Source organism: Methylobacterium sp. Leaf112, from assembly GCF_001423295.1.
Classification (GTDB): Bacteria; Pseudomonadota; Alphaproteobacteria; order Rhizobiales; family Beijerinckiaceae; genus Methylobacterium.
This window is the reverse complement of record NZ_LMNG01000007.1, coordinates 1-56,042: the sequence shown is the minus strand read 5'-3', so window position 1 is coordinate 56,042 and position 56,042 is coordinate 1. Positions and strand designations below refer to the sequence as shown.

The window sequence follows — 56,042 nt, the reverse complement described above, 5'->3', positions numbered from 1 at the left end:
CGCACCATCCTCATCGACACGGCGGCCCGGCCGCAGGACACCGCCCGCCGCATCGCCGAGGCCATGGGTGCGCGCTATCTCCCCTTGCCCTACGCCGATGCGGGGGCGATGCGTGCCGCCATCCGGGCGGCGACCTGAGGGAGCGATCATGTCCGCGCCGAGCGATCGACCCGCCTGGGAGCGCGAAGGCGCGGATTGGCCCCACCGCGAGGCCAGCCGTTTCGTCGAAGCCTCTGGCCTCACCTGGCACGTCCAGACCTTCGGCGACGCCGCTGCTCCGGTGCTCCTGCTCCTGCACGGCACCGGCGCGGCCACCCATTCGTGGCGCGGCCTCGCTCCCCTGCTGGCGCAGGATTTCTTCGTCGTGGCGCCGGATCTCCCCGGCCACGCCTTCACCGATCCGCTGCCCGCGAACCGCCTGTCCCTGCCCGGCATGGCGGCGGCGATCCGTGATCTCCTCTCCGCCCTCGGGGTGGTCCCGGAGGTGATGGTCGGCCACTCTGCCGGCGCCGCGCTCCTCGTCCGGCTCTGCCTCGACGGCCTCGCCCCCCGCCACCTCGTCGCCCTCAACGGGGCGTTGACGCCGTTTCCCGGCCTCGCATCCGTGCTGTTCCCGAGTCTCGCCCGGATGCTGTTCCTCAATTCGGTGACGCCGCGAATCTTCGCCTGGACCGCCGACCGTCCGGCGGTGGAGCGCCTCATCCGCGGCACCGGCTCGCGTCTCGATGCCGGGGGGCTCGATCTCTATCGGCGCCTGTTCCGCTGCCCCGGCCACGTCGCCGGAGCACTCGGCATGATGGCGAACTGGGATCTGGCGGCGCTGGACCGCGCCATCGCCCGGCTCACCGTGCCGACAACCCTGGTGGTGGGCGGCGACGACCGGGCGATCTCGCCCGACACCGCCTTCGCCCTGCAGAAGCGCCTGCCCCATGCGCGGGTCGAATTGCTGCGCAACCTCGGCCACCTCGCCCACGAGGAGGCGCCCGCGGCGGTCGCCGGGATCATCCGCCAGCTCAGCCCGGCACGGGCCGCGGCAGAGGCGTAAAACAGCGCTTGCGTCCCGTCGCGGACGCGGATTAGTGTCACCTTATGTTGACACTCGCCGACATGCCGAACCCTGTGACGAGCTCCGATCCGCGCGCCCACGCGGTGGTGATCGGCTCCGGCTTCGGCGGTCTGGCGGCGGCGATCCGCCTCGGCGCCCGGGGTTACCGGGTCACGGTGCTGGAGCGCCTGGAGCAGCCCGGCGGTCGCGCCCGCGTCCACCGCCAGGACGGATTCACCTTCGACGCCGGCCCGACCATCGTCACGGCGCCGTTCCTGTTCGAGGAGCTGTGGCGCCTGTGCGGCCGGCGCATGGACGACGATGTGACGCTTGTGCCCATGCGGCCGTTCTACCGCATCCGCTTCGACGACGGCGCCACCTTCGACTACAGCGGCGACATCGCCGCCATGCGGGCCGAAGTCGCGAAGTTCTCATCCGCCGATGTCGCCGGATACGAGGCCTTCATGGCCCGCTCCGAGGCGATCTGCCGGGTCGGGTTCGAGGAACTCGGCCACGTGCCGTTCTCGTCGGTCACCGACATGCTGCGGATCATGCCGAGCCTGCTGCGCCTCGGTGGTCACCGCTCGGTCTACGACCTCGTCGCCAGCTACATCCGCGACGAGCGCCTGCGGACGATCTTCTCCTTCCACCCGCTGCTCATCGGCGGAAGCCCGTTCCGGGCGAGCGCGATCTACTGCCTCATCGCCCATCTCGAGCGGCGCTGGGGCGTCCACTTCGCCATGGGCGGCACTGGACGCCTCGTCGACGGCCTATGCGACCTCATCCGGGGGCAGGGCGGGGCGCTACGCTGTGGCGCCGACGTCGCCCGCATCACCGTGGCGGGTGGAAAAGCCACGGGCGTCACCCTGGCGAATGGCGAAGCGATCCCGGCCGAGATCGTGGTGTCGAACGCCGATTCGGCCTTCACCTACGGGACTTTGCTCGGCGGCACCGCCAAACGCTGGAATGCCCGGCGCCTCGGGCGCGCGCATTCCTCCATGGGCCTGTTCGTCTGGTACTTCGGCACCAGCAAGAAATTTCCCGATGTCGCCCACCACACCATCCTGATGGGCCCGCGCTATCGCGGCCTCATCGAGGACATCTTCACCAAGAAGCGTCTGGCGAAGGATTTCAGCCTCTACCTGCATCGGCCCACCGCCACCGACCCGATGCTGGCCCCGCCCGGACACGACGCGTTCTACGTGCTGTCGCCGGTGCCGAACCTAGACGGCGGCCAGGATTGGGCGGCGCTCGCCGAACCCTACCGGGAGGCCATCGCGCGGCATCTGGAAGCCACGGTGATGCCGGGGCTCTCCGAGAGCCTCGTTACGTCGAAAGTCACGACCCCCAACGACTTCGCCAGCGATTTCCTGAGCTATCGCGGATCCGGCTTCGGCCTCGAACCCGTGCTGACGCAATCGGCGTGGTTCCGGCCGCACAATGCGTCCGAGAACGTGCGCAACCTCTACCTCGTCGGGGCCGGCACCCATCCGGGCGCCGGACTGCCCGGCGTCCTCTCCTCTGCCCGAGTCCTCGATTCCGTGGTGCCGGATGCGCGCGTCTTCGCCTGAGGCCGTCAGGCCGTCCTTCTGGGCAACCCCCGAGCCCGACAGGCCGCCCCTCTGGGCGACGCCGCACGCCGACGCCGCCGACCGGGCCGCGTGCCGGAACGCGATCCGGGCGGGCTCGCGCAGCTTCTTTGCCGCCTCCGCCCTTCTGCCGGCCCATGTCCGGCGCCCGGCCTACGGGCTCTACGCGTTCTGCCGCCTGTCCGACGACGCCGTCGACGACGTGGCGCCCGTCGCCCGGACAGCGGCCGCGGCCCGCCTGTCCGACCGCCTGACCCGCGCCTATGACGGGCGCCCCGCCGACGCCCCCGCCGACCGGGCGCTCGCCGACCTCGTCGTCGCCCACGCCATCCCGCAGGCCCTGCCCATGGCGCTCATCGAGGGGCTGGCCTGGGATGGGGAGGGCCGGCGCTACGCGACGCTCTCCGACCTCACCGCCTACGCCGCCCGGGTCGCCGCCAGCGTCGGCGTGATGATGACCCTGATCATGGGGTCACGCGATCCGGCCGTCCTCGCCCGGGCCTGCGACCTCGGAATCGCCATGCAGTTCACCAATATCGCCCGCGACGTCGGTGAGGATGCCCGTGCGGGCCGGCTCTACCTGCCCGTCGACTGGCTGAGAGAAGCCGGGATCGATCCGGAGGCCTTCCTGACCGACCCGCACCCGAGCCCGGCCCTGGCGGGCGTCGTCGCCCGGCTGCTCGCGGCGGCGGACCTCCTCTACATCCGCTCGGAAGCGGGCCTCTCCGGCCTGCCGCGCGCCTGCCGGCCGGCGATCCGCGCGGCTCGGCTCATCTACGCCGAGATCGGACGGGAGTTGGAGCGCCAGGACCTCGATCCGGTGACCACCCGGGCTCGCGTCGATGGCCGGCGCAAGGCGGCGCTCCTGGCCCGCGCCACCCTGACGCCCACCTTCGCGCCCGCGCAGGATCGCCATGCGCCGCCCCTGGCCGAGGTCGCGTTCCTCGTCGCGGCCGTGGCCGCACAGCCGGTGCCCGCCGGTCCGGCCTGGTGGGACGTGCCCGGCCAGATGGCCCGGGTCCTCGACCTCGTCGAGACCCTGCGCGAGCGCGAGACCTTTGCGGGACCCGCCTTCGCGCCCGAGGGGTCCTCGCACGCCGTCCCGTGAGCGACCCGTTCTTCGCCGCCCTCGACATCGGCCTCGTGTTCGGCCTGGCGCTCGGTCTCGCCCTCTGGCAGCTCGTGGCGCTCAAGCGCGGCATCCGCCGCGACCGGGAGGCGGCCGCCCGCGCGAAGGCCGAGGCCGGCGATTCGTGAACGCGACCGACCATCCGTAGGACACGAAGGCCCGCCTCACCCGAGCGGGCGCGGCATCCGGAACGGCAGCATCCAGCGCACCAGGGGGTTCTTGAACCGGTCGAGCGACAGGCTCTCGTGGACCGGGCGCACCCGTTGCCCGCAGAGGGTCGTCTCCAGCAGGGAGCGGGCATAGAACGGCGTGTCCTCGAAGGTCCGCACCACCCGGGCCGTGCCATCGTCGCTGCGGGTCGAGCGGGGAATGCGCCACAGGCGAGTCGCCGGCAGGGCGGCGGGGCGGGGTGGATCGATGTCGCGCGGCGCGCCGGTGGCGTCGAAGCGCAGGGACAGGTTCTGAACGGTGCCGTCGCGGCGCCGCACGTCGTAGAGAATCGCGGCGCCGTCCGTGAGATTGGCCCGGCACCAGGTCCAATCCGTGAAGGCGTCCTCAAGGGGCGTATCGCCGTGGTTGGTGTCGAAGTAGGCCGTCCCGGTCCAGGTCAGCGACGGCTCGGTGAGGGCGACCTCGACGGGCGAGGACGGCGCCATCGGCCACCAGCGATGCCGGCCCTGTCCATCGAGGCTGAACGGGCCGGGGGTGAGGCCGGTGGGGCGAACCCGCACGGTGCCGCGGACCCGTGAGGGGATCGGTGCCGTCACCTCGTCAAGGTTGATGGTGAGGGTGGTGCCGTCCCAGGCGAGATCGCTCGGACCGATGGCGAGATGCGTCGCGTCCCGCGACACGGCCCGGCGCCCGCGCTCGGTCATGCAGAAGCGGTTCGACCGCTCCCCGTAGAGCACCACGTTGACGGCGCAGTGCCGGAACGGGTCGCGGCTCCTGTCCCAGGCGTAGTAGGGCGAGAACACCGAGCCGATGAAGGCGATGATGGTCAGCCCCTGGCGCCCATCGGCACTCAGGGCATCGACGTACCACCAGACGTAGCCGCCGCGGCCGACCGGCGTATCGAAGCGCGGGCGGTGCTCCGGTCCGCCAGCAGGCTGTCCGCCGCGAGCCGCCCCGATTGCGCCGCCATCGGCACCCCCGGCCCCGGATGGACGCTGCCCCCGGCGAGGTACAGCCCCGGAATCGCCGTCCGTGCCCCCGGACGCTGGAACGAGGCCATCCACCCGTGCGAGGCCCGCCCGTAGAGGGCGCCCCCCGTCCCCGGAAACAGCGCCCCGAACCCCGCCGGCTCCGTCGTCACCGTCGCGGGCGTATCCGTCAGTGTCAGCCCGGAGGCCCCCAGGCGGCGATGAAGGGCGCTCGTGCATGTGGCGATCTCCGTAGGCGTGAAGGTGCCGCCCGCAGGCGCGTTGACGAGGCAGAGCAGGCGCTCGGCCCCGGACACGTCAGGGGCCGTGTCGCCCCGGTCCTGGGCGCAGACATAGACCGTGGGGTCGGTGGGCAGCCGCCCCCGTGCGATGGCGTCGAACTCGGCGGCATAGTCGCCGGAGAAGAACACCGTGTGGCGCAGGAGCGGGAAGCCTTCGGCGCGGGCGTTCATGCACAGGGTCACGGCCGAGAGCGAGCGCTCGGCCGGCGGAACCCGCTCGGCCCCCCGGGCGGCTTTCGCGCCGAGGAGCCCGTCGCCCAGCGCCGCCGCGTCGGCGTTGCAGACAACGGCGTCCGCCGGGATGCGCTCGCCGTCGGCGAGGTCCACGCCGGTGACGCCGGTGCGGTCGGTGACGATGCGTGCCACGTGGGCGCCATAGCGCAGGCGCGCACCGCGCTCGGCGGCCAGATCCGCCACCGCCCGGGCGAGGGCGCTGAGGCCGCCCGCGACATGCCAGACCCCTTGCGATTCGACATGGGCGACGAGCATCAGGGTGGCGGGCGCCCGGTAGGGCGAGGCGCCGCAATAGGTGGCATAGCGCCCGAAGAGCTGGCGCAGGCGCGGATCGGCGAAATAATCCCCCAGCGCCGACCACAGGGTGGTGAAGGGCTGGATGCGCCAGAGGTCGCCGAGCCCCGACAGACCGGCGCGGCGGGTGAGGGCGAGGGGACTCGGCCGCTGCCCCCGGATGAACGGGCCTTCGAGGGTCCGGTAGACCGCCTCGGCGCGGGCGCGGAAGCGGTCGTAGCCCTCGGCCTCGCGGGCGCCGGCAAACGCCCCGATGGCGTCGCGGGAGGCGCGCGGATCGGCGAACAGGTCGAGGTGGCCGTCCGGCCCCCAGGTATGCCGCGCCAGGATCGCCGCCGGGCTGAGCGCGACGCGTCCCTCGAGGCTCGCGCCGCATTCCGAAAAGATCTCGTCGAGGACCCAGCGCATGGTGAAGACCGTGGGGCCGGCCTCCACGGCTTGGCCGTCGACGGGGACGCTGCGCATCTTGCCGCCCGGATGCGCGGCGCGTTCGAGCACGGTCACGTCGAGGCCCGCATGGGCCAGCCGGAGGGCCGCCACCAATCCACCGATCCCCGCTCCGATGACCACGACCCGCACGCGCCGGCTCCTCCGCCACCCAAACCAATCCTTGACGAGTGTCAATATTATCTGACACTTTCAGTTGGCAAGTCAAAAAGACATATGCTTCCGCCGGGAGAGACGTCAGATGGATGCCAACCGTCGCATCGAGCGCACCCTCGACACCGCCGTGGCCCACGCGGAAGCACCCGGTGCCCCGCCGCGCCTCGCCGAGGCGATCCGCTACGCCGTGTTCCCGGGCGGTCACCGTATCCGGCCGCGCCTGTGCCTGTCCGTGGCGCGGGCCTGCGGCGACGACGACCCGGCGGCCTCGGACGCGGCGGCCGCCGCCATCGAGCTGCTGCACTGCGCCTCCCTCGTCCACGACGATCTGCCGTGCTTCGACGACGCCCCCCTGCGCCGGGGCCAGCCCTCCGTCCACGCCGCCTTCGGCGAGCCCCTGGCGGTGCTGACCGGGGACGCCCTCATCGTCTCGGCCTTCGAAACCCTGGCGCGGGGGGCGACGCGCTCGCCGCACCGCCTCGCCGCCCTCGTCGGCCTCGTCGCCCGCGCGGTGGGCTCGCCCAACGGCATCGTGGCGGGCCAGGCCTGGGAATCGGAGCCCACCGTGGCGCTCACCGAGTACCAGCAGGCCAAGACCGGCGCCCTGTTCGCCGCCGCCACCGTGACGGGGGCGGCGGCCGCCGGTGCGCCGGCCCTGCCGTGGCGCCTGCTGGGGGAATGCCTCGGCGAGGCCTATCAGGTCGCCGACGACCTGCGCGACGTCGCCTGCCGCCAGGAGGAGGTCGGCAAGCCCGTGGGCCGCGACGCGACCCTGGGCCGGCCCAACGCCGCCGCCCTGCTGGGCATGGGCGGCGCCCTCGCCCGCCTCAAGCGCCTCGCCCGCGAGGCCGTCGAGGTGATCCCGGCCTGCCCGGGTGCCGATGCCCTCCGGGCCGAGATCGAAGCGCAGACCCGGCTGTTCCTGCCGGCCCATCTCGTGCGGGAACTGGCCTGACGGCGGGCGGCCACCATGGCCACCCCACCGGTGACGGCGTCGGCGGCGGGCATGGACAAGCTCCCCGGCGGTAGCGCGCCGCCGAAAGACTCTTGGCGCGCGCGGTGGCGCGCCTTCCGCACCCGCACGATCGCCAAGCCGGGCTTCCAGCGCTGGGCCGCCGGCTTTCCCCTCACGCGCAACATCGCCCGGGCGAACACGAAGGCCCTGTTCGATCTCTGCGCCGGCTTCGTCTACGCGCAGACCCTGTTCGCCTGCGTGCGCCTCGACCTGTTCCGCATCCTGTTCGACGGCCCCCTGGCGCCGGACGTCGTGGCGGCGCGCGTCGGCCTCACACCGGACCGGGCCGAACGCCTCCTCAAGGCCGCGGCCGCCCTCGATCTCCTCGCCCGCCTGCCCGACGGCCGCTTCGCCCTCGCCGACCTCGGCGCGGCGCTCATCGGAAACCCCTCGGTTGCGGCGATGATCGAGCATCACGCGCTTCTCTACGCGGACCTCGCCGACCCCGTCGCCCTCCTGCGCGGGGAAGCCGGCCCCACCCACCTGTCGCGCTACTGGGCCTATGCGGACGCCGCCCGCGGCGATCCCGCGAGCGCTGAATCGGTCGCGGCCTACAGCACCCTGATGGGCGCGTCCCAGTCCCTGATCGCGCAAGACATCGTCGAGGCCTATCCACTCCGTGACCATCGCCGCATCCTTGATGTCGGCGGTGGCGAGGGCGCTTTCCTGCGGGAGGCCGCCCGCCACGCCCCCGGCCTCGGCCTGATGCTGTTCGACCTGCCGGCCGTGGCAGCCCGGGCGGAGAAGGCCTTCGCCGAAGCGGGCCTGAGCGCGCGCGCAAAAACCTTCGGGGGCGCCTTCCCGGACGATCCCCTGCCGAGCGGGGCCGATCTCGTCTCGCTGGTACGGGTGGTCCACGACCACGACGACGGCAAGGTCCGCGCCCTCCTGCGTGCGGCTCACGCGGCTTTGCCCCCGGGTGGCACGCTTCTCATCGCCGAACCCATGGCGGGCACGCCCGGAGCCGAGGCGATGGCCGACGCCTATTTCGGCTTCTACCTCCTCGCCATGGGCACCGGCCGCTGCCGCACGGCCGCCGAGCTGACGCAGCTGCTCGCCGAGGCCGGTTTCGGCGGGGTCCGCGAGGTCCCGACCCGCCGCCCCCTCCTGACCCGACTGCTCGTGTCCAACCGATTAGACAGCACCAATCGTAAGTAATGCTTGACGAATAAAAGTGTCTATCTAGGATGACACATACGGGCCGCACGTCGATGGCCCCACGGACAAGGGGAGGGCCAGAACCATGCAAGCGCGTGCCATCGTCCTCCACGAACCGGAACGGATCGCCCTCGACACCCTCACGCTCGATACCCCCGGCCCGGCCGACGCCTTGGTCGCGGTCGCCTGGAGCGGCATCAGCACCGGCACGGAGCGCCTGCTCTGGTCCGGCCGGATGCCGGCGTTTCCCGGGATGGGCTACCCCCTGGTGCCCGGCTACGAATCCGTCGGCACCGTGATCGAAGCCGGCGCGGAATCCGGCGTCGCGGTCGGGCAGACCGTGTTCGTACCGGGGGCCCGCTGTTTCGGCCCGGTGCGCGGCCTGTTCGGTGGCGCCGCCTCCCATCTCGTCAGCGCCGGCGCACGCCTCGTCCCCCTCGACCCGTCCTTGGGCGAGCGCGGCATCCTCTTCGCCCTGGCGGCCACCGCCCAGCACGCTCTGGGCGCGGTCCCGGCCGGTCCTTCGCTGATCGTCGGGCACGGCGTGCTCGGGCGCCTGCTGGCCCGCCTCACCGTGGCCGCCGGCGGCACGCCGGTGGTGTGGGAGACCAATCCCATCCGCGCCGAGGGGGCCGACGGCTACGCCGTGCTCCACCCCGATGCCGACGCCCGGCGCGACTACGCCACGATCACGGATGCCAGCGGCGATGCCGGCCTCCTCGACACCCTGATCGAACGCCTGGGGGCCGGCGGCGAGATCGTGCTGGCGGGGTTCTACGAGGCGCCGCTCGCCTTCACCTTCCCACCCGCCTTCCTGCGCGAGGCCCGCATCCGGGTCGCGGCGCAGTGGAAGCCGGAGGATCTCGCCACCGTCACGGCGCTGGTCGCGTCGGGGCACCTGTCGCTCGACGGTCTCGTCACCCATCGCCAGCCGGCCGCCAACGCGGCGCAAGCCTACCGCACGGCCTTCGGCGAGCCCGCCTGCCTCAAGATGATCCTCGATTGGAGTGCCGCATGAACATGCAGCTGAACGGCGCCGCCCTGAAGGCATCGGAAGCGCTTCGCGCCGAGGCCGGCATCGAGCCCGATCCCGTGCCGGTGAAGGCCACCAAGGAGACGCAGATCATCGCTATCTACGGCAAGGGCGGCATCGGCAAGTCGTTCACCCTGGCCAACCTCAGCTACATGATGGCCCAGCAGGGCAAGAAGGTCCTGCTCATCGGCTGCGACCCCAAGAGCGACACCACCTCGCTGCTGTTCGGCGGCCGCGCCTGCCCGACCATCATCGAGACGTCCACCAAGAAGAAACTCGCGGGCGAACAGGTCGCCATCGGCGACGTCTGCTTCAAGCGCGACGGCGTCTACGCCATGGAGCTCGGCGGGCCGGAGGTCGGGCGCGGCTGCGGCGGGCGCGGCATCATCCACGGCTTCGAACTCCTGGAGAAGCTCGGCTTCCACGAATGGGGCTTCGACTACGTGCTCCTCGACTTCCTCGGCGACGTGGTCTGCGGCGGCTTCGGCCTGCCCATCGCCCGCGACATGTGCCAGAAGGTCATCGTCGTCGGCTCCAACGACTTGCAGTCGCTCTACGTCGCCAACAACGTCTGCTCGGCGGTGGAATACTTCCGCAAGCTCGGCGGCAACGTCGGCGTCGGCGGCCTCGTCATCAACAAGGACGACGGCACCGGCGAGGCCCAGGCCTTCGCCGCCGCCGTCGGCATCCCGGTCCTGGCCTCGATCCCGGCCGACGACGACATCCGCAAGAAGAGTGCGAATTACGAGATCATCGGCCGGCCCGAGAGCCCGTGGGGCTCGCTGTTCGCCGATCTCGCGCAGAACGTCCACGACGCGGCGCCCAACCACCCGACGCCGCTCTCCCAGGACGGGCTGCTCGGCCTGTTCAAGGGCGAGGCGGTCGGCAGGGGCGTGACGCTCGTACCCGCCACCTTCGAGGACATGTGCGGCACGGCCCACGTGGTGAAGCCGTCCCTCGAAGTCGTCTACGACGAGGTCTGACGCGCATGGCCGTCACCCTCGACATCGCCGATCTGCGCGCCCGTAAGGAGCGCCCCGCTTCGAGCCTCGCGGCCCCGGCCGTCCCGGCCGAGGTGGTACTCGCCGCCACGAAGGGCGACGGCCTCGGCTGCCATTCGGGCAAGGCGACGATGCGGGCGGCGGCCGAGGCCGCCGGGATGTCCGACACGCTGGAGCAACTCCGAAAGGATTATCCGCAGGGGCCGCACGACCAGCCCCAGAGCATGTGCCCGGCCTTCGGGAGCTTGCGCGTCGGCCTGCGCATGCGGCGCACGGCGACGATCCTCTCGGGCTCGGCCTGCTGCGTCTACGGGCTGACCTTCACGTCGCATTTCTACGGGGCGAAGCGGAGCGTGGGCTACGTGCCGTTCAACTCCGAGACCCTGGTCACCGGCAAGCTGTTCGAGGACATCCGCGAGGCGGTGTTCGACGTGGCCAAACCCGCCGATTACGACGCCGTGGTGGTGATCAACCTGTGCGTGCCGACCGCCTCGGGCGTGCCCCTGCGGCTGCTGCCGAAGCAGATCGACGGCGTCCGCATCATCGGCATCGACGTTCCGGGCTTCGGGGTGCCGACCCATGCCGAGGCCAAGGACGTTCTGGCCGGCGCCATGCTGAAATTCGCCCGCACCGAAGCCGAGCAGGGTCCGGTCCAGGCCCCGCGGGCGGGGCGGGCCGAGCGCCCGACCGTGGCGCTGCTCGGCGAGATGTTCCCCGCCGACCCGGTGGTGATCGGCGCTCTCCTCGAACCCCTGGGCCTCGCCGCCGGCCCCGTCGTGCCGACACGGGAATGGCGCGAACTCTACGCGGCGCTGGATTGCACGGCGGTGGCGGCGACCCACCCGTTCTATACCGCCTCCATCCGCGAGTTCCAGACCGCGGGCCGCCCCATCGTCGGCTCCGCTCCCGTGGGCCATGACGGCACCGCCGACTGGCTCGACCGGATCGGCGAGGCCTGCGCGGTGCCCCGTGCCACCGTGGACGCCGCCAAGAACCGGTTCCTGCCGATGATCAGGGGGGCGCTCGCCGCCAACCCGATCAAGGGCCGGATCACGCTCTCAGGGTACGAGGGCTCCGAACTCCTCGTCGGGCGCCTGCTCGTCGAGAGCGGCGCGGACCTGCGCTATGTGGGCACCGCCTGCCCGCGCACCCCCTATTCGGAAGCCGATCAGGCCTGGCTCGAGGCCCGCGGCGTCACAGTGCGCTACCGGGCGTCCCTCGAGCACGACCTCGCCGCCATGATGGATTTTCGGCCCGATCTCGCCATCGGGACCACGCCGGTGGTGCAGAAGGCGAAGGCGCACGGCATTCCCGCCCTCTACTTCACCAACCTCATCTCGGCCCGCCCGCTGATGGGCGTCGCGGGTGCCGGGTCGCTGGCGAAGGTGATCAACGCGGCCATCGGCAACCAGCACCGCTTCGACACCATGCGGGACTTCTTCGCCGGCGTCGGCGAGGGCCACAGTGCCGGCATCTGGGAGGACGTGCCCAAGCTCCGCCAGAACGTCGCCTCCGCGACGCGGGGTAAGGGCGCGCACGATCCGATCGGGGAGATGGCCTGATGCTCGTCCTCGATCACGACCGGGCCGGCGGCTACTGGGGTGCCGTCTACGTCTTCACCGCCATCAAGGGCCTGCAGGTCGTCATCGACGGACCCGTGGGCTGCGAGAATCTCCCCGTCACCTCGGTGCTGCACTACACCGACGCCCTGCCGCCGCACGAGTTGCCCATCGTGGTCACGGGGCTCGCCGAGGAGGAGCTCGGCCGCCACGGCACCGAAGCCGCGATGAAGCGGGCGCACGCCACCCTCGATCCGGGCCAGCCCAGCGTGGTCGTCACCGGTTCCATCGCCGAGATGATCGGCGGCGGCGTCACCCCGGAGGGCACCAACCTCCAGCGCTTCCTGCCGCGCACCATCGACGAGGACCAGTGGCAGACCGCCGACCGGGCCATGTCCTGGCTCTGGCAGGAATACGGCGCACGGAAATTCGCCAAGAAGGGCATCCCGGTCCGGCCCGAGCGCAAGGCCGGCGAGCGCCCCCGCGTCAACCTCATCGGTCCGGCCTACGGCACCTTCAACATGCCCTCGGATCTCGCCGAGATCCGCCGGCTCGTCGAGGGCATCGGCGCCGAGGTGAACCTGGCGTTTCCCCTCGGCTCGCACCTCGCCGACGTTCCGAAGCTCGTCAACGCGGATGCCAACATCTGCCTCTACCGCGAGTTCGGGCGCCTGCTCTGCGAGGCCCTGGAGCGGCCCTACCTCCAGGCCCCCATCGGAATCCACTCGACCACCCAGTTCCTGCGCTCGCTCGGCGAGATCCTCGGCCTCGACCCCGAGCCGTTCATCGAGCGGGAGAAGCACACCACCATCAAGCCGGTCTGGGACCTGTGGCGCTCGGTGACCCAGGACTTCTTCGGCACGGCGAGCTTCGGCATCGTGGCGTCCGACACCTACGCGCGGGGCGTCCGGCACTTCCTCGAAGACGAGATGGGCCTGCCCTGCCACTTCGCTGTGTCCCGCAAGGCCGGCGCCAAGACCGACAACGCCACGATCCGCGACCTCATCGCGAAAAATCCGCCCCTGGTGCTGTTCGGGTCGTTCAACGAGCGGATGTACGCGGCGGAAGCCGGCGCCCGGGCGATCTTCGTCCCGGCCTCGTTTCCCGGCGCCATCATCCGGCGCCACACCGGCACGCCGTTCATGGGGTTCTCGGGCGCGACCTACCTCGTGCAGGAGGTCTGCAACGCCCTGTTCGACATGCTCTTCCACATCCTGCCGCTCGCCCGCGACATGGATGCCGTCGAGGCGACGCCGGCGCGGTTCCACCGCGAGCTGCCGTGGGACGAGGCGGCCCGCGCCGACCTCGACGCCCTCGTCGAATCCCATCCCGTCCTGGTGCGGATCTCGGCGGCGAAACGCTTGCGCGACGCCGCCGAGCGGGCCGCGCGCCGCGAGGATGCGCCCCGCGTCACCCCCGATCACGTGGCGCGCGCGCGCGCCGACACCGCCCTCGGAGCGGCCGCATGAGCGCGCGCACCCCATCCCTTTCCGGCTGGAGCGGCGCGGCGCTGTCCGGCCGGCCCCTGCCGAGCCTAAGCGCCGCAACGATCCGCCCACAGGAGACGTGCCCCATGCAACGCTCGCTGAACCCGGTCTCCCGCCTGCATCAGGACGCGGTCCAGTTCCGCCTCATCCTGGCGGCGACCTACCCGTTCTTCCTCGCCGCCGCCTGCGCCCAGCGCCTGATGCCGACGCATCCGGTCGGGATCGTGCCGCAGCGGCGCTCGGTCTTCGCCGAGGCGCGCAGCATGGCCGTCTCGGCCATCCCCTTCGTGTTCATGGGATGATTTGCCTCTCCGGGCGCGGCCCCTCGAGCCCACCCGCCACCGACCTCCCATCCGCACTGGAGGGAAGGACCGCCGGAGTCCGTCGAGGCCCCGGTGACAGCCGCCGCGCTCCCGCGCGGCCAGACCCACGGAGGTTCAACCGATGGCCAACGGCATAGTCGAGAAACCCAGCAGCCTGTCCGGGCTGACGGAACCCGAAGCCAAGGAGTTCCACGCGATCTTCCTGACGAGCTTCATCATCTTCACGGCCATCGCCGTGGTCGCCCACATCCTCGTGTGGATGTGGCGCCCGTGGCTGCCGGGACCCAAGGGCTACGCGGCCCTGGAGACGGCGGCCCAGACCGTCGCCTCGCTCATCTCCTGAGGAGGACGCACCATGCACAAGGTCTGGCTTCTGTTCGATCCGCGCCGCACCCTGGTGGCGCTGTTCACCTTCCTGTTCATCCTGGCCCTGCTGATCCACTTCATTCTACTCAGCACCGACCGGTTCAACTGGCTGGAAGGCCCCAAGGCCCCGCGCGCCGCCGATGCGCAGAGCCTCGTCCTGCCGACGATGCCCGCCTGACGGGCACACCCGAGCCAAGGTCAGCGGGCGGGTGGCCGATCCCCGGCCCCCGCCCGCACCACCCATAAGAACCCGACACGAACCGTGACGCTGGCGCCGGGAGGGTTTCGCGATGGCGATGCTGAGTTTTGAACGAAAATATCGCGTCCGCGGCGGCACGCTGGTGGGCGGAGACCTGTTCGATTTCTGGGTGGGGCCGTTCTACGTCGGCTTCTTCGGCGTGACGACGCTGTTCTTCTCCGTGCTCGGCACGGCGCTGATCATCTACGGCGCCGCCCTCGGTCCGACCTGGAACATCTGGCAGATCAACATCGCGCCGCCGGACCTGAAATACGGCCTGGCGCTCGCCCCCCTCAAGGAGGGCGGCCTCTGGCAGATCATCACCTTCTGCGCCGTCGGGGCGTTCTCGTCCTGGGCGCTGCGCGAAGTCGAGATCTGCCGCAAGCTCGGCATCGGCTACCACGTGCCCTTCGCCTTCTCGGTGGCGATCCTGGCCTACGTGTCCCTGGTGGTGGTCCGTCCGTTCCTCATGGGCGCCTGGGGCCACGGCTTCCCCTACGGCATCCTCTCCCACCTCGATTGGGTGTCGAACACCGGCTACCAGTATCTGCACTTCCACTACAATCCGGCGCACATGCTCGCGGTGTCGTTCTTCTTCACGACGACGCTAGCGCTCTCGCTCCACGGCGCGCTGATCCTGTCCTCGACCAATCCGGGCAAGGGCGAAGTGGTGAAGACGCCCGAGCACGAGGACACCTTCTTCCGCGACACCATCGGGTATTCCATCGGAACGCTCGGCATCCACCGCCTCGGCCTGTTCCTCGCCCTGTCGGCGGGCTTCTGGAGCGCCGTCTGCATCGTCATCAGCGGCCCGTTCTGGACCCGTGGCTGGCCGGAATGGTGGGGCTGGTGGCTCAATCTCCCGGTCTGGCGCTGAGAGGGGGGACCGAACAATGGCCTACTATCAGAACATCTTCACGGAAGTGCAGGTCCGACCCGTCATTCCGGAACTCGGAATCCCCGTCGATTCCGACAAGCGCTGGGGCAAGCCGTTCAACTCCTACCTGTTCGGTCTCATCGGCAATTCGCAGGTCGGCCCGATCTACATCGGGTACCTCGGCGCCCTGTCCTTCGCCTGCGGGCTCATCGCCTTCGAGATCATCGGCCTCAACATGTGGGCGAGCGTGAACTGGGACCCGGTCCAGTTCGTGCGCCAGCTGCCCTGGCTCGCCCTGGAGCCGCCGCGCCCGCAATACGGCCTCAAGGTCCTGCCTCCGCTGGCCGAGGGCGGCTGGTGGCTCATCGCCGGCTTCTTCCTCACGGCCTCGGTGCTGCTGTGGTGGCTGCGCCTGTTCCGCCGGGCCAAGGCCCTGGGCCTCGGCTACCACGTGCCCTGGGCGTTCGCCTCCGCCATCTGGCTGTTTCTCGTGCTGGGCTTCATCCGCCCGGTGATGATGGGTTCGTGGAGCGAGGCGGTGCCGTTCGGCATCTTCCCGCACCTCGATTGGACCGCCGCCTTCTCGCTCCGCTACGGCAACTTGTTCTACAACCCGTTCCACATGCTCTCGATCGTGTTCCTGTACGGATCGACGCTGCTGTTCGCCATGCATGGCGGCACCATCCTGGCGGTCAGCCGCTTCGGCGGCGAGCGTGAGATCGACCAGATCGTCGATCGCGGCACGGCGACGGAACGCGCCGCCCTGTTCTGGCGCTGGACCATGGGCTTCAACGCCACCATGGAATCCGTGCACCGCTGGGCCTGGTGGTTCGCCGTGCTCACCACGCTGACGGGCGGCATCGGCATCCTGCTCACCGGCACCGTGGTCGACAACTGGTACCTCTGGGCGGTCAAGCACGGCGTCGCCCCGGCCTACCCGCAGGTCTATGCGCCCATCGTCGATCCCCTGAGCCAGCCCGGAGGGACCCCATGAAGACCTTCTTCGTCGTCCTCGGGGCCTCCATCGCCTTCTTCCTCACGGTGGCGATGTTCGGAACCTCCGGCTGGGAGCGGCCGCCGCTCACCACCACCCAGAACGGCTTTCGCGGCACGGGCATGGACCAGGTCCATACCCGCGCGGAGGTCGCCGAGAAGAAGGACGCCAACGTGGCGCCCGCGCCGGCCGATCCGGCGGAGGAGGGGGGCGAGCTCGCCGGCCAGACCTACGAGAACGTCAAGGTTCTCAGCGGCCTCACGACCAACGAATTCAACCGCCTCATGGTCTCGATGACGGAGTGGGTCTCGCCCGAACAGGGCTGCACCTACTGCCACAACACCGAGAACATGGCCGACGACAGCCTCTATCAGAAGCGCGTCGCCCGCCGGATGCTGCAGATGACCCAGCACATCAACAGCGACTGGAAGGCGAACCACGTCGGGGGGGCCGGCGTCACCTGCTACACCTGCCACCGCGGCCAGCCCGTGCCGGCCAACATCTGGTTCACCAACCCCGGCCCGAACCGTCCGGGCGGGTTCGTCTCCCGCAACAACGGGCAGAACATGGCCGCCCCCTCCGTCGGCCTCGCCTCGCTGCCCTACGACACCCTGACCGAGTATCTCGCCGACAAGTCCATCGACAACAACGCCATCCGGGTGAACGCCACCACGGCACTGCCGACCACCAAGGGCAAGCCGATCCAGGATGCGGAGAAGACCTACGGCCTGATGATCCACATGTCGGAAGGGCTCGGGGTCAACTGCACCTTCTGCCACAACACCCGGGCCATCTCGAACTGGCAGCAGAGCACGCCCCAGCGCACCACCGCCTGGCACGGCATCCGCATGGTGCGGGACCTCAACGGAAACTTCATGGAGCCCCTAACCTCGACCTTCCCGAGGAACCGCCTCGGGGTGCTCGGCGACGTGCCCAAGGTGAATTGCACCACCTGCCACAACGGCCAGAGCAAGCCGCTCAACGGCGCCCACGTGGTCGACGCCTATCCGGAACTGACCAAGGTGACCGTGGCCGATGTGGTCAAGACGCCGGCCCCCGACGCCCCCCCGGCGGAAACGCCGGCCGTGCCCGCGACGCCGCCCACGGCCCCGGCCGCGCCCCAACCCTGAGACGAGAGCGGGGCCGCCGCCCCGCTGTCCGTACCGAGCCACGGCCGCCGGCACCCGCCCGGCGGCCGTTCCGTTTCAAGGGCGGCGGCCCAAGCAGGCTCGCGTTGGCACGCCAACGCTTCACTCTGCTTGGGTCCTTGGTCTGTCGCAGGTCTTCGACGCAAAACCGGAGACCACTTTTGCGAAACCTGCTTGGCGATCCGTGCTATGGACCACGGTCGCCCGCTGCGGCCACCAACCACCACGCGGTGGGATTCGCGTCGCGTACGCCTTGCCTTGGCGTCACGAATCCTGATAAGGCAACCGCCTTTCCGCGATGCGTCCACACACATCGCCGAGGCCGCCGTTCGGGGTGCCTCGTTCCCGAGACCCTATGGACAGGCGGCGGACTTAGATGTCCGGCCGACGTGAGACCGATGAAGATTCGCAACTCCCTCAAGTCCCTCCGTGGCCGTCACCGCGACAACCAGATCGTGCGTCGCAAGGGCCGCGTCTACATCATCAACAAGACCCAGAAGCGCTTCAAGGCGCGCCAGGGCTGAGGCCCGTTCGCCCGCTCCTCTCGGGGCGCGGCAAGCCGGCGGGTTGACGGCATCGGGCGGGGCGAGGAAGCTCACCTCATGCCGTGCCAGATTCCACCCCAGATCCAGCCTCGGACGTCTCTCAAAGCCGCGCTCGTCGCGGCTTTTTGCGTGGGCTTTGTCCCCGTCGCCCACGCGCTGCCGCCTTCCAAGGCAACCGACAGCAAAGCGACCGAGAAGCCGGTCGACAAGCCCCGGACCGCCGTCAGCCTCGACGACCTCTATGCCCGCCTCAAGGCGGCGGAGGACGATGCCGAGGCCAAGGGCGTGGCCCGCCTCATCGAGCAGCGCCTCGGGCGCTCGGGCAGCGCCACGGCCGACCTTCTGACGGAGCGCGCCCGCCAGGCCATGAGCGCCCAGGATTTTCCCCTAGCCGTCGAGCTGCTCGACCGGGCCACCGCCCTGGAGCCGGGCTGGTCCGAGGGCTGGAACCGCCGGGCCACGGTGTTCTGGCTGCTCAAGGACCAGGACGGTGCCATCACCGACCTCAAGCGCACCCTGGTGATCGAGCCCCGGCACTACGAGGCCTGGGCGGCTCTGGGGCGGATCTACCTCTCCATGGACGAGAAGGTCCGGGCGCTGGAAGCCTTCCGCCGGGCCGCCGCCCTGTATCCGCGCATGGACAAGCTGCAGGGCGCCATCGACCGCCTCGCCCCCGACGTCGACGGGCGGGACCTGTAAGACTCCATGCTGCTTCTGAAGGTCTTCGCGGGGCTGCTCGGCCTCGTCGCGATGGTCTTGGGTGCCGGTGCCCTGGCGACCCTCGTCATCACCTGGCGGGTCGAGGCACGGCACCCGCCGCAGGGGCCTTTCGTGCCGGTACCGGGCGGGCGCCTCGCCAGCATCGAAGCAGGCCCGAACCCGTCGACGCGCGGAACCGTAGTCCTTCTGCACGGTGCTTCCGCCAACGCCTCCGACCCCATGGAGGGCATCGGCCGGCGCCTCGCGGCGGACGGGTTTCGGGTGATCGCCTTCGACCGGCCGGGCTCGGGCTGGAGCGACCGGCTGGGGGGCGCCGACATGGCCGAACCGGCCGCGCAGGCGCACGCCATCGCGGCGGCCCTGGCCCGTCTCGGGATCGGCCCGGCCATCGTGCTCGGCCATTCCTGGTCGGGGGCGCTGGCCACGGCACTCGCCCTCGACCACCCCGAGCGGGTGGCGGGCCTCGTCCTCGCGGCACCCGTGGCGATGCCGTATCCGCGCATGGGAACGGTGCCGTGGTATTACCGCCTCGCCCTGTGGCCACCGGTGACCTGGCTCCTCGGCCATACCGTGGCGACGCCCGTGGCGTTGTATTACCTGCCGCGCGCCGGTGGGGCGGTGTTCCGCCCCCAGGAGGCGCCTCCGGGTTATCTCGACCGCAGCCGTGCGACACTCGTCGTGCGGCCCGGATCGATCGTGGCCAACCTCCAGGACCTCGCCGGCCTGCCGGCAGCCCTGGAGGCCCAGGCACCGCGCTACGCCGGCCTCACCGTCCCGACGCTGGTGATCTCGGGCGACGCCGATGCGGCCGTACCCGTGAACAGGCAGGCGGTGCCCCTCGCGGCCGCGATCCGAGACGCCCGCCTCGTGCTCCTGCCCGGCATCGGCCACATGCTCCAGTACGTCGCCGTGGACGCCCTGGTGCATGAGGTGGAGCGCTTTGCCGACGGAATCACCGCGCGCGAGCCGGTCGCGCCGTAGGCCTCCGGACCGGACGCCGACGCGGGCCGCCCGTCCACCGGACCCCACGGATCCCAACCACAGGCTGGAAATCCGTGGGAGCGGGCGTCACGCCTTGGCGGCGTGCTCGCGGGTGACGAAGGCGATGCGCACGAGGTTCGTGGCGCCCGGTGTCCCGAACGGCACGCCGGCCACCACGATCACCCGGTCGCCGATATCGGCGAAGCGCTCGCGCACGGCGAACTTCGCCGCCCGGAACGCCATGTCGTCGACGTCGCTGGCATCGTTGGTGACGATGGGGTGCGTGCCCCAGCACAGGGCCAGGCGCCGCGCCGTCTCGCGCTTCGGGGTCAGCGCGATGATCGTGGCGTTGGGCCGCGAACGGGCGAGCCGCAGGGCCGTGGAGCCCGAATGGGTCCAGGCCATGATCGCCGTGAGGTTCAGGGCGTCCACCATCTGGTGGGCGGCCGCCGCGATGGCATCGGAGGCGGTGGCGTCGGGCTCGGAGCGCTGGGCCGTCAGGATGGTCCAGTACAGGGCATCGCGCTCCACCTGCTCGGCGATGCGGCTCATCATGGTGATGGCCTCGATGGGGAAGGCACCCGACGCGCTCTCGGCCGAGAGCATCACGGCATCCGCCCCCTCGTAGACGGCGGTGGCGACGTCCGAGACCTCGGCGCGGGTCGGCACCGGGGCGGTGATCATCGATTCGAGCATCTGGGTCGCCACCACGACGGGCTTGCCCATGCGGCGCGAAGAGCGGGTGATGCGCTTCTGCACGCCCGGCACCTGCTCCAGGGGCATCTCGACGCCGAGATCGCCGCGCGCCACCATGATGCCGTCGGAGATCTCGATGATCTCGTCGAGGCGGGTCAGGGCCTGCGGCTTCTCGATCTTGGCCATGACCAGGGCGCGGCCGGCCGCGACCTTCTTCACCTCGGCGACATCCTCGGGCCGCTGCACGAAGGAGACGGCGATCCAGTCGGCGCCGGCGTTGAGGCCGGCTTCGAGGTCGCCCCGGTCCTTCTCCGTCATGGCGGCGACGGGGATCACCGTGTCAGGGAGCGAGACGCCCTTGCGGTTGGAGATGCGGCCGCCGATGACCACCCGGGTCACCGCGCGCCCCTCGGACACCTCCGTCACGACGAGGCGCAGCTTGCCGTCGTCGACGATGACGACGTGGCCGGGCTCGAGGGCCGAGAGGATCTCGGGATGGGGCAGGAACACGCGGGTGACGTCGCCCGGCGTCGGGTCGCTGTCGAGGACGAACGACGCACCGTTCTCCAGCATCGCGGCACCCTCGGCGAAGGCGGCGACCCGGAGCTTCGGCCCCTGGAGATCGACCAGCACGGCGATGGGCCGGCGCAGCTCGCGCTCGATGGTGCGGATCACCTCGATCTTCTCGGGCAGCTTTTCGCGGGGAAGGTGGCTCATGTTGAGCCGGAAGACGTCGGCGCCGGCGCGAAACAGCTTCTCGATCATCTCCGGCGTGTCGGAGGCCGGGCCCAACGTGGCGATGATCTTCGTGCGGCGTGAACGTTTCAAAGCAGTCTCCTCCGAGAGCGGCCCCGCCGGTTTCGAACGACCGGGCGTTGAGCGAACGGCCACAAGCACCCATGGGGCCAGCGCGTCAAGAACACGGTGTGCAGACGACGTTCCGTCCGCGGCGGTGCGATGCGGCCAAGACATGGGCCCGAGCACGGACCCGCGCGCGGGTGAACGACTCGGCGCCCGTTCCAAAGCGGGGGAATCCTCGGTGATGCAGGACGCAACGAGATGGCGTCTCGCCCTCGACCCGGTCCCTCTCCAGGCTTTCGCCTTCGCGGTACCCATGAGCCGGCGCGGGCCGCCCGCAATGCCTTTGCGCGGGCGTCCTCCACCTCCAGCGTCCCGTTTCCACCGCAAGGGCACGCAGCGGAACAGACTTCTGATGAGAATCATTCGCATTCAGGTTGTTATTTTCGCGAAACTTCAGTGAGTCTTAACCGGAATGCCGCGATTGTGATCACCGGTCGGACAAGCAACCGTGAGTACGTTCATTGTCTTCGCTATCGAACGCCGCGGGCATGCATCGAAAACAAGTATAGCTCTGAAGGCAGGACGACGCATGATCTTCGAGAAGTTTCACCGCGGCAGGTCCGAGACGTCCGCGAAGATGTCGGCCCTCGATCGATCCCAGGGCATCATTGAGTTCGCCCTCGACGGAACCGTGCTGCGCGCCAACGAGAACTTTCTCGCCGTCGTCGGCTATCGCCTGGACGAGATCGTGGGCAAGCCGCACAGCCTCTTCGTCGAACCCGCCATGCGGGAGAGCCCGGCCTACGCGGACTTCTGGGCGGCCCTTCGGAGCGGCACGTTCCAGGCGGCGCAGTTCAAGCGCATCGGCAAGGACGGCCGCGAGATCTGGATCGAGGCTTCCTACAATCCCGTCTTCGACCGGAGCGGCAAGCCCTACGGGATCGTCAAGTTCGCGACCGACATCACGCGCCAGAAAGCCCAGGACGCGGATCGCCAGGGTCAGATCGATGCGATCCACAAGTCCCAGGCCGTCATCGCCTTCGGTCTCGACGGCACCATCCTCGACGCCAACGCGAACTTCCTCGCCGTCGTCGGCTACACGCTGCCCGAGCTCGTCGGACAGCATCACCGCCTCCTCGTCGAACCGGCTCTGCGCGACACGCCCGCCTACGCCGCGTTCTGGAGCGCGTTGCGGCAAGGCGCGTACCAGAAGGGTCAGTTCAAGCGCATCGGCAAGGGCGGTCGCGGGATCTGGATCGAGGCTTCCTACAACCCGATCCTCGATGCCGCCGGCCGGCCCTACAAGGTGGTGAAGTTCGCAACCGACGTCACCGCGCAGGTGGCCCTGCTGGGTGATCTGAATCGTCTCATCGATCGGAATTTCGGGGAGATCGAGGGCGCCGTCCTGCGCTCGTCGGAAGCCTCGAACGCCGCGACCCGGTCGGCGGGCAGCACCGCCCACAACGTGCAGACCATGGCGGCCGCCGCCGAGGAACTCGCCGCCTCCGTGAACGAGATCGCCCACGGCATGTCGAAGGCCCGTACGGCGACGGATGCCGCGCACGGGCAGGTGGAGGCGGCCGGCGCGGTCACCCGCAAGCTCACGGGTACCGCCACCGCCATGACGGGCATCGTGGCGCTGATCCAGAACATCGCGAGCCAGATCAACCTGCTCGCCCTCAACGCGACCATCGAGGCCGCAAGGGCCGGGGAGGCGGGCCGGGGCTTCGCCGTCGTCGCCCAGGAGGTGAAGAACCTCGCCGCCCAGGCGGCCCACGCCACGAACCAGATCGCGAGCGAGATCGACAGCGTCCAGAACGCGTCCGAACAGGTCGCGGGCTCCCTCGATACGATCCAGGCCTCCGTCGGGACCATGCGCGACTACGTGGTCAGCACGGCCGCCGCCATCGAGGAACAGAGCGTGGTGACGCGCGAGATGTCGTCGAGCATGCAGGAGGCGGCCGAGGCCGTGCAGGCCATCGCCCAGAACGCCCTCGCGATCACCGGATCCATCGACGCGGTCTCCCGGGCCGTCGACACGACGAAAGATGCGGCCCGCGTCCTGGCGCGCTGACGACGGTCGACCATCGATCTCGTGGCCTTGCCCGACGGGCGAGCGGCCGCGTCTGTAGGACGGGGATCCCTGCCTCATGGAGCCGGCGAACGATGCGATCCACAAACTCTCGGACGTGGCGCGGATCCGGCAGAGTCTCCGGGCGAGCGTTGCGAAACTCATGGATGCCGCCGAGCACCTGGCGCAGCAGATCGCGGCACTGGATGCGGCGGAGCGGCAGGTGAGGGCCCTGGCCCTGCGCGAGACGAGCCGGGTGCTCGATGGACATCCCGACCCGGACGAGCGCGGCCGCCTCGGTACGCTTCAGGGGGAAACGAACGCGAACTTCCGGCAGATGCGGGCGGCCTATGCCGAACTGAGTTCCCGGATCGACGCCCTGCTGGGGCAGCACCAGGAACTCTACGACGCCACCTTCACCCCGGACACGACCGACCGATCCTGACGACACCCGTCCCTGCGGTGGACGTCGTGTCCCGGACACGTCAAACCGACCCGGGGGACCGCGGATCGAACCCGGTCCGGTTCCGGTTCGATCGACGCGACGGGATGAGCCTCAGACAATGCCGACCCTGACCCTGGCCGCCGCCCACGACCTCGCCGTGCGCACGCTCCTGCGCTGTGGTGCCGGCCACGACCAGGCCGAGAGCACCGCCGTCGCCCTGGTCGGCGCCGAGGCCGACGGCCTCGCGACCCATGGGCTCATGCGCCTGCTGGCCTACGGGGCGCAGGTTCGCGCCGGCAAGGTCGTGGGCGATGCGACCCTGGCCGTGACGCGGCCCCGGCCCGGGCTGCTCGCCATCGACGCCGGCCACGGCTTCGCCTATCCGGCCCTCGACCGGGCGGTCGCCGAACTCCCGGAGATCGCCCGGAGCCAGGGCGTGGCGGCCGCGGCCATCCGGCGCTCGCACCATTGCGGTGCCGCCGGGCGGCCGGCCGAAGCCCTGGCGGCGCAGGGGCTGGTGGCTCTGCTGTTCGCCAATGCGCCGGCCGCCATGGCGCCCTGGGGTGGCAACCGGGCGGTGTTCGGCACCAACCCCATCGCCTTCGCCTGCCCGTTGCCGGGGCGGCCCCCCATCGTGGTCGATCTTTCGCTCTCGAAGGTGGCGCGGGGCAACATCATCGCCGCCAAGCAGCGTGGAGAGACGATCCCCGAGGGCTGGGCGGTGGATGCGGACGGCCACCCCACCACCGACGCGGCGGCGGCTCTCGCCGGCACCATGATCCCGCTGGGCGACGCCAAGGGCACGGCTCTGGCCCTCATGGTCGAGCTGCTCGCGGCCGGCCTCGTCGGCGCACGCTTTGCCGGCGAGGCGACCTCGTTCCTCGACGCCGTGGGCGGCCCGCCCGGCACCGGCCAGCTCATTCTCGTCCTCGACGCCACCGCCTTCGCGGCGGATGCGTGCGAGCGCTTCGCCGTGCTGGCGGGAATGATCGAGGATCAGGACGGTGCCCGGCTGCCCGGCACCAAACGGCTCGCCGCCCGCGCCCGCGCGGCGCAGGCGGGCATCAGCCTCTCCGACGCGCTGCTCGCCGAGATCGAAGCGCTCTGAGGCCCGCTCAGGGCGCGGGATTCGCCGGCTGGTTCGGATCGGTGAGCTGGATCGTCCAGCTCTTCTGTTCACCGGTGTCGACCTCGTAGAAGCCGTTGCGATCGTAGCCGCGCGCCAGGCAGTCCTCGACGCCCCGGATGGTGAATTCGCGGTCCCGGGTGCACATGAGCGAACGCCCGCTCCACTCGCCGCCCCGCGTGTAGTCCACGGCGTAGACGTAGTAGAACCGGGCCGCCAGGGTCCCCTTGAGCAGGGTCTCGCAGCCCTTGGGCGCCACGTCCCACCACCCCTCCGTCACCCAGCCCTGCGTGTCGCGGTAGCCCAGCGCGATGCCGACCTTGCTGGTCGTGAGGTTGCACATGCGCAGGTCGGCCCGGGCGGGGGCGGCGGTCATGAGGAGAGCGGCGAGCACGCCCGCCCGGACGCTCCACCCCTTGCGGGAAGGAAGGGTCGGGCGACGGCGTCGGCCCATCCCCTGTCGACCCATGCCCTGTCGACCCATGCCCTGTCGGCCCATGCCCTGTCGGCCCATGCCCTGTCGACCCATGCCCTTACCCGACAAGGATGACCCGGCAATCGTTGACGTTGGTGCGGGTGGGACCCGGCTGGACGAGGTCGCCGATGGTGTCGAAGAACCGGGTCGAGTCGTTGTCCGCCAGCATGGCGGCGGGGTCGAGGCCGGCGGCGCGGGCACGCGCCAGGGTGGTGGGGTCGACGAGGCCGCCGGCCGGGTCGGTCGCCTCGCCGCGTCCGCCGTCGGTGCCGTCGGTGTCGGCGGCGATGCCGAGGATGCCGGGTGCGCCGTCGAGCGCGATGGCCAGCGCCAGGGCGTATTCCTGGTTCGGGCCGCCATGGCCTTCGCCCACGATGGTGACGGTGAGTTCGCCCCCTGAGATGATCGCGACCTTGGCGCCGCGAGCGTGGTGGTCGAGGGCGAGCCGGGCGTGCTCGGCCGCGACCTCACGGGCCTCGCCCTCGACATCGGGGCCGAGCATCACCGGCTCGTAGCCGGCGCGGCGCGCGGCCTCGGCCGCCGCCTCCAGGGCGTCGATGGGCCGGGCGATGATGCGGTACTCGGCCCGGGCGAAGGACGGGTCGCCCGCCTTCGGGGTCTCGTTGACGGGATCGTTCAGCAGCGCTTTCGCCGTCTCCGGCAGGGGGATGCCGCGCCGCTCGCAGATGGCACGGGCCTCCGCCAGGGTCGAGGGGTCCGGGACGGTCGGGCCCGAAGCGATCACCGCCGGGTCGTCGAAGGGCACGTCGGAGATCGCGAGGGTCAGGATCGAGCGGGCGTTGCGGGCCATCATGGCGAGGCGCCCGCCCTTGATCCGCGACAGGTGCTTGCGCACGCAGTTGATCTCGTTGATGGGCGCGCCCGAGCGCAGGAGCGCCTTGGTGATGGCCTGCTTCTCGGTGAGGGTCAGGTCGCCGGCCGGCGCGATCCAATTGGCCGAACCGCCGCCCGAGAGCAGCACCAGCACGTCGTCGTCCGGCCCGGCATCGGCGGCGATCTTGAGGGCGTCGACGGTCGCGTCGATGCCGGCCTGGTCGGGCACCGGGTGCCCGGCCTCGACCATGCGGATCATCGGCGCCTCCTCGCCGTAGCCGTGGCGGGCGACCGCCAGGCCGACGATGCGGCTCGCGTCGACGCCGTGCTGCTCCCGGTAGAACCGGCTCGCCACCGCCGCCATGGAGCCGCCGGCCTTGCCCGCGCCCAGGATGATGAGCCGGCCGGGGCCGGGGGCGGGCAGGTGCGGCACGAGGCAGCGCGCGGGATGAGCGGCGGCGATGGCCTCGTCGAGGATGCCGAGGAGGAGGGTGCGGGCGGCGGCGTGGTCGGCGGGGGAGGGCGCGGTCATGGCGTGTCCGTGTATCGCGGAAAGACGGTCGTGGAAGGCCGCCCGGCGTTGCGTCGCCGGATCGTGATTGTTTCGCGGGACGAATTCCCTCGGGCCGGATTGTTGCCGTGCCCGCGCTTGTCCGCGATACGTGCTGTGCCCGACACCCGCCGCCGCGGCAAGGTCGCGGCAAGCATGCGATGACGCGGGACACCCCGCGATGGCGCGGCCGGATGCTTGCACGGCTCCGTCCGCGTTCCGCCCGCCCGAGCCCCGAACGGATCCACGGACCCCGCCGCCCATGCAGCCTCCACATCCCGTCGAGACCATCCCGGGCGATCCGGCCCGGGGCCTGCTGATCCTCTGCGATCACGCCTCCAACCATGTGCCCGACGACCTCGACCGGCTCGGGGTGCCGGACCACGAATACGCACGCCACATCGCCTACGACATCGGCGCGGCCGCCGTGACCCGGCACCTCGCCGTGCAATTGGGCGCGCCCGCGATCCTGACCCGGTTCTCACGCCTCATCATCGACCCCAACCGGGGCCGGGCCGACCCGACCCTGGTGATGCGCCTGTCCGACGGCGCCATCGTGCCGGGCAACGCCCGCATCGACGAGGCCGGCAAGGCCGAGCGCATCCGCCGGTTCTACGAGCCCTTCGACGCGGCCATCGACGCCCACGTGGCGGCGGCCGAGGCGACGGGCGTGCCGCCGGCGATCCTCACCATGCACAGCTTCACGCCGTACTGGCGCACCGTACCGCGTCCCTGGCACGTCGGCATCCTGTGGGACCGGGACGACCGCCTGAGCGCGCCCCTCATCGCGGGTCTGCGCGCCGACCCGGCCGATCTCACGGTCGGCGACAACGAACCCTACGGGGGAGGGCTTCCCGGAGACACCATCGACCGGCACGCCCTCGCGCGCGGCCTGCGCAACGCCCTGGTGGAGATCCGCCAGGACCTCATCGCCGAAGAACCCGGCCAGATCGAATGGGCGACGCGGTTCGCCAAGCTTCTGCGTCCGCTGCTGCCCTGATCAGCCTGCGGCGCGCACACGAAAACGGCGGGGCTCTCGCCCCGCCGTCCAATTCATCCCGAGATCGGGCTTACCGGGTGCCGCCCGAGGTCCGACCGTACTGCCAGACCGGGAAGCTGTTCTGCTCGGCGTTGCCTTCCTTCGCGGAGGCGTCGTCCCGGCGCGGGGCGATGGAACCGGTGGTGAGTTCATCGTCGAGGGCGCGGCCGGCGGTGTAGCCGGGCGCCGCATGGGCCGAGACACCGGCGGGTGCCGTGTAGCTCTGCGCGAGAACCGGCGAAGCAACGGCACTCAGGCTCAAGACGACGGCGGCGGCGACAGAAGCAAGACGGATGTTCATGACGTTGGACCTTTCAGTATCGCGGTCTCCGTCGAAAAGGCGGTGGGCCGTGAGTTCTTGTGTAGCGCTGATGTAGGCCCGCCTCGAACCGAACGTCGTGCGGTTTGGCACCAGACTGGAAGCGGCGGCGCCGAATCCGAATCGGCCGTCCGTCCTTGACGGCGCGGGCCTGGACACGACCTTTCCTGAACGAGCAGCCCGTCACACCGAGGACATCCCATGACCGAGACCAGCACGCCCGGGACCAGCACGACCGGGATCGACGCCGCCACCCGGACGGAGCTCGAAGCCGCCGTGTTCCGGCGCCTCGTCGCCCACCTGCAGGGACGCACGGACGTGCAGAACATCGACCTGATGAACATGGCCGGATTCTGCCGCAACTGCCTGTCGAACTGGCTCAAGGACGCCGCCGACGAAAAGGGCGTGCCGCTGACCAAGGACGCGAGCCGCGAGGCCGTCTACGGCATGCCCTACGATGCCTGGAAGCGCCTGCACCAGGGCGAGGCGACGCCGGAGCAGCAGGAGGCCTTCACCGGGGCGGCGGCTGAACCGCACTGAAGACAGCCCCGACGATTCGGCGAAAGCGCGTTCAGGAACAAAAGCTTACGCGACCACGACGGTCTGCGGTCCGGGGCCGTAAGGTCCCGGTAAGCTTGAACGCTTAGTGAAGCGGTTCCGGCGCATTCTCGTGAACGATGCGCCTCGCCAGTCAGGGATTGAGACGAAAATGGCCGCTTCCGCCGCACCCGCCGTCGATGCTTCGTCCGTCGCCGCCGACCAGCTCAAGAGCTTCATCGAGCGCATCGAGCGCCTCGAGGAGGAGAAGGCCGGTCTCGCCTCGGACATCAAGGACGTCTACGCGGAGGCCAAGGGCACCGGCTTCGACGTGAAGGCCCTGCGCAAGATCATCTCCCTGCGCAAGAAGGATCACGCCGAGCGCCAGGAGGAGGAGGCCATCCTCGAACTCTACATGCAGGCTCTGGGCATGGTGTGAGGCGGACGCCGGCCCATGGCACACAACGACGAGGGCCGCGGCATTCCTGCCGCGGCCCTCGTCGTTTCGGGGATCGCCCGAGCGGGGATCAGCGCGCGCCCGGCACCGGGCGGGTGGCCGAACCCGAGAAACGTCCTGCATTGAGGTCATCGCCGGGCGCGCGCGCCGAGAAGCGGGTGGCGACGGCCGCCGGCTGGGTCAGGCTGCCGGCGGGCGCGCCGTCGAGCTTGGTCCGGGTCACGGCGAGGCGCACGGGCGCGGCGCGGCTCGCCGGCTCGGAGACGCCCTGCGCGGCGGCGGCGAACAGGGCGCGCAACTGCAGCTTCGGGTCGGCGGTGGCGGCAACGAGGCGGGCAGGCGAGGGCGCCTGCGTGGACATCTGGGCTTGGGCGGGGGCGAGGTTGGCCATGCCGGCGGTCCCGAGGCCCGCGACCTGAACCGGCGGACGCTGCGGAGGCAGGGGCATCGTGAGCGCGGCGGCCACGGCGGCGAACTCGGCCGGGCGACGCGGCGGGAGCGGAACCTCGGCCGTCGCTCTGGCCGCATCGCCGATGTTGCCGTCGGGCGCCCTGGTCTCCGTGGACTTCTCGGCGGTCAGGAGGGTCTGGGCATCGCGACCATCGCGGCGCAGGAGGGCCGACTTGAGGGTGTCGTCGGCCGCGGGCGCCGCGTAGGCCAGGGCTGCGCGGGTGCCGGTCTGGTCGTCCGGATCGGCGCTCGCCACCACCACGCTCGGCTTGGCGCGGGCCCGCGTCGCGGGGGCGGGGGCCGGTGCGGGCGGCTCGCTGCTCGAGCCGCCGCCGAACAGGCTGGCGAAGAATCCCCGGATGCTCGGGCCGTCCTCCTCGTCGACCTGCTGGGCCACCTGGGTGATGCCCAGCACGGTACCGCCGCGGGCCAGGACCTCGGCGCGGGCGAGCTCGTAGCCGGGCAGGGGGCGGTTGTCGGCGGGCAGGTGGACGGTCTTGCCGTCGGGGAACAGGCGGCTGAGCTGATCGTGGGTCATGCGCGGCCAGGAGCGCACGGAGCCGACATCGAGATGGACGAAGGGCGAACCCGCGCGCGGGTACCAGCCGACGCCGCCGCGCTGCATCCGCATGCCCACGGCGCGGATCTGGTCGATGGAGACGTCGGGCAGGTAGAAGTCCATCGCCTTGCCGAGCATGTGCTGGCTGTACTCGGCGACGGCGCGGGACCGGCGACGAAGCATGGCGTTGGTGCCGGGCGAGCGGTAGGCCGACACCACCGTGATGGGCTCCTGCGAACCGACGGAGCGGTAGGCCTCCCACACGGTGTCGAACAGGCGCGGGTCCATCTTGATGGATTCTTCGGCGCGCCAGTCGCGCAGGAGCCAGTTCAGCTGCTCGAGGGCGGCGCGGTCGTAGCGCCCGTCGCGCTTGAACGTGACGGTGAGGCTTTCCTTGGTGTGGCTGTGGAAGATCGAGAGGGTGCGGGTGTCGCCGTTGGCCACCGCGTCCTGGGTGCCGCGCGTGCCGGCCACGAGGGCTAGGGCGATACCCGAGGCGGCGATGGCGGCACGGCGCAGGCGCGCGGGGCGCGGGCCGGACCGGGGGCCGTGTCGCAGGAACTGACGCACGTTCGTCCTCACCTCTGCCGGATCCCGCGCGCCGGGCGGATCATGGTGAACGCAAGGTTGCCGAAAACCATGAACGCGCGGTTATCGGATCCTCGACTGTCCGCCGGTCGATGCCGTTTATGGCTAAGATCCAACCGTGGCGAAATCGTGCTCCGACGTGCGGCGGCACACGCCGGACGGCTGTCCCGGGGTTTTCCGGTTCGCGGCCGCGCCGCGCCGGGCCGAAACCCGGCCTACCACCAGCCGGAGGACGGCCGCGACGGGGTCGGGGTCCACAGGCCGGGCTCGCCGAAATCCGCCGGCGGTCGCGCGGCGGTGCGGGCGGGCTGCACCGCCCGGACCTCGCGCACGGGCTTGCGCCGCACCTCCGGCGACGGCGCAGCGTTCGACGCCGGCGCGGGGGATCTGGATCCCGCGAGCTTCGGCGTCGCCTTGCCGGCCGGGGCCTTGGCCACGAGCAGACTGCCGGGGGCGAGACCCAGCGCGATCTTCATGCGCGAATCGTAGCCGTAGAGATCCGGCAGGGTCCGGTAGCCGCCGAGATCGTCGACGTAAGCGGTGAAGTAGGCGAGGTGCACGGGCAGCTTCTCGGCGAGGCGGATGGTGCGCTCGCCCTTGCCGATGAGCTTCTTCAGACGCTCCCCCGACCAGGCCGCGGGCAGCACCGAATCGGCGAAGCGGAAGGGATCCTCCACCCGCACGCAGCCGTGGCTCAGCGCCCGGCGCGAGCCGGAGAACAGGGACCGGTTCGGCGTGTCGTGCAGGTAGACCGCGTGGTTGTTGGGGAACATGAACTTGATGAAGCCCAGCGCGTTGCGCTCGCCCGGCGGCTGGCGGACCGAGACGTTGCCGTTGCGGTAGACCACCTCGTAGCCGCGCCGCGCCGCGTAGTTCGGGTCGCGGGCGAGGCCGGGCAGGAACTCGTTCTTCAGGATCGAGGGCGGCACGTTCCAGGATGGATTGACGACGGCGTATTCCATGAGGCCGGAGAAGATCGGCGTCGGGCTCTCGGTCTTGCCGACGATGACCCGGGCCTCGTCGCGCTTGACGCCGTCCTTGAACACCCGGACCTGGAACTCGGGAATGTTGACCATCACGTAGTCGCGCCCGAGGTCGGCCGGCAGCCAGCGCCAGCGCTCCATGTTGACGAGGAGCGCGGCCTCGTTGTCGTCGGACACGGGCGCGGCGTCGGGACGCCCCAGGGCCGCCACGGTCTGCTGGGTCAGGGTGCCGGTGACGGGCAGCCCCCGGCGGCGCTGGAACCCGGCGACGGCGGCCGAAACGGCGGAATCGTACGCATCGGATTCGCCCGGTGCCGTGTCGAGGGTCCCCGCCGTGCGGGTCGCGAGGGCGAAGCGGGTGCGCAGGGCCGGCACCCGCGGATCGCGCATGCCGAGCTTCAGGACGGGGCCGGTGGGCAGATGCACGGTGGGCTCGCCCGCCGGGGCCTGCCCGCCCCGGGCGGCGGCGAGGCGACCTTTCAGGGCGAGATAGCCCTGCTGGCTCGGGTTGTAGGCCTGGAGGAGGACGCCGGCCTGGACGCCGGCCGGCGCGATCCGGCCCAGAACCGCGTCGGCGGCGGGCAGGTCGAGGGTCGGCGTGATGAGGCGCGACACGCTCGACAGGTGAACGCGTCCGCCGCGTGCGTCGCGGGCGTAGAGGGCGACGGCCGCCGAGAGCTTCAGCTCGGCGTCGGCCACCTGGGCCTCGGTGAGCGGCTGGGTGCCGAGCACCGGCACCGGGTAGGCGGCGGCCTTGAGGCCGTCCTCGCCGGCGGCGGCGAGACGCGCTGCGGCGGCCTTGGCGGCGGCCGTGTAGGCGCCGTCGACGATCCACACGGGCTTGAAGGCGCCGAGCGCGTAGAACGCCTGGATCGCCTCGCGGTCCTTCGTGGTCAGGCGCGGCAGCAGGGGGGCGGGGTCGGCGAGACGCGCCGCCACGGCGGCGCCCAGGGGATCGCTCGGCACCGGCGGGGGCGCCTCGGCGACGGGCGCGGGGGACGCGTCGGCCGGCGGAGCGGCGGCTTCAGGGGAGGCGGGCACGGCCACGGGGCTCGCCGTCTCCGGGAGCGCCGGATCGACGGAGGCCTTCTGCACGACGGGGGTGTCCGGCCGGTCCGGCGCGGCGACCTCGGCGTGGGCGCCGTAGCCGAGGCAGCCCGCGACGAGGGCCGACAGGGCGACGGAGGCGGAGCGCGTGACGCCCATGGGTGCAACTCCTGCGGACCGGACGGCCGGTCGCTTCAGTTAAAGATATCGACCGGCGCGTACGGGTGCGCAACGGCACGCCCTCACGAGAGGGCGCACCTGTGCCATTTTGGTTCAGGCGGCCTCTTCGGCCTTGTCGTCACCGTCGAGCCCGAGGTCCTTGAGCTTGCGGTAGAGGGTGGATCGGCCGATTCCGAGGCGGCGCGAGACCTCCGACATCCGGCCGCGGTAGAATTGCAGGGCGAAGCGGATGATCTCGGCCTCAAGGCCGTCCATGGTCTTCATCTCGCCGGTCTCTTCGGCCACCAGGCTCATGGCGTGGGGATCGCGGACCTCGACCCGGACGATCTCGCGCACGGGCTCGGGCGCCCCGGCCTGGACCATGGGCTGCACGGGGGCGGCCGGGATGCGCACGTCGAAGCCCTCGACCTGGGCGGCGATCTGCGGAAACTCCGCCACGGTGAGCTCATCGCCATCGGCCAGCACCACGGCGCGGAACAGGGCGTTCTCGAGCTGGCGCACGTTGCCGGGCCAGCCGTAGCGGGTCAGCAGCGCCATGGCCTCGGGGGTGACGGCGCGAACCTTCTTGCCCTCTTCCGCCGCGAACCGGGCGCAGAACGAGCGCACGAGATCGGGGATGTCCTCGCGGCGGGCGCGCAGGGGCGGCAGGGTCATGGGGAAGACGTTGAGGCGGTAGTACAGGTCCTCGCGGAAGCGGCCCTGCTTGACCAGATCGAGGAGGGAGCGGTTCGTCGCCGAGATGAGGCGGATATCCACCCGCACGCTGCGCTTGGCGCCCACGGGATCGACCTCGCCCTCCTGCAGGGCGCGCAGGAGCTTCACCTGGGCGTCGAGGGGCAGCTCGCCGATCTCGTCGAGGAACAGGGTGCCGCCGGACGCCTCGACGAACTTGCCCATGTGGCGCTCGGTGGCGCCGGTGAACGCCCCCTTCTCGTGGCCGAACAGGGTCGATTCCACGAGGTTGTCGGGGATCGCGCCGCAATTGACCGTGACGAAGGCCTTGCCGCGCCGGTCGCCCGAGCCCTGGATGGCGCGGGCGAGGACCTCCTTGCCGACCCCCGATTCGCCCTCGATGAGCACGGGAATGTTGGATTTGGCCGACCGCTCGGCGAGCCGCGTGACCCGCTCCATGTCGGGACTCTTCGAGGTGAGATCCTTGAACGAGAGGGAACCGGAGGCGCGCCGGCGCATGCGGCGGACCTCTTCCTCGAGCTGATCGACCTTGAGGGCGTTCTTGATGGAGACCTGCAGACGCTCGGCGCCGGCGGGCTTCACCACGAAATCGACGGCCCCGGCCCGCATGGCGGTGACGACGGCATCGATGGAGCCGTTGGAGGTCTGGACGATGACCGGCACGTCGAGGCCGGATTTGCGCATCTCGGCCATCACGCCGAGGCCGTCGAGACCGCCGGGCATCACGAGATCCAGGAGAACCACGTCGATGGGCTCGCCCGAGCGCAGGGCGGCGAGCCCGTCGGCGCCGGTCTCTGCGACCTTCGCGTCGAAGCCGAGCCGGCGCACCATCGCCTCGGCGAGGCGGCGCTGCACGGGATCGTCGTCGACGATGAGGACCGTTGTCGACATGGGGGGCGCCTTGGTCTCGCGGGGAGGTGGCCGCACCGCGAGACGGGCTCGGTGATGCGGCGCCGGACTGTTTCGTTTCGATCCGCAGGGTGCCCCAAGAGCGTAAAGCCGCGCTTAACGACGATCCGACTTTTCCGGGGATTGTCGGTCGGCGACGCCGCACCCCTGCTTTTCCCGCGCCGGGACGTCGGCTTTCGCCCACAAGGCGGTTGATCGCGGGGCCGGCCCGCTCGATATCACCGGGCAGCGGCGCCTCAGTGCCCAGCCCCAGGAAGCCTCCCATCATGCCGAGTCGAGCCGTCGCCCAAGCCAGCCGCGCGGGCATCGTCGCCATTGCCGAAGGGGCCAGCGCCGCACGGGCGGCCGCACTCGCCGCCGACCTCGGCGCCTTGCCCGAATGGGACCTCGGCGACCTCTATTCCGGCATCGACGCCCCCGATTTCCGCGCCGACCTCGCCCGCGCCGAGACGGCCTGCCGCGAGGTCTCCGAGCGTTATGCCGGCCGGCTGGCGGACCTCGCCGCCGGCCCGGACGCCTCCGCGCGCCTTGCCGAGGCGGTCCGGGCCTACGAGGCCATCGAGGATCTGCTCGGCCGCCTGATGTCGTTCGCCGGCCTCGTCTACTCGGGCGACACCACCGACGAGACGCGCGAAAAATTCTACGGCGACACCCAGGAGCGCCTAACGACGGCGTCCAGCCACCTCCTGTTCTTCGCCCTCGAGCTCAACCGCATCGACGACGCCGCCATGGACGCGGCCATGGCGGACGGGCCGCTTTCCACCTACGCCCCCTGGATCGAGGACCTTCGTCGCGAGAAGCCGTTCCAGCTCGACGACCGCACGGAGAAGCTGTTCCTGGAGAAGTCGGTCACCGGCCGCTCGGCGTGGAACCGCCTGTTCGACGGCACCATCGCGTCCCTGCGGTTTCCCGTGCAGGGCGAGCAGCTCACCCTGGAGCCGACCCTCAACCGCCTGCAGGACCCGGACGGGGCCGTGCGCAAGGAGGCGGCCGGCGCGCTCAGCGAGGTGTTCCGGGCGAACCTGCGCACGTTCACGCTGATCACCAACACCCTCGCCAAGGACAAGGAAATCAATGACCGCTGGCGCGGGTTCACGGACGTGGCCGAATCCCGCCACCTGTCGAACCGCGTCGAGCCCGAAGTGGTGGATGCCCTGGTCGAGGCCGTGCAGGCGGCCTATCCGCGCCTGTCGCACCGCTACTACGCCCTGAAGGCGAAGTGGTTCGGGGTCGAGGCCCTGCCGTACTGGGACCGCAACGCGCCGCTGCCGAAGGTCGAGCAGCGCACGATTCCCTGGGCGGAGGCCCGCGACACGGTGCTCGACGCCTACGGTGCCTTCTCGCCGCGCATGGCGAGCATCGCGAAGACGTTCTTCGACCGAAACTGGATCGACGCGCCGACCCGGCCCGGCAAGGCGCCCGGCGCCTTCGCCCACCCGACCGTGCCTTCGGCCCACCCCTACGTGCTGGTGAATTACCAGGGCAAGCCGCGCGACGTGATGACCCTGGCGCACGAGCTCGGCCACGGGGTGCATCAGGTGCTCGCCGGCCCCAACGGCGCCCTGATGGCCCCCACCCCCCTGACGCTCGCCGAAACCGCGAGCGTGTTCGGCGAGATGCTGACCTTCCGCCGGCTGCTGGCCGCCACCACCAACGCGACCCAGCGCCGGGCCATGCTCGCCGCCAAGGTCGAGGACATGATCAACACCGTGGTCCGGCAAGTCGCGTTCTACGCTTTCGAGCGCAAGGTGCACCTCGCCCGTGCCGAGGGCGAGCTCACGGCGGAAGCGATCAACGCCCTGTGGATGTCGGTGCAGCGCGACAGCCTCGGTCCGGCCATCACCCTGGATGCGGGCTACGAGCCGTTCTGGGCCTACATCCCGCACTTCATCCACTCGCCGTTCTACGTCTACGCCTACGCCTTCGGCGATTGCCTCGTGAACTCCCTCTACGGGGTCTACGCCAAGGCCGAGGACGGATTCGTGGAGCGCTATTTCGCCCTGCTCTCGGCCGGCGGCGCCAAGCCCTACGGCGAACTCCTGGCTCCCTTCGGCCTCGACGCCCGCGACCCGGGCTTCTGGCAGATCGGGCTCACCATGATCGAGGGCATGATCGCGGAGTTGGAGGCGATGGAGGGCTGAGCGCCGCTTGGTATGCCCCGCCTTTCGTTGTACATTCCGTACAACGAAAGGCGAAGCGTCATGAAACTGGAAGTCAAGAAAATCGGCAATTCCACCGGGCTGATCCTGCCCAAGGAACTCCTGAGCCGGCTCAACCTCGCGCAGGGCGACTGGCTCTCGTTGACGGAGGGCGGCGACGGTTCCGTTCGGCTGTCGCCCCTCGACCCGACCTTCGAGAAGGGCATGGAAATCGCTGAGAAGGCGATGAAGACCTACCGCAACGCCCTGTCCGAGCTGGCCAAATGACGACGTTTGTCTGGCTGACGAGCGACCTCGTCCAGGCCATCCACGCCCGCCAGCTCAAGTTGTTCGGCGGCCCCAGCGGCTTGCGCGACGAGGGTGCCCTCGAATCGGCCCTCGGCCGCCCGGTGAACCGGGTCGCCTATGGCGAGGCCGATCTCGCCGAGCTCGCAGCCGCCTACGCGTTCGGGATCGCGAAAAACCATCCGTTCATCGATGGAAACAAGCGCGCGGCCCTGCTCGCCCTCGTCGTCTTTCTCGGCCTCAACGATATCGACTTCGTCACCGACGAGGCCGAGGCGGTGGTCATGATCCGTGGCCTCGCCGCTGGCGAGATCACCGAAGCGGGCCTCGCCCGCTGGATCCGCGACAACTGGCCGGCCGCCTGACCCCTCTCCCGCGCCGCAACGGCGCAGCGCCCTGGCGCGGGACGCCGGCGGACTTATCTCAAGGGAGTGGCCGGATTGCCGGACGCGTCCTTATCCGAGATCCGAAGAACCCGATGGCCGATCACGACAGCGAAGCCAACCGCTTCTCCGCGCGCGCCAGCCGCTACGCCCGCGTCGGTGCCAATGTCGGCGGGGTCGCCGCCCGCATGGCCGGCGCCCGCCTGTTCGGCGGCAAGGAGGCGCCCAGCAACGCCGCCGCCCTGGCCCAGGCGCTGGGCGGCCTCAAGGGGCCGATCATGAAGGTCGCCCAGTTGCTGGCCACGGTGCCGGACCTTCTGCCACCCGAATACGCGACGGAACTGCAGAAGCTCCAGGCCGACGCGCCGCCCATGGGCGCGGCCTTCGTCAAGCGCCGGATGATGGCCGAACTCGGCGCCGACTGGCAGAAGCGGTTCACGAACTTCGACCTCAAGCCGGCGGCGGCCGCGTCCCTCGGACAGGTCCACCGGGCGACCGGCCTCGACGGCACGGCGCTCGCCTGCAAGCTCCAGTATCCCGACATGCAATCGGCCGTGGAGGCCGATCTGAAGCAGCTGGAGGTCGCCTTCGCCCTGCACCGGCGCATGAGCTCCTGGCTCGATACCCGTGAGATCGCGAAGGAAATCGGCGCCCGGGTGCGCGAGGAACTCGACTACGCGCGCGAGGCCAAGCACGCCGTGCTCTATGGCAACGTCCTGCGCGACGTGCCCGAAGTCCGCGTGCCGGCCATTCACACCGATCTCTCCACGAAGCGCCTCCTCACCCTCGGCTGGCTCGAGGGCGAGGGCATTCTCAACTTCTCTCAAAGTCCCATCGAGATCCGCAACCGCCTCGCCCAGGCGATGTTCAAAGCGTGGTGGCACCCGTTCAGCCGCGCCGCCGTCATCCACGGCGACCCGCATCTCGGCAACTACACGGTGTTTTCCGAGGGTGGCGAGGCGCAGGGCATCAACCTCCTCGATTACGGCTGCGTGCGCATCTTCCATCCGCGCTTCGTCGGCGGCGTGGTCGATCTCTATCGGGGGCTCCTGGAGAACGACGGCGCGCGCATCGTCCACGCCTACGAGGTCTGGGGCTTCAAGAACCTCAACAAGGAGCTCATCGAGATCCTCAACATCTGGGCGCGCTTCATCTACGGGCCGATCCTGGAGGACCGCACCCGCACGGTGGCCGACGGGGTCAAGCCCGGCGAGTACGGCCGGCGCCAGGCCTTCGAGGTGCATCAGGCCCTGAAAGCCCGGGGACCCGTGACCGTGCCGCAGGAATTCGTGTTCATGGACCGCGCCGCCGTCGGCCTCGGCGCCGTGTTCCTGCACCTGCGCTCGGAACTGAACTACCACCGGTTGTTCGAGGCCGAGATCGAGCGCTTCTCGCTCTCCGAACTCGAGACCCGGCAGGGCGAGGCTCTCACGCGGGCGGGACTCGCCCTGCCGGCGTGACCCTATCGGTGTGACGTCACGCGGCTGGCCCTGCGAAACTTGGCCGGCGCGACAAAAACCGGTTCGTGGCCATTGCGTGGCATGCATGCTGATTGCGAGCCGCCGAGGCTTGCGCTAAATCCCCTTGGAACAAATTAAGACAGATCCATGGGGACGACCACACGATGGCCGATATGAAGACCGTGTCCGGCGTGCATTACAGCCCCGCCATGGACGAGAAGACCCACGAGCAGACCTATCGCGGCTTCGTTCGTTTCGTCGAAATCGGCACCTCCGTGGTGATCTGTTGGGTGCTGGCCCTCGCCATCGGCGGCATTCATGAAGCGTGGCTGACTGCGATCCTCGCCGTCGTGGTGTCCGGCGCCGCCGGTGCCGTGGGCGCCCTCGCGCCGGCCGTGGGCTGGAAGGCCCCCGTCGTGGTCGCGGTCTTGCTTCTGCTCTACCTCTTCTTCGCGTGACGTAGCCCGGGCGCACTGGTATACCAGTCGTCGGGCTCTATATTCCTGCCGAGTTACGGTGGTCCGGACGGATCGCCGAGGGGGCTTCCTGAATGCGCATCGCTGTCCTGACAGAGTCTGATCCCGCGGAGCCGCGGGTCGCGGCGGTGCCCGAAACGGTCAAGAAATTCATCGCCCTCGGGGCCGACGTGACCGTCCAGTCCGGTGCCGGCCTGACCGCCGGTGTCCCGGATGCCGATTACGAGGCGGCGGGTGCCACCGTCGCCTCCTCGGCCCAGGACGCGGCCAACGAGGCCGACCTCGTCCTCAAGGTCCGCCGCCCCAACGGCGACGAGATCGGGCTGCTGAAGCGTGGCGCCACCGTGGTGGCGATCATGGATCCCTACGGCAACGAAGCCGCCCTGGGTGAAATGGCGCAAGCCGGCCTCGACACCTTCGCCATGGAACTGATGCCCCGCATCACCCGCGCGCAGGTGATGGACGTGCTGTCCTCGCAGGCCAACCTCGCCGGATACCGCGCGGTGGTCGACGGTGCCTCCGAGTATGGCCGCGCCATGCCGATGATGATGACGGCCGCCGGCACCGTGCCCGCCGCCCGCGTCTTCGTGATGGGCGTCGGCGTGGCCGGGCTCCAGGCCATCGCCACCGCCCGCCGCATGGGCGCGGTGGTCACCGCCACGGACGTGCGGCCCGCCACCAAGGAGCAGGTCGAGTCCCTGGGCGCCAAGTTCGTCGCCGTCGAGGACGACGAGTTCAAGCAGGCCGAAACCTCGGGCGGCTACGCCAAGGAGATGTCGGCGGAGTACAAGAAGAAGCAGGCCGACCTCGTGGCGACCCACATCGCCAAGCAGGACATCGTCATCACCACCGCCCTGATTCCGGGCCGGCCGGCCCCGCAGCTCGTCTCCGCCGCCATGGTCTCCACCATGAAGCCCGGCTCCGTGCTCATCGATCTCGCGGTCGAGCGTGGCGGCAACGTCGAGGGCGCCAAGGCCGGCGAGATCGTCACCACGGATCACGGCGTGAAGATCGTCGGGCACCTCAACGTGCCCGGCCGCCTCGCCGCCACGGCGTCGAGCCTCTATGCGCGCAACCTCTACGCCTTCGTCGAGACCCTCATCGACAAGGAGGCGAAGTCCCTGGCGGTGAAGCGGGACGACGAACTCGTCCGGGCGACGAACCTGACCCATGACGGTCAGGTCGTGCATCCCGCCTTCCAGACCAAATCCTGATCCCGCCGGAGGATACGATGGCCACGCTCCCCCCCGATCAGGCCGCCGAGCAGGCGCGCGCCGCTGCCACCGCAGCCCGAACCGCTGCGGATATCGCGCAGCAGCACGCCGCCAAGGCGCAGAGTTACGCCGATGGCATCGGTCACGGCCTCAGCGCCGTGACGCATGGTGCCGTCGACCCGACGGTGTTCCAGCTCGCGATCTTCGTTCTGGCGATCTTCGTCGGCTACTACGTGGTCTGGTCGGTGACGCCGGCCCTCCACACGCCCCTCATGTCGGTGACCAACGCTATCTCCTCGGTGATCATCGTCGGCGCCATCCTGGCGGCCGGCGTGCCGCTCCTCGAGCACGGCACCGGCTGGGCCCGCTTCTTCGGCTTCCTCGGCATCGTTCTCGCCAGCGTGAACATCTTCGGCGGCTTCCTCGTCACCCAGCGCATGCTCGGCATGTACAAGAAGAAGGCCTGAGACGATGTCCCAGAACGTCTCGGCACTCCTCTACATCGTTTCCGGCGTCCTGTTCATCATGGCGCTGCGGGGGCTCTCGCACCCGACCACCTCCCGGCAGGGCAACCTGTACGGCATGGTCGGCATGGGGCTCGCCGTCCTCACCACCCTCGTCGGCCATCCGCCGGCGGGATTCGGCGCCTGGATCCTCGTGCTCCTGGGCCTCGGCATCGGCGGCGGCGCCGGTGCCGTCATTGCCAAGCGCGTGCCGATGACGGCCATGCCGCAACTCGTGGCGGCCTTCCACTCCCTCGTCGGCCTCGCGGCCGTGGCGGGTGCGGCCGGCACCCTCTACGCACCGCAGGCGGTGGGCATCCTCGAGAACGGCCACATCCACAAGGAGTCGCTGTTCGAGATGGCACTCGGTGTCGCCATCGGCGCCATCACCTTCACGGGCTCCGTCATCGCCTTCGCCAAGCTCGACGGGCGCATGTCCGGCAAGCCGATCATGCTGCCCCAGCGCCATGCCCTCAACATCGCCCTGGCCATCGCCCTCGTCGGCCTCATCGCGGTGTTCATCGGCACCGAGAGCAAGCTGGTGTTCTGGGTCATCGTGCTGCTGTCGTTCGCTCTCGGCGGCCTGCTGATCATCCCCATCGGTGGCGCCGACATGCCCGTCGTCGTGTCGATGCTGAACTCCTACTCGGGCTGGGCTGCGGCCGGCATCGGCTTCACCCTGGGCAACCTCGCGCTCATCATGACCGGCGCCCTCGTCGGCTCCTCGGGCGCGATCCTGTCCTACATCATGTGCAAGGCGATGAACCGGTCGTTCATCTCCGTGATCCTCGGCGGCTTCGGCGGTGATGCCGCGGCAGGCGCGGCCGGAGGAGCTGTGGAGACCCGTCCGGTCAAGCAGGGCTCGGCGGACGACGCGGCCTACATCCTGAAGAACGCCGAGCGCGTCATCATCGTGCCGGGCTACGGCATGGCGGTGGCCCAGGCCCAGCATTCGCTCCGCGAGATGGTCGACATGCTCAAGAAGGAGGGCGTCGACGTGAAGTACGCCATCCACCCCGTCGCCGGCCGCATGCCGGGCCACATGAACGTGCTGCTCGCCGAAGCCAACGTGCCCTATGATGAGGTCCACGAGCTCGAGGACATCAACGGCGACTTCCCGCAGGCCGACGTTGCCTTCGTCATCGGCGCCAACGACGTCACCAACCCGGCGGCGAAGACGGACAAGGCCTCGCCGATCTACGGCATGCCGATCCTCGACGTCGAGAAAGCCAAGACCGTGTTGTTCATCAAGCGCGGCATGGGCTCCGGTTACGCCGGCGTCGAGAACGAGGTGTTCTTCCGCGACAACACCATGATGCTGTTCGGCGACGCCAAGAAGGTCGTCGACTCCATCGTCAAGAACCTCTGAACCTCTGGCGCGGGCCTCGCCCGCGCCGCCAGGACAGCGTACGGGGTCGGCGTCCATCGCCGGCCCCGTCGTCGTTTTCGTGCAGTTCGGGCCGGCCGGGCTGGAGTAGGGTCGCCCCGTGTCAGCTGAGATCCCCCGCGCCTTCCTCGACGTCACCCGCTCGGTCCTCGGACGGCCGTGGCACGACCGCTGCGCCGATCCGGTGCTCCAGGCCTACGCCGCCACCATGACCCAGGCCCACGGCCTGCCGGACCTCCTCGCACGGGTGCTGTCGGGGCGCGGCATCCGCCCGGCGGAGTCGGACGCGCATCTCAACCCGCGCCTGCGCGACCTGATGCCGGATCCGGACTGCCTCGTGGACATGGCGGCCGCGACGGACCGCCTCGCCCAAGCCGTCTCGACCCGCGAGACCGTGGCGATCTTTGGCGATTACGACGTCGATGGCGCCGCCAGCGCCGCGCTCCTGGCCGCCTATCTACGCGGCTTCGGCCTCGAGGTCCGCATCCACATCCCCGACCGCATCACCGAGGGCTACGGGCCGAACGCCGCCGCCGTCACCGCCCTGTGGGAGGCCGGCGCCACCCTCCTCGTCTGCGTCGATTGCGGCACCAGCGGCCACGCCCCCCTGGAGGCGGCACGCGCCCTCGGCCTCGACGTCATCGTCCTCGACCATCACGGCGCGCCCGAGACCCTGCCGCCCGCCCGTGCCGTGGTGAACCCCAACCGCCTCGACGACCTGTCGGGTCTCGGCCACCTCTGCGCGGCGGGCGTGGTGTTCCTCGCCCTGGTGGCCCTGAACCGGCGCCTGCGCCGGGACGGCGTGGCGGACCTCCCCGACCTCGCCGCCGCCCTCGATCTCGTGGCGCTGGCCACGGTCGCCGACGTGGTGCCCCTGACGGGCCTCAACCGCGCCTTCGTGGTGCAGGGCTTGAAGGTGATGCGCGGACGCGGACGCATCGGCCTCGCCGCCCTTCTGGACGCCGCCGCGTTGAGCGAAGCGCCGGAAGCCTGGCACCTCGGCTACCTTGTCGGTCCGCGCATCAACGCCGGCGGTCGCATTGGAGATGCGGGCCTCGGCGCCCGCCTGCTCACCACCCACGACGCGGCGGAAGCCACCGGTATCGCCGCCGAACTCGACCGTCTCAACCGCGAGCGCCAGGCCATCGAGGCCCAGGCCGTGGCGGCGGCCGAAGCCGACATGGACCACGCGCTCACGGGCGACCCTGAGCGCCCGGTCCTGGTGGCGGCCTCGGCAGAATGGCATCCGGGCGTCGTCGGCCTCATCGCCGCACGCCTCAAGGAACGCTTCGGCCGCCCGGCCTTCGCCTTCGCGCTCCGGCCCGACGGCACCGCCACGGGCTCGGGCCGCTCCATCCCCGGCGCCGACCTCGGCCGGGCCGTGCGCGCGGCGGTGGATGCGGGCCTCGCCCTCAAGGGCGGCGGCCACGCCATGGCGGCCGGCGTCACCCTGGCGGGGCCGGACACGGCAGCGTTCGCGGCCTACCTCGGGTCGGATCTGGCGCAAGCCGTCGGCGCGGCCCGTGCCGTCGAGGCGCTCCTCCTCGATGGCACCGTGAGCGCGGGCGGAGCCACGGCCGAAATGGTCCGCCTGCTCCAGCGCGCCGGCCCGTTCGGTTCGGGCGCGCCCGAACCGATCTTCGCCCTGCCGCGCCACCGCATCGTCGACGCCGGCATCGTCGGCAACGGCCACGTCCGGGCGCGCCTGCGCAGCCGCGACGGTCAGGCCGTGGGCGCCATCTGCTTCCGCGCGGCACAGGGCCCCCTCGGTCAGGCCATCCTCGCCGGTATCGGTCGTGAATTCCACGTCGCCGGAACCCTGGCGGTGGACACCTGGCGTGGGGCCGACCGTGCCCAGGTCCGGATTTGCGACCTCGCGCCGATCGATTGAGCGATCCCCGTTGACACCCGCGCGGGGCCTCATCATAAGGACCCGCGCGCTGCCCACGGGCAGCGGTTTGGGGGAATGTCCCGAGCGGCAAAGGGGGCGGACTGTAAATCCGCTGCGTAAGCTTCGTAGGTTCGAGTCCTACTTCCCCCACCAAACGTCTGACGAGACCGCGAGCGACGTTTCCGGCTCCCTGTCTCGAACTTCGGTGATCGTGTCGGACGATCGTCGATGCGGGTGTAGCTCAATGGTAGAGCAGCAGCCTTCCAAGCTGAATACCCGGGTTCGATTCCCGGTACCCGCTCCACTCCCTTCGCGTTTGACACCAATCACTTAGCCCACTGGGCATCCCCGTTCGCGGGACTATCTCACAGGCCCAGCTCACATAGCCGTGATGTTTCGGGACTTGAGACGGGGAGGAGACGCGGCGCAGAGCGCACCCGACGACGATCTGCGCCGAGGCACCTGGCGAAATCCGGGTTTCGGCTTTCTACGGCAGCTCTGTGGGCGAAATGGAAGCCCCTCAGGTCGCTCGTCTTCGGCAGCGGCAGCCCAGAGCGCGCTCAACGCCCATGAACAGTCGGAGGCGCATCTCACCTCACCGTGCCCCTCGACGCCGTAGCCGGGCCGTGGTTCCTAAGGGAACCGGCCGTCGTAGAGCTGGGCTCGGGAGGGGACATGCTGATTGGCCGCGTCATCGCCGCCACGCTCGGCTGCGCGCTTTGGATTGCGCCCGCGCAGGCACGCATCGTCGGCATCGACATCACCACGGTCGAACCATTCGCCGAGGGAACGGAATTCGGAACCGCCGGCGCCTACGAGCGTCTCGTCGGGACCGCCCGAGGCGAACTCGACCCGGCAGATCCATCGAACGCCGGCATCGTCGACATCGCGCTCGCGCCGCGGAACGCCCGAGGAATTGTCGAGTACAGAACCGACATCTTCATCCTGCGTCCCAAGGATCCCGCCCGCGGCAGCGGCACGCTGCTGTTCGAGGTGCTGAACCGCGGCCGCAAGTTCCTGTTCAATTGGGTCCTGGATGCCCCCGCCCAGGCGGTGCAGGCCGTCAACGATCCACGCACCGCCGCCGATGCGGGGACCGGCCTGGTTCTCCGGCGGGGCGATACCATCGTCTGGTCCGGCTGGGAGGCGGACGCCCTGCGCCAGCAAGGCGGCATGGCCATCGACGTCCCCGTCGCCACGCGCAACGGCAAACCCATCGTCGAGACCGTCCGCGACGAGCTCGTCAGCGCGACGCGCGGGCCGGCCGAGGCCCCGTTCTACCTCACGTTCAGGACGGACAGCTCGGACAAGACGCACGCGCAGCTCACCGTCCGCCGCCGGGAGAGCGATCCGCCCCGACCGGTGCCGGCCGAGGCCTGGCACTACGTCACGCCGCGTCAGCTCGAGCTACTTCCGAAGGGTACGAAGCCGCTCCCGGGATCCATCTACCAGTTCACCTACACGGCCACGGAACCGAAGGTGCTCGGCATCGGCTTCGCCGCCACCCGCGACGTGGTCGCCTACCTGCGCGGCGCCCCCGACGGCGGAGTTGCCACGGCCGCCGGCGCGATCCGCCACGCCGTCGCCCTCGGCGTTTCGCAGAGCGGGCGCTACCTGCGCGATTTCATCCATCAAGGCTTCAACCGCGACGAGGCCGGCCGCCGGGTCTTCGACGGCGTGCTGTCGCACATCGCGGGAGTCGGCGGCATCTTTCTCAATGCCCGCTTCGGCCAGCCCTCGCGCACCAACACGCAACACGAGGACCACTTCTACCCGGAGAACGCCTTCCCGTTCTCCGCCGCCCAGCAGCACGACCCTGTCACGGGACGAACCGGCGCGCTCCCACGCGGCGACGGCTTCGATCCCCTCCTGATCGAGGTGAACACCGGCACCGAGTACTGGCAAAAGGGTGCCTCGCTGCTGACGACAGATCCCCTCGGCCGCACCGACGTACCCCTGCCGGACACGGCGCGTGCCTTTCTGGTCTCGAGCGGCTTTCATTACGGCCGCGCCGGTCTGGCCTCGACCAAGGGAGCGTGCACCAACCCGCGCAGCACCCTCAACCCGGCCCCGGCGGTCCGAGCGCTCCTCGTAGCCCTCGAGGACTGGGTCACGTCCGGCAAGACCCCGCCGGACAGCCGCGTCCCTCGTTTGTCGGACGGCACCCTGGTCGAGGCCGCCGGCATCGGCTTTCCGTTCCTCGTCGGAGTGCCGGTTCCGACGGCGCCGAACGCCCTCGCGCGGTTCGACACCTATGTCGATCCGCGGCCCGAGAGCGGGCCGCAGTACCGGCCCCTCGTCCCGCGCGTCGATGCGGACGGAAACGATGTGGCAGGCATCCGCCTTCCCGCCGTGGCGGCGCCGCGCGCGACCTTTACGGGCTGGAACCTCTATGCCGATCCGTTTCCAGCGGGTGTCCTCTGTGACCGCGAAGGCAGCCAGCTCCCCTTCGCACGCACCCGGGCGGAGCGGGTGGCGGCCGGGGATCCGCGCACCTCGATCGAAGAGCGCTACGCCGATCCGGACGCCTACGTCGCGGCCGTCACGAAATCCGTCAACGCCCTCGTCTCGGATCGCCTCTTGCTTCGAGAGGACGGCGATCGCCTGATCGCAGCGGCACGGCAGGAAGCCGTGCCCTAGCCGGTCGAGGCCGAGCCCCACTGCAGCGGTGGCGGCCCGCAGAGCTCGCCACGACTGAACGGTCGGGCAGATCTCGACTTGGTTGAGGCCGGCCATTCTCAGGCTGGAACGGCAGGCTTCCAGGCTTGCCACCGCCCCAAGAGGGTTGACCTCCCAGCCTTCGACCGAGTCGTCGATCCGCCTGAACTAGGCGCCGGGGAAGGTCTTTCCGATAGCCAGTGGCGGAAAACCAACCCGCATTTCGGGCACGGACTTCATCGTCGTTGTATGGGAGCAGATGACTCTGGACCGCGTTGGACTCGGCACACCGATATCTGAGGCAGCCGATGTATCCGAACCGATTGGTAGAGACGGAAGCGGTTCTCGCCCGAACCGATCGAGCGTGGCGCTCGGAGGTGACGCGCCTTTACGGTCCCGACGGCGTTCTCCGCTTCGGCTACAGGCGTGAAGGCCGCGGCGAGGATGGAACAGCCGTCCGACATGCTTACGATGCACGTTGCCAAGCTGTCGCCCTGTGGCGTCACGAGCGCCGGCCTACGGCCTGAAACTTCGGCCGAAGCAATGCCGATGTGGATTGTTTCCGTCTTGAGCCTGTGGGCTGCGTATTGGGCTGCGATGTTCGCACAGATCGCTCATCTGCGGGCCATCGACGACGGCGTCGGCGCTGTCGTCTTCTCGTGGATCTCTCGCGCCTTCCTGGCCGTCGGCTTCGGCTTGTTCGTTGTGGCGAAGAGCGGATAAGCGATGTGCAACCTCTACAGCCTGGTGACGCCACAGGCCGAGACACGGGCCTCCTTCGGCGTCTCGGTCGATCGCACCGGCAACCTGCCGGCCATGCCGGGGATCTTCCCCGATCAGCGCGCGCCCATCGTACGGGTGCGGGAGGACGGCACGCGCGTGATGGAGATGTTCCGACTGAGGCATCCCGGGGCCGAAGCAGTTCGGCGAGCATCCCGTGACCAACGTGCGCAACGTGAAGAGTCCGCACTGGCGCCCCTGGCTGAAAGCCCGAGTTCCGCTGCCTCATGCCGGTCTCGTCCTTCAGCGAGTACGCCGACACTAACCCGAAGAAGACCCCGACCTGGTTCGCCCTCGACGGCGCGCGCCCGCTGTTCGCCTTCGCGGGTATCCGGCGCCCCTGGACCGGTGTGCGCGGCACGAAAGCGGAAAACCCCGACCGGATCGAGGAAGACCACCGCCTGTTCTCGTTCCTCACCTGCGAGCCGAACGGCGTCGTCGGCCCCGTCCACCCCAAGGCCATGCCGGTGCTGCTGACGACGCCGGAGGAGTGGAGCACGTGGCTCGCCGCCCCCACGGAGATCGCCCTGGAGCTTCAGCGCCCTCTGCCGGATGCCGAGATGCGGATCGTAGCGCAGGGCGCGCGGCGGGATCCGGCGGAGTGATCCGGCAGGGGCACCTTCGACACTCCGAAGGGCCTGTTTTCGATCCAGGCTGAACTCCATCGAAGCTGTTTCGACAAGCGTCCGCTCGCAGAGAATGAGTGGTATCCATTCGAGAACGTGTCCGCCGACCGCAGCACCGCCGACCGCCGTCTCGAATGGGCAGCCGCACGTGTAAGCCGCACGATCCGGGCGCCGAATTGCGACCTCGGCATTTTGGGGGCACTGGTACGTAAGGCCTCGGAAATCCGTAACCGGCGCGTTCAGTGAAACGTGAATCGCTGCGTCGACGCGCCAATCATCAGGACCGTCATGCGCGCAACCGTCTCTTCATTCGCACTGGCGTTGTTGATCGCCCTGGCGTCCGTCCCGGCCCTGTCTGCGCCGGACGATGCCGTTCTTGCAGTGGCCAAAGCCCAGGACGGTCCGTATCGCGAGACCTTGAAGGGGTTGGTCGACGTCGATTCCGGAACCGGCGACGTGTCCGGCCTCTCCAAGGTGGAGGGGATCCTGACGGCGCGTCTCGAAGCGTTGGGCCTCTCGGTCGACACCCGAGCCGCCCCCGTGTTCGGCGGTAATACCCTGATCGGCACGAGATCGGGCAAGGGCACGCGCAGGATCATGCTGCTGGTGCACTACGACACCGTGTTCGGCACCGGTGACGCCGCCAAGCGCCCCTATACGGAGCGCGACGGCCGCGCGTATGGTCCCGGCGTCGCCGATGCGAAGGGCGGCATCGCAATGATTCTGCATGTCCTCGCCGGACTGGAAGCGCTGCGTTTCGATGGGTACGGCACCCTCACGGTGGTGCTCAACCCCGACGAGGAACGCGGCTCACGCGGGTCGCGCGACGAAATCACGAAAATCGCCCGTGATCAGGACGTGGTTCTGTCCTTCGAACCGTCGTTCGCCGAGGCCGGCGTCGACGCCGTCACCGTGGCGACCAAGGGCATCAACTACGCGAGCCTCACCGTGAAAGGTCGCGCCGCCCATGCCGGCGGGGCGCCGGAAGCGGGCCGCAACGCGGTCGTCGAGCTCGCCCACCAGATCCTCCAGCTTCAGGATCTCGGCGACCCGGCGAAGGGGACCAGCCTGCACTGGACCGTGTTTCATGGCGGTACCAAGCCGAACATCATCCCGGAGGAGGCGAAGGCGGAGGGCGACATGCGCTACTTCGTACCAAGCGAGTACGACCGGGTGCTGACGACGGCACGCAGGATCATCGGCGCCCACCGCGTTCCCGACACGCAGGTCACCTTCGATCTCGCCAAAGGCCGCCCACCGCTGCCCCGAAACCCGGCGACCCAGGCGCTCGGCGAACGCGCGCGGACCATCTACGCAGAATTGGGCGCCGATCTTTCCCTCGCCGAGATCGGTGGCGGTACCGATGCGGGCTATGCTTTCCAGCTCGATAGCCCGACAAAACCCGCCATCATCGAGTCGCTCGGCATCGTCGGCGGGCACTATCACAGCGCCGATGAATTCGCGGTCCTCGCCAGCATCACGCCGCGGCTCTACCTCGCGACCCGCCTCCTGATGCAGGTTTCAAAGGACGCTGGCCGTTAATCTGGGATGTCGCGATCGAAGGGCTCACCGGCTCAGCGCAAAGGCGATCGAGGTTCACGGAGGAGCGAGCTCGTTGGCAGAGGGGCCTTGGCGCGAGGCCCTCGGCGGGACCAAGCCCTGGTATGCAGCATCCTACATTCGGACAGGCGTCATCGTCCTGCAAGGTGCGGTGACGAGGGGAGCATGATCGGAACGACGGCGACGGCTGTTGCCGCGACGACCACAGCTGGCCATTTCGGTCCGAACGCATCTCCCCGAGACCGCAACCGATGCCGAATCCTGTCGAGTCGATCCTGCGCACCGCCGCCGAGGGCCTCGTCGCGCTGGTGGCAGCCTGCAACCGGCTCCGTCTGCCGGGAACGCAGCACCCGTTCGTGGTCGGCGTCCACACGCCGATGCGTGAGGAACTGACGCTGCTGGATCTACCCGTGACCGGAACGATCCCGGCAGGGCTCGACGGGCGCTACCTCAAGATGGGTGCCAACCCAGCCCGCCCGACGACGCGCGGCCACGACTGGTTCCTGGGCGACGGCATGGTGCACGGCTTGTGCATCGAGGGCGGCAAGGCGCTGTGGTACCGAAACCGATGGATCGGTTCGCGCGCGGCGTCCGCAGCGCTCGGCCGGCCCGCTGCTCCAGGGCCGCGCCGTGGCGACGACACCGTCAACACCAACGTCGTCGAGATCGGCGGCCGCGCCTTCGCCGTGGTGGAGGCCGGCAGCTACCCCGTTGCGCTATCCGATGACCTTGAGACGCAGCGCTACGATCCGTTCGACGGTACGCTCATCGGCTCCTTCAGCGGTCACCCGCACCGCGACCCGGAGACTGGAGAGCTCCACGCAATCGCCTATGACGGCCGCGTCTGGGACAGCGTGCGCCACGTCGTCCTCTCGCCCGGCGGCCGGGTCGTGCGCGACGTGTCGATCCCGGTCGACCACGGCCCGTGCATCCACGACTGCGCGATCACGGCGCGCTTCGTGGTCGTGCTGGACCTGCCCGTCACCTTCTCCATGCGGGCGGTGCTGGCCGGGCACCGCTTCCCGTTCCGCTGGAACCCCGCCCACCGCGCCCGCGTCGGCCTGCTCCCTCGCCACAGCACCGCCGCCGACATCGTCTGGTGCGCGGTCTCGCCGTGTTTCGTCTTCCACGTCGCCAATGCCTACGACGACGACGACGGGCGGGTGGTCCTCGACGTCGTCGCTTACGACAGGGTGTTCGACTCGGCCGGCGGCGGCCTCGACGCGCCGGGCCGGCTAGAGCGCTGGACCGCCGACCCCGCGACGGGGCGGGTCGACCGGCGGGTGATCGACCCCGCGGCGCAGGAGTTCCCCCGGATCGACGAACGCCGCTTCGGGCGGCCCCACCGGTACGTCTATACGGGTTCAGTCCCGGCCGACGGCAACACGCAGCTCGTTGGCGCGACGCAGATCTACAAGCACGACTTGGCGACAGGGGAGCGGCGCGTGCACGAGTTCGGCGCCGACCGCGTCCCGGGGGAGTTCGTGTTCGTTCCGGCGAGGCCGGAGGCCGCCGCGGACGAGGGCTGGCTCGTTGGCCTCGTCATCGACACGGCGCGCGACATGACGGACTTCACCGTCCTCGATGCGCGCGCGTTCGAGGCACCGCCCGTCGCCACGGTCCACCTCGGGCACCGGATCCCGCCGGGCTTCCACGGGAACTGGTTTCCGAGTCCGAGGGCCGGATGATTCGGACGGCGGCGCGCGGTCACGTCCCGCAGAACGTACGGTAGTCCGCGCCGCCGCCCTCGGGGGCGTCGGCGTAGCGGGCGTGGGCAGGCTGGTCGTCGTAGGGCCGCGCCAGCACCGCCGACAGCTCCTCGAACGGGCCGAAGTCGTCGTGCTCGACCGCAGCCGCGACCATCGCCTCGACGTTGTGGTTGCGTGGGATGAAGGCCGGATTGACCGCGCGCATCGCCGTCGCCGTCGCTGCGGGGGCTCGTCCTTCCGCCGCCAGCCGGCCCCGCCAGCGCACCGCCCAGGCGTCGTACGCGGTCGGGTCGACGAACAGGTCGCGCACTCCGGCGTCCGCTTCCGGTCGCTCGGCCGCGTCGCACAAGCGGCGGAAGGTCAGGGTGAAGTCCGCTCGGTTCGCCGCCATCCGCTCCAGCAGATCGTCCGTGAGGGCGGTGTCGCCGTCCCGGTCCCCGGACAGTCCGAGCTTGCGGGCGAGACCCCCGTGATAAGCGGCCTCGAAGCGCGGGCCGAACCCACCCAGCGCCGCCTCGGCCGCCTCCACCGCCGCCGCCTCGTCATCGGCGAGGAGCGGCAGCAAGGTCTCGGCCAGGCGGGTCAGGTTCCACAGGGCGATCCCCGGCTGCTGGCCGTAGGCGTAGCGCCCATGCGCATCGATCGAGCTGAAGCGCGTGCGCGGGTCGTAGGCGTCGAGGAAGGCGCAGGGGCCGTAGTCGATGGTCTCGCCGGCCACCGACATGTTGTCGGTGTTCATCACCCCATGGACGAAGCCGACCAGGAGCCACGCCGCCACGAGGTCCGCTTGGCGGGCGACGACGCCGTCGAGCAGCGCCCGATAGGGGTGCCCCGCGGAGGACGCCTCTGGATAGTGCCGGGCAAGGGCGTGGTCGGCGAGCGCCCGCACCGCCTCCGTGTCGCCGCGGGCGGCGAAGTATTGGAAGGTGCCGACCCGGATGTGGCTGGCCGCCACGCGGGCGAGCACCGCCCCGGGCAGCCGGGTCTCGCGCACGACGCGCTCACCGGTGGCGACCGCCGCCAGCGCCCGGGTGGTGGGGATCCCGAGCGCAGCCATGGCCTCGCTCACGAGGTACTCGCGCAACACCGGCCCGAGCGCCGCCCGCCCGTCGCCGCGGCGGGAGAACGGGGTCTGGCCGGCACCCTTGAGCTGGATGTCGCGGCGGCGCCCGTCACGGTCGACGACCTCGCCGAGCAGGACGGCGCGCCCATCGCCGAGCTGCGGCACGAAGTTGCCGAACTGGTGCCCGGCATAGGCCGTCGCGATCGGGGCGGCGCCCTCCGGGACGCTGTTTCCGGCAAGCATCGCCACCCCGTCGGGACCCGCGAGCCAATCCGGATCGATGCCGAGGTTCGCCGCCAGCGCGCGGTTCAAGTGGATCAGGCGCGGGGCCGCGACGGGCGTCGGGGCACGGCGGGCGAAGCAGCGGTCCGGCAAGCGGACGTAGCTGTTGTCGAACGGGATCGCAGTCATGGTCGGGAGTTATGGGCGACCACGTCGACGGACAAGCGTCTTCCGCCGTTCTTTGGGACGTCGTGCAGGACACAAAAACGCAGCCGCGACGCCAAACGGCGGGACTTTCGCCCCGCCGTTACGCTGTGATCGAAGTGTTCCAGAATCACGAGGCACGAGGCTGCTTCAGCGGGCCGAGGCGTCAGCGACGACGCGCCGGGCCGTCGGCGCCCGCGGGGTCAGCGAGGGCGTGGTCGTCAGCTCGGAAGCCGGCCGCACCGCGGCGGTGGCACGCGCCTGCTCACGGTAGAGCGTCGGGGTGATGTTGATGCGCTCGTCGGCCATCGCGGTGCCCGCCAGAGTCACGGGCGCCAGAGTGACGGACACGAAGGCAGCAAGGACGAAGGTACGAACGGTCATGATGTCGATTCCTCTAGTGGTCCGGGGCCTGCCCCGGTTCGTGAGAGGAATATGCTTCGCACTGCACCATCATTCAAACAGATGAGATCGATAACTGTTATCGATAAAATCAATGATTGGGGATGCATGATCGGAATACGAAATCGCCGTTCGCGACATTCGAAACGAAGAACGGCGAGGCTTTCGCCCCACCCTCGCGCCAGGTTGGAATGGTGGTGGGCACGCTGGCCTCGCATCACATGGGCAATCGAGCGAAGTTGTAGGCATTCAGAAAGGCGGCGAAGTGGTCCCGCAGCTGATCGTGGCTGTCGAAGTGGCAGTGCTTGACCGTCGCTTCCTTGAGGGTTCGGTTCATGCGCTCGACCTGGCCACTGGTCCACGCGTGATTTGGCTTCGTGAGCCGATGTTCGATGTTGTGCGCCCGGCCGATCCGATCGAAGCGGTTGGCGCGGTAAAGAGCGGTCGGGCCGCGACGGTTCCTGGGCAGCTCGGCCAACTGGATGCCGTTGTCGTCAGGAGCGCGTTTGATGCCCTCCCCCAGCTCCTGAGTGAGGGCAGAGTTGGAGACCGGCCCCGAGCCATAGACCGAGATCGTCCCCAGCGTGGTCGAGGGCGGACCGTCGCTCATAGCGCCGTCTCATGGGGCCTCGCGCTGGCCTCCAGGATCGACAGCGACAGGCGCTCGGCCCAGGGGAAGCCGGCGCGCCAAGTGAGGAACACCCGGCCGCCCTCCAGCGGGCGATTCGTGGTCCAGGGATCGGGACGCGACATCCTCTGTCCCTCGCGCCCGTTCGACCGTCAGTCGAAACGGCGGACCCACTTTAGCGTCTCTTCGAGATCGTCCTTCTCTTCTGGAACCTCGATGATGCTTCTGCGGTAGCCTTCGAAACGGATGGGTTTGATGATTCGGGCGGCATCCCGATAGGCCTGCGGGATGCCGCCGATGCCGTTGCTGTCCACGACCGGCGCCTGCCCGGCCCGGATCAGCACACCGCCCGCATAGGGCACCAAGGTCAACTCGGGGGTGAGCTGGCTTCGGATCGCGTCCTCGCCGCCGAGCCGGGCGATGTTGGCGTCCCCCAGCAACGTGAGCCAGTTCGAGGCGCGAGGCACCTCGTAGCCGCCGAACCGCGTCCCGGAGAAGTAACCACCCATGTTGTCGTACTCGAGAGCGGGATAACGCTGCATCAACGGATAATACAGGACCTTACCAACCGTCTCGCGGCCAGGTTCTGTCAGCACGCCTAGCCCGCCAGAGCCATGCACGGCGCCGAGACGCTCGGACCAGCGGCGGACTAGGTCCACGCAGCGATCGGGATTGTCCAGAATGAACGCCGGCGGGACGTGGATCTTGACCCCAGACAGGTGCCGCTGCGAGTTGTCTCTCTCAAACCCGAAAGCTATCAACAGCCACAATGAGGGATCGTCGTTGTCCATCGCATTGACTCCCTTGAGGAAGCAATACATCTCGCTTTCCTCATTTTTCGAAATTTCTTCGTAGTACTCGACAGCCTCATTAACATTGAAGGACCGGAGCTGACGCTCGCCGGGCGTCTGATAGTGTGTGATCCGATCGGCGAAGAGGTCGCAGTATTCCTCGACGACGGCCAGAAGCTGCCGTCGCTTCTGGGTCGTCCATCCGTCCAGGAAGTAAATCGAGAGAAGCCCACCGACCCTTGAGACGATATCGCTGTATCGTGGGTCTCGGTACACCAGCTCCGTCTCGATCGTCGTCGGGGTGCGCCGGCTCTGCCAGGCGATGTAGCTCGGTACAGCTGTCATGACGCAGAGCTTCCTTTGTTGCAGTCGCAATCTTTCGCAACATCGATCTCTTTCACCTTGACCGGTTTCCGGCCAGGCTGGCTTTGGTCCTCCGCGATTTCTTCATACGCGCCTCCACGTTGAGCGTTTGTTTTACCGTCAACACCACCCCCAGCCTTCGGGAACTTCATTTCCCAAAGCTCTGAAAGCGCGCCGTCCTGCCACCACGACACGTCAGGCCGAGGAGCCCCGCGCACCACTGGAGCCGTCGAGGGCATGCCCGGCTTGGTCCGGCTCTCCACCGGAGCATACTTGCTATCCGGCTCTTCCCCCTTCTTGTAACTCACTTCCGGCCGAGGCCCATCCGCCGTTTCACTCATCGGTCGCCGCGGGCCGCCCGCAGGATGCTGGCCGCTGCCGGGATCATAGTAGCGCTTGCGCAGTTTCTCCGCGACGCAGGCTTGGTAGGTTACATGACTACCCCTATCATTGAGGCACTCGCAGGCAATCTCGCACAATTCCTTCTTGTTGGTCTTGCCCGTCACCCGAACCGTTTCGGTCTTCGCTACCGCCTTCGTCTTTTCTTTCTTCTCTGCCTCCGTTTTGGTCTTGGCGTGCGCCATCCTCTCGCCGCGGAACCAGTCCTGGATTCGGTCCTTGTCGACGCCTTGCGCCTCCAATTGCCGTGCCTTGGCGAACAGGCTCGTCTCGAAATCGTCTCGAGGAACCTCGTCGAACCACGGCATCGCCGTCGGCGACGAGTCCAGGATCGCCGTCG

General features: G+C 69.8%; 52 protein-coding genes, 2 tRNA genes and 3 pseudogenes (1 of these 57 running past the window's edge). 42 read left to right on the top strand and 15 right to left on the bottom strand.

Annotated elements, in window-relative coordinates:
* The 5 genes in view from ASF52_RS05220 to ASF52_RS22915 are tightly spaced (at most 44 nt apart) and all read left to right on the top strand, a layout consistent with a single transcriptional unit that may run on beyond the window.
* On the top strand, window positions 1-138 hold the 3' portion of the coding sequence (locus ASF52_RS05220; protein ID WP_056168767.1) for a magnesium chelatase subunit D. It extends 1,569 nt beyond the left edge of the window; only the last 138 of its 1,707 coding nucleotides appear in the window; its start codon lies beyond the left edge, outside the window; it ends in the stop codon at window positions 136-138.
* 10 nt (window positions 139-148) lie between these two features.
* Window positions 149-1,045 carry an alpha/beta fold hydrolase BchO gene (gene bchO / locus ASF52_RS05215; protein WP_056168765.1) on the top strand — a complete coding sequence of 299 codons (897 nt, stop codon included), beginning with the start codon at window positions 149-151 and terminating at the stop codon, window positions 1,043-1,045.
* 44 nt (window positions 1,046-1,089) lie between these two features.
* Window positions 1,090-2,616, top strand: a complete 1,527-nt coding sequence (locus tag ASF52_RS05210; protein WP_056168763.1) for a phytoene desaturase — start codon at window positions 1,090-1,092, stop codon at window positions 2,614-2,616.
* Window positions 2,597-3,742, top strand: coding sequence for a phytoene/squalene synthase family protein (locus tag ASF52_RS05205; RefSeq protein WP_056168760.1), 1,146 nt, complete (start codon window positions 2,597-2,599; stop codon window positions 3,740-3,742). The genes ASF52_RS05210 and ASF52_RS05205 overlap by 20 nt, the downstream gene beginning before the upstream one ends.
* The gene (locus tag ASF52_RS22915) at window positions 3,739-3,891 is read left to right on the top strand and encodes a hypothetical protein (protein ID WP_200918887.1); all 153 of its coding nucleotides are present in this window, start codon (window positions 3,739-3,741) and stop codon (window positions 3,889-3,891) included. The genes ASF52_RS05205 and ASF52_RS22915 overlap by 4 nt, the downstream gene beginning before the upstream one ends.
* 36 nt (window positions 3,892-3,927) lie before the next feature.
* Here the strand turns inward: ASF52_RS22915 and ASF52_RS05200 are convergent, their stop codons facing one another.
* Both ASF52_RS05200 and crtD read right to left on the bottom strand, forming a co-directional pair.
* Window positions 3,928-4,788: a carotenoid 1,2-hydratase gene (locus ASF52_RS05200; RefSeq protein ID WP_056168828.1), complete on the bottom strand. Its 861-nt coding sequence runs from the start codon at window positions 4,786-4,788 to the stop codon at window positions 3,928-3,930.
* Window positions 4,785-6,311 (bottom strand): 1-hydroxycarotenoid 3,4-desaturase CrtD, encoded by a 1,527-nt coding sequence (crtD, locus tag ASF52_RS05195; RefSeq protein WP_056168756.1) that lies wholly within the window; start codon window positions 6,309-6,311, stop codon window positions 4,785-4,787. The genes ASF52_RS05200 and crtD overlap by 4 nt, the downstream gene beginning before the upstream one ends.
* Window positions 6,312-6,420: 109 nt before the next feature.
* On the opposite strand from crtD, the gene ASF52_RS05190 reads away from it, so the two are divergent.
* The 15 genes from ASF52_RS05190 (at window position 6,421) to ASF52_RS05120 (ending at window position 19,780) form a co-directional block, all read left to right on the top strand.
* Window positions 6,421-7,290, top strand: coding sequence for a polyprenyl synthetase family protein (locus ASF52_RS05190; protein ID WP_056168751.1), 870 nt, complete (start codon window positions 6,421-6,423; stop codon window positions 7,288-7,290).
* Between the two features lie 51 nt (window positions 7,291-7,341).
* Window positions 7,342-8,508, top strand: coding sequence for a methyltransferase (locus ASF52_RS05185; protein ID WP_056168825.1), 1,167 nt, complete (start codon window positions 7,342-7,344; stop codon window positions 8,506-8,508).
* Window positions 8,509-8,593: 85 nt separating this feature from the next.
* Window positions 8,594-9,526 carry a chlorophyll synthesis pathway protein BchC gene (gene bchC, locus ASF52_RS05180; RefSeq protein ID WP_056168747.1) on the top strand — a complete coding sequence of 311 codons (933 nt, stop codon included), beginning with the start codon at window positions 8,594-8,596 and terminating at the stop codon, window positions 9,524-9,526.
* Window positions 9,523-10,524 carry a chlorophyllide a reductase iron protein subunit X gene (locus tag ASF52_RS05175; protein ID WP_056168743.1) on the top strand — a complete coding sequence of 334 codons (1,002 nt, stop codon included), beginning with the start codon at window positions 9,523-9,525 and terminating at the stop codon, window positions 10,522-10,524. Before bchC ends, ASF52_RS05175 begins: the two co-directional genes overlap by 4 nt.
* A 5-nt stretch (window positions 10,525-10,529) precedes the next feature.
* Window positions 10,530-12,104, top strand: coding sequence for a chlorophyllide a reductase subunit Y (bchY, locus tag ASF52_RS05170; protein ID WP_056168740.1), 1,575 nt, complete (start codon window positions 10,530-10,532; stop codon window positions 12,102-12,104).
* A complete protein-coding gene (bchZ, locus tag ASF52_RS05165; RefSeq protein WP_056168737.1) occupies window positions 12,104-13,570 on the top strand; it encodes a chlorophyllide a reductase subunit Z in 1,467 nt (488 codons plus the stop codon). The genes bchY and bchZ overlap by 1 nt, the downstream gene beginning before the upstream one ends.
* 104 nt (window positions 13,571-13,674) lie before the next feature.
* The gene (locus ASF52_RS05160) at window positions 13,675-13,890 is read left to right on the top strand and encodes a hypothetical protein (protein ID WP_056168735.1); all 216 of its coding nucleotides are present in this window, start codon (window positions 13,675-13,677) and stop codon (window positions 13,888-13,890) included.
* Window positions 13,891-14,032: 142 nt separating this feature from the next.
* Window positions 14,033-14,254 carry a light-harvesting antenna LH1, beta subunit gene (gene pufB / locus ASF52_RS05155; RefSeq protein ID WP_056096638.1) on the top strand — a complete coding sequence of 74 codons (222 nt, stop codon included), beginning with the start codon at window positions 14,033-14,035 and terminating at the stop codon, window positions 14,252-14,254.
* 12 nt (window positions 14,255-14,266) lie between these two features.
* Complete coding sequence (pufA, locus tag ASF52_RS05150) at window positions 14,267-14,455, top strand: light-harvesting antenna LH1, alpha subunit (RefSeq protein WP_056168732.1); 189 nt, start codon at window positions 14,267-14,269, stop codon at window positions 14,453-14,455.
* Between the two features lie 112 nt (window positions 14,456-14,567).
* Window positions 14,568-15,392, top strand: a complete 825-nt coding sequence (pufL, locus tag ASF52_RS05145; RefSeq protein WP_056168729.1) for a photosynthetic reaction center subunit L — start codon at window positions 14,568-14,570, stop codon at window positions 15,390-15,392.
* 16 nt (window positions 15,393-15,408) lie between these two features.
* The gene (pufM, locus tag ASF52_RS05140) at window positions 15,409-16,386 is read left to right on the top strand and encodes a photosynthetic reaction center subunit M (protein ID WP_056168726.1); all 978 of its coding nucleotides are present in this window, start codon (window positions 15,409-15,411) and stop codon (window positions 16,384-16,386) included.
* A complete protein-coding gene (pufC, locus tag ASF52_RS05135) occupies window positions 16,383-17,516 on the top strand; it encodes a photosynthetic reaction center cytochrome PufC (RefSeq protein ID WP_056168723.1) in 1,134 nt (377 codons plus the stop codon). The genes pufM and pufC overlap by 4 nt, the downstream gene beginning before the upstream one ends.
* A gap of 416 nt (window positions 17,517-17,932) precedes the next feature.
* On the top strand, window positions 17,933-18,058 hold the full coding sequence (ykgO, locus tag ASF52_RS05130) for a type B 50S ribosomal protein L36 (protein ID WP_055886195.1): 126 nt from the start codon (window positions 17,933-17,935) through the stop codon (window positions 18,056-18,058).
* A 150-nt stretch (window positions 18,059-18,208) separates the two neighbouring features.
* Window positions 18,209-18,778: a tetratricopeptide repeat protein gene (locus ASF52_RS05125; protein WP_244473696.1), complete on the top strand. Its 570-nt coding sequence runs from the start codon at window positions 18,209-18,211 to the stop codon at window positions 18,776-18,778.
* A gap of 6 nt (window positions 18,779-18,784) precedes the next feature.
* Window positions 18,785-19,780, top strand: a complete 996-nt coding sequence (locus ASF52_RS05120) for an alpha/beta fold hydrolase (RefSeq protein ID WP_056168717.1) — start codon at window positions 18,785-18,787, stop codon at window positions 19,778-19,780.
* 87 nt (window positions 19,781-19,867) lie between these two features.
* On the opposite strand, the gene pyk is transcribed toward ASF52_RS05120, so the two are convergent.
* A complete protein-coding gene (pyk, locus tag ASF52_RS05115) occupies window positions 19,868-21,304 on the bottom strand; it encodes a pyruvate kinase (RefSeq protein ID WP_056168714.1) in 1,437 nt (478 codons plus the stop codon).
* 562 nt (window positions 21,305-21,866) lie between these two features.
* On the opposite strand from pyk, the gene ASF52_RS05110 reads away from it, so the two are divergent.
* The 3 genes from ASF52_RS05110 (at window position 21,867) to ASF52_RS05100 (ending at window position 24,901) form a co-directional block, all read left to right on the top strand.
* On the top strand, window positions 21,867-23,351 hold the full coding sequence (locus tag ASF52_RS05110; protein ID WP_056168712.1) for a methyl-accepting chemotaxis protein: 1,485 nt from the start codon (window positions 21,867-21,869) through the stop codon (window positions 23,349-23,351).
* Between the two features lie 76 nt (window positions 23,352-23,427).
* Complete coding sequence (locus ASF52_RS05105) at window positions 23,428-23,793, top strand: hypothetical protein (RefSeq protein ID WP_056168710.1); 366 nt, start codon at window positions 23,428-23,430, stop codon at window positions 23,791-23,793.
* Window positions 23,794-23,911: 118 nt separating this feature from the next.
* Window positions 23,912-24,901, top strand: a complete 990-nt coding sequence (locus ASF52_RS05100) for an Ldh family oxidoreductase (RefSeq protein ID WP_056168708.1) — start codon at window positions 23,912-23,914, stop codon at window positions 24,899-24,901.
* Window positions 24,902-24,908: 7 nt separating this feature from the next.
* Here ASF52_RS05100 and ASF52_RS05095 read toward each other — a convergent pair whose 3' ends face one another.
* Window positions 24,909-25,295, bottom strand: coding sequence for a DUF1036 domain-containing protein (locus tag ASF52_RS05095; protein ID WP_082515202.1), 387 nt, complete (start codon window positions 25,293-25,295; stop codon window positions 24,909-24,911).
* Window positions 25,296-25,452: 157 nt separating this feature from the next.
* Window positions 25,453-26,760: a glycerate kinase type-2 family protein gene (locus ASF52_RS05090; protein ID WP_056168701.1), complete on the bottom strand. Its 1,308-nt coding sequence runs from the start codon at window positions 26,758-26,760 to the stop codon at window positions 25,453-25,455.
* A 280-nt stretch (window positions 26,761-27,040) separates the two neighbouring features.
* On the opposite strand from ASF52_RS05090, the gene ASF52_RS05085 reads away from it, so the two are divergent.
* Complete coding sequence (locus ASF52_RS05085) at window positions 27,041-27,778, top strand: N-formylglutamate amidohydrolase (protein ID WP_056168698.1); 738 nt, start codon at window positions 27,041-27,043, stop codon at window positions 27,776-27,778.
* A 70-nt stretch (window positions 27,779-27,848) separates the two neighbouring features.
* Here ASF52_RS05085 and ASF52_RS05080 read toward each other — a convergent pair whose 3' ends face one another.
* Window positions 27,849-28,118, bottom strand: coding sequence for a hypothetical protein (locus ASF52_RS05080; RefSeq protein ID WP_056168695.1), 270 nt, complete (start codon window positions 28,116-28,118; stop codon window positions 27,849-27,851).
* Between the two features lie 219 nt (window positions 28,119-28,337).
* Between ASF52_RS05080 and ASF52_RS05075 the strand changes: the two genes are divergently transcribed.
* Window positions 28,338-28,676, top strand: coding sequence for a DUF1244 domain-containing protein (locus tag ASF52_RS05075; RefSeq protein WP_056168692.1), 339 nt, complete (start codon window positions 28,338-28,340; stop codon window positions 28,674-28,676).
* A 169-nt stretch (window positions 28,677-28,845) separates the two neighbouring features.
* Window positions 28,846-29,112, top strand: coding sequence for a DUF2312 domain-containing protein (locus tag ASF52_RS05070; RefSeq protein WP_056096607.1), 267 nt, complete (start codon window positions 28,846-28,848; stop codon window positions 29,110-29,112).
* An 88-nt stretch (window positions 29,113-29,200) separates the two neighbouring features.
* Here ASF52_RS05070 and ASF52_RS05065 read toward each other — a convergent pair whose 3' ends face one another.
* From ASF52_RS05065 to ASF52_RS05055, 3 genes are all read right to left on the bottom strand, one after another.
* Window positions 29,201-30,721, bottom strand: coding sequence for a DUF882 domain-containing protein (locus ASF52_RS05065; RefSeq protein WP_244473695.1), 1,521 nt, complete (start codon window positions 30,719-30,721; stop codon window positions 29,201-29,203).
* 221 nt (window positions 30,722-30,942) lie between these two features.
* The gene (locus ASF52_RS05060; RefSeq protein WP_056168689.1) at window positions 30,943-32,916 is read right to left on the bottom strand and encodes a L,D-transpeptidase family protein; all 1,974 of its coding nucleotides are present in this window, start codon (window positions 32,914-32,916) and stop codon (window positions 30,943-30,945) included.
* A 114-nt stretch (window positions 32,917-33,030) separates the two neighbouring features.
* On the bottom strand, window positions 33,031-34,521 hold the full coding sequence (locus ASF52_RS05055) for a sigma-54-dependent transcriptional regulator (protein WP_056168686.1): 1,491 nt from the start codon (window positions 34,519-34,521) through the stop codon (window positions 33,031-33,033).
* Window positions 34,522-34,805: 284 nt separating this feature from the next.
* Between ASF52_RS05055 and ASF52_RS05050 the strand changes: the two genes are divergently transcribed.
* From ASF52_RS05050 to ASF52_RS04975, 16 genes and pseudogenes are all read left to right on the top strand, one after another.
* On the top strand, window positions 34,806-36,680 hold the full coding sequence (locus tag ASF52_RS05050) for a M3 family oligoendopeptidase (protein ID WP_056168683.1): 1,875 nt from the start codon (window positions 34,806-34,808) through the stop codon (window positions 36,678-36,680).
* A gap of 60 nt (window positions 36,681-36,740) precedes the next feature.
* Window positions 36,741-36,965: an AbrB/MazE/SpoVT family DNA-binding domain-containing protein gene (locus tag ASF52_RS05045; protein ID WP_056168680.1), complete on the top strand. Its 225-nt coding sequence runs from the start codon at window positions 36,741-36,743 to the stop codon at window positions 36,963-36,965.
* Window positions 36,962-37,348, top strand: a complete 387-nt coding sequence (locus ASF52_RS05040) for a type II toxin-antitoxin system death-on-curing family toxin (protein ID WP_056168675.1) — start codon at window positions 36,962-36,964, stop codon at window positions 37,346-37,348. Before ASF52_RS05045 ends, ASF52_RS05040 begins: the two co-directional genes overlap by 4 nt.
* Before the next feature lie 113 nt (window positions 37,349-37,461).
* Window positions 37,462-38,826, top strand: a complete 1,365-nt coding sequence (locus ASF52_RS05035; RefSeq protein ID WP_056168671.1) for an ABC1 kinase family protein — start codon at window positions 37,462-37,464, stop codon at window positions 38,824-38,826.
* A gap of 164 nt (window positions 38,827-38,990) precedes the next feature.
* Complete coding sequence (locus tag ASF52_RS05030; RefSeq protein ID WP_056168668.1) at window positions 38,991-39,284, top strand: aa3-type cytochrome c oxidase subunit IV; 294 nt, start codon at window positions 38,991-38,993, stop codon at window positions 39,282-39,284.
* A gap of 92 nt (window positions 39,285-39,376) precedes the next feature.
* Complete coding sequence (locus tag ASF52_RS05025; protein ID WP_056168661.1) at window positions 39,377-40,516, top strand: Re/Si-specific NAD(P)(+) transhydrogenase subunit alpha; 1,140 nt, start codon at window positions 39,377-39,379, stop codon at window positions 40,514-40,516.
* Window positions 40,517-40,533: 17 nt separating this feature from the next.
* Window positions 40,534-40,983, top strand: a complete 450-nt coding sequence (locus ASF52_RS05020; RefSeq protein WP_056168659.1) for an NAD(P) transhydrogenase subunit alpha — start codon at window positions 40,534-40,536, stop codon at window positions 40,981-40,983.
* Between the two features lie 4 nt (window positions 40,984-40,987).
* The gene (locus ASF52_RS05015) at window positions 40,988-42,388 is read left to right on the top strand and encodes an NAD(P)(+) transhydrogenase (Re/Si-specific) subunit beta (protein WP_056168656.1); all 1,401 of its coding nucleotides are present in this window, start codon (window positions 40,988-40,990) and stop codon (window positions 42,386-42,388) included.
* 226 nt (window positions 42,389-42,614) lie between these two features.
* Window positions 42,615-44,297 (top strand): single-stranded-DNA-specific exonuclease RecJ, encoded by a 1,683-nt coding sequence (gene recJ, locus ASF52_RS05010; RefSeq protein WP_244473700.1) that lies wholly within the window; start codon window positions 42,615-42,617, stop codon window positions 44,295-44,297.
* A gap of 69 nt (window positions 44,298-44,366) precedes the next feature.
* Window positions 44,367-44,450: transfer RNA gene (locus ASF52_RS05005), tRNA-Tyr, on the top strand.
* A 77-nt stretch (window positions 44,451-44,527) separates the two neighbouring features.
* Window positions 44,528-44,601 (top strand) — tRNA-Gly (locus ASF52_RS05000).
* A gap of 371 nt (window positions 44,602-44,972) precedes the next feature.
* Window positions 44,973-46,937: an alpha/beta hydrolase domain-containing protein gene (locus tag ASF52_RS04995; protein ID WP_056168649.1), complete on the top strand. Its 1,965-nt coding sequence runs from the start codon at window positions 44,973-44,975 to the stop codon at window positions 46,935-46,937.
* A 489-nt stretch (window positions 46,938-47,426) separates the two neighbouring features.
* On the top strand, window positions 47,427-47,678 hold the full coding sequence (locus ASF52_RS04990) for a hypothetical protein (RefSeq protein ID WP_244473694.1): 252 nt from the start codon (window positions 47,427-47,429) through the stop codon (window positions 47,676-47,678).
* A 3-nt stretch (window positions 47,679-47,681) separates the two neighbouring features.
* Window positions 47,682-48,340, top strand: a pseudogene (locus tag ASF52_RS04985) (SOS response-associated peptidase).
* 309 nt (window positions 48,341-48,649) lie between these two features.
* Window positions 48,650-49,903, top strand: coding sequence for a glutamate carboxypeptidase (locus ASF52_RS04980; protein ID WP_056168817.1), 1,254 nt, complete (start codon window positions 48,650-48,652; stop codon window positions 49,901-49,903).
* A 269-nt stretch (window positions 49,904-50,172) separates the two neighbouring features.
* Window positions 50,173-51,609 carry an 8'-apo-carotenoid 13,14-cleaving dioxygenase gene (locus ASF52_RS04975; protein ID WP_056168647.1) on the top strand — a complete coding sequence of 479 codons (1,437 nt, stop codon included), beginning with the start codon at window positions 50,173-50,175 and terminating at the stop codon, window positions 51,607-51,609.
* Window positions 51,610-51,628: 19 nt separating this feature from the next.
* Here ASF52_RS04975 and ASF52_RS04970 read toward each other — a convergent pair whose 3' ends face one another.
* From ASF52_RS04970 to ASF52_RS22850, 6 genes and pseudogenes are all read right to left on the bottom strand, one after another.
* Window positions 51,629-53,104, bottom strand: coding sequence for a protein adenylyltransferase SelO (locus tag ASF52_RS04970; RefSeq protein ID WP_056168645.1), 1,476 nt, complete (start codon window positions 53,102-53,104; stop codon window positions 51,629-51,631).
* Between the two features lie 165 nt (window positions 53,105-53,269).
* Complete coding sequence (locus ASF52_RS04965) at window positions 53,270-53,503, bottom strand: hypothetical protein (protein ID WP_056168643.1); 234 nt, start codon at window positions 53,501-53,503, stop codon at window positions 53,270-53,272.
* Window positions 53,504-53,750: 247 nt separating this feature from the next.
* A pseudogene (locus tag ASF52_RS04960) lies at window positions 53,751-53,918 on the bottom strand (integrase core domain-containing protein); the annotation flags it as partial.
* Between the two features lie 209 nt (window positions 53,919-54,127).
* Window positions 54,128-54,274 carry a hypothetical protein gene (locus tag ASF52_RS22430; protein ID WP_156629969.1) on the bottom strand — a complete coding sequence of 49 codons (147 nt, stop codon included), beginning with the start codon at window positions 54,272-54,274 and terminating at the stop codon, window positions 54,128-54,130.
* Between the two features lie 27 nt (window positions 54,275-54,301).
* Entirely contained in the window at window positions 54,302-55,285 is a 984-nt protein-coding gene (locus tag ASF52_RS04955) for a type VI immunity family protein (RefSeq protein WP_056168641.1), read from the bottom strand.
* Window positions 55,282-56,042 (bottom strand): annotated as a pseudogene (locus ASF52_RS22850) (hypothetical protein); the annotation flags it as partial. The pseudogene ASF52_RS22850 and the gene ASF52_RS04955, both read right to left, overlap by 4 nt.

Excerpts from the sequence above, each read along its gene's own strand:
- ASF52_RS05015 (WP_056168656.1), top strand. The coding sequence starts at position 40,988 with ATGTCCCAGAACGTCTCGGCACTCCTCTACATCGTTTCCGGCGTCCTG.
- ASF52_RS05040 (WP_056168675.1), top strand. The coding sequence starts at position 36,962 with ATGACGACGTTTGTCTGGCTGACGAGCGACCTCGTCCAGGCCATCCAC.
- ASF52_RS05185 (WP_056168825.1), top strand. The coding sequence starts at position 7,342 with ATGGACAAGCTCCCCGGCGGTAGCGCGCCGCCGAAAGACTCTTGGCGC.
- ASF52_RS05110 (WP_056168712.1), top strand. The coding sequence starts at position 21,867 with ATGATCTTCGAGAAGTTTCACCGCGGCAGGTCCGAGACGTCCGCGAAG.
- ASF52_RS05030 (WP_056168668.1), top strand. The coding sequence starts at position 38,991 with ATGGCCGATATGAAGACCGTGTCCGGCGTGCATTACAGCCCCGCCATG.
- ASF52_RS04955 (WP_056168641.1), bottom strand. The coding sequence starts at position 55,285 with ATGACAGCTGTACCGAGCTACATCGCCTGGCAGAGCCGGCGCACCCCG.
- recJ (WP_244473700.1), top strand. The coding sequence starts at position 42,615 with ATGACCCAGGCCCACGGCCTGCCGGACCTCCTCGCACGGGTGCTGTCG.
- pufM (WP_056168726.1), top strand. The coding sequence starts at position 15,409 with ATGGCCTACTATCAGAACATCTTCACGGAAGTGCAGGTCCGACCCGTC.
- ASF52_RS05175 (WP_056168743.1), top strand. The coding sequence starts at position 9,523 with ATGAACATGCAGCTGAACGGCGCCGCCCTGAAGGCATCGGAAGCGCTT.
- ASF52_RS05090 (WP_056168701.1), bottom strand. The coding sequence starts at position 26,760 with ATGACCGCGCCCTCCCCCGCCGACCACGCCGCCGCCCGCACCCTCCTC.
- ASF52_RS04995 (WP_056168649.1), top strand. The coding sequence starts at position 44,973 with ATGCTGATTGGCCGCGTCATCGCCGCCACGCTCGGCTGCGCGCTTTGG.
- ASF52_RS05055 (WP_056168686.1), bottom strand. The coding sequence starts at position 34,521 with ATGTCGACAACGGTCCTCATCGTCGACGACGATCCCGTGCAGCGCCGC.
- ASF52_RS05100 (WP_056168708.1), top strand. The coding sequence starts at position 23,912 with ATGCCGACCCTGACCCTGGCCGCCGCCCACGACCTCGCCGTGCGCACG.
- ASF52_RS05025 (WP_056168661.1), top strand. The coding sequence starts at position 39,377 with ATGCGCATCGCTGTCCTGACAGAGTCTGATCCCGCGGAGCCGCGGGTC.
- ASF52_RS05160 (WP_056168735.1), top strand. The coding sequence starts at position 13,675 with ATGCAACGCTCGCTGAACCCGGTCTCCCGCCTGCATCAGGACGCGGTC.
- bchY (WP_056168740.1), top strand. The coding sequence starts at position 10,530 with ATGGCCGTCACCCTCGACATCGCCGATCTGCGCGCCCGTAAGGAGCGC.
- bchC (WP_056168747.1), top strand. The coding sequence starts at position 8,594 with ATGCAAGCGCGTGCCATCGTCCTCCACGAACCGGAACGGATCGCCCTC.
- ASF52_RS04975 (WP_056168647.1), top strand. The coding sequence starts at position 50,173 with ATGCCGAATCCTGTCGAGTCGATCCTGCGCACCGCCGCCGAGGGCCTC.
- ASF52_RS05205 (WP_056168760.1), top strand. The coding sequence starts at position 2,597 with ATGCGCGCGTCTTCGCCTGAGGCCGTCAGGCCGTCCTTCTGGGCAACC.
- ASF52_RS05120 (WP_056168717.1), top strand. The coding sequence starts at position 18,785 with ATGCTGCTTCTGAAGGTCTTCGCGGGGCTGCTCGGCCTCGTCGCGATG.
- ASF52_RS22430 (WP_156629969.1), bottom strand. The coding sequence starts at position 54,274 with ATGTCGCGTCCCGATCCCTGGACCACGAATCGCCCGCTGGAGGGCGGC.
- ASF52_RS05060 (WP_056168689.1), bottom strand. The coding sequence starts at position 32,916 with ATGGGCGTCACGCGCTCCGCCTCCGTCGCCCTGTCGGCCCTCGTCGCG.
- pufL (WP_056168729.1), top strand. The coding sequence starts at position 14,568 with ATGGCGATGCTGAGTTTTGAACGAAAATATCGCGTCCGCGGCGGCACG.
- ASF52_RS05070 (WP_056096607.1), top strand. The coding sequence starts at position 28,846 with ATGGCCGCTTCCGCCGCACCCGCCGTCGATGCTTCGTCCGTCGCCGCC.
- ykgO (WP_055886195.1), top strand. The coding sequence starts at position 17,933 with ATGAAGATTCGCAACTCCCTCAAGTCCCTCCGTGGCCGTCACCGCGAC.
- ASF52_RS04965 (WP_056168643.1), bottom strand. The coding sequence starts at position 53,503 with ATGACCGTTCGTACCTTCGTCCTTGCTGCCTTCGTGTCCGTCACTCTG.
- ASF52_RS05210 (WP_056168763.1), top strand. The coding sequence starts at position 1,090 with ATGTTGACACTCGCCGACATGCCGAACCCTGTGACGAGCTCCGATCCG.
- ASF52_RS05050 (WP_056168683.1), top strand. The coding sequence starts at position 34,806 with ATGCCGAGTCGAGCCGTCGCCCAAGCCAGCCGCGCGGGCATCGTCGCC.
- pufC (WP_056168723.1), top strand. The coding sequence starts at position 16,383 with ATGAAGACCTTCTTCGTCGTCCTCGGGGCCTCCATCGCCTTCTTCCTC.
- ASF52_RS05080 (WP_056168695.1), bottom strand. The coding sequence starts at position 28,118 with ATGAACATCCGTCTTGCTTCTGTCGCCGCCGCCGTCGTCTTGAGCCTG.
- ASF52_RS05095 (WP_082515202.1), bottom strand. The coding sequence starts at position 25,295 with ATGACCGCCGCCCCCGCCCGGGCCGACCTGCGCATGTGCAACCTCACG.
- ASF52_RS04970 (WP_056168645.1), bottom strand. The coding sequence starts at position 53,104 with ATGACTGCGATCCCGTTCGACAACAGCTACGTCCGCTTGCCGGACCGC.
- ASF52_RS05045 (WP_056168680.1), top strand. The coding sequence starts at position 36,741 with ATGAAACTGGAAGTCAAGAAAATCGGCAATTCCACCGGGCTGATCCTG.
- pufB (WP_056096638.1), top strand. The coding sequence starts at position 14,033 with ATGGCCAACGGCATAGTCGAGAAACCCAGCAGCCTGTCCGGGCTGACG.
- ASF52_RS05190 (WP_056168751.1), top strand. The coding sequence starts at position 6,421 with ATGGATGCCAACCGTCGCATCGAGCGCACCCTCGACACCGCCGTGGCC.
- ASF52_RS04990 (WP_244473694.1), top strand. The coding sequence starts at position 47,427 with ATGCACGTTGCCAAGCTGTCGCCCTGTGGCGTCACGAGCGCCGGCCTA.
- ASF52_RS05075 (WP_056168692.1), top strand. The coding sequence starts at position 28,338 with ATGACCGAGACCAGCACGCCCGGGACCAGCACGACCGGGATCGACGCC.
- bchO (WP_056168765.1), top strand. The coding sequence starts at position 149 with ATGTCCGCGCCGAGCGATCGACCCGCCTGGGAGCGCGAAGGCGCGGAT.
- ASF52_RS05085 (WP_056168698.1), top strand. The coding sequence starts at position 27,041 with ATGCAGCCTCCACATCCCGTCGAGACCATCCCGGGCGATCCGGCCCGG.
- ASF52_RS05105 (WP_056168710.1), top strand. The coding sequence starts at position 23,428 with ATGGAGCCGGCGAACGATGCGATCCACAAACTCTCGGACGTGGCGCGG.
- ASF52_RS05020 (WP_056168659.1), top strand. The coding sequence starts at position 40,534 with ATGGCCACGCTCCCCCCCGATCAGGCCGCCGAGCAGGCGCGCGCCGCT.
- bchZ (WP_056168737.1), top strand. The coding sequence starts at position 12,104 with ATGCTCGTCCTCGATCACGACCGGGCCGGCGGCTACTGGGGTGCCGTC.
- ASF52_RS04980 (WP_056168817.1), top strand. The coding sequence starts at position 48,650 with ATGCGCGCAACCGTCTCTTCATTCGCACTGGCGTTGTTGATCGCCCTG.
- pufA (WP_056168732.1), top strand. The coding sequence starts at position 14,267 with ATGCACAAGGTCTGGCTTCTGTTCGATCCGCGCCGCACCCTGGTGGCG.
- ASF52_RS05035 (WP_056168671.1), top strand. The coding sequence starts at position 37,462 with ATGGCCGATCACGACAGCGAAGCCAACCGCTTCTCCGCGCGCGCCAGC.